Source organism: Bradyrhizobium sp. in8p8, from assembly GCF_000426845.1.
Lineage (GTDB): Bacteria > Pseudomonadota > Alphaproteobacteria > Rhizobiales > Xanthobacteraceae > Bradyrhizobium > Bradyrhizobium japonicum_C.
The window spans coordinates 335,194-392,864 of sequence record NZ_AUGD01000003.1 but is presented as its reverse complement, the minus strand read 5'-3'; the positions used below and the strand labels follow the sequence as shown (position 1 = coordinate 392,864).

The following is a 57,671-nucleotide window of genomic DNA, read 5'->3' as shown; positions in this document are numbered from 1 at the left end:
ATCGATCAGATGATGCGTGGCCGGCGTCAGAGGCAATGCAAGCATCACGATGTCGGAGCGACTGACCATGACGTCGAGCGGAGCAAAAGTGCAGCCGAGCCTTCGTTCTTCCGTGACCGTCAGAGGCGTCGCGTCAGCGTAGAGGATTGTTGCATCAAATCCTGACAAGCGCTGCGCTATTGCGCGGCCGACCAGCCCCATGCCCACGATTCCGATGGTCGCGCCGGTGAGCGTGCCGCCGTACAAGATCGGCCGCCAGCCGGAGAAATGTCCGGTTCGGATCAGCCGGTCGCCCGCGGCGACTTTGCGGACGAGACCGATGGCGAGGCCGACGGCAAGCTCCGCACTCGGCGCGGTCAGGTGATTGGGGACGATCGCCAGCCAGACGCCGCATCGTGTGCAGGCCTCGACATCGAAATTATCGAATCCCTTCAGCGCGCCGGCCACGATCCTCAGGTTCGGCGCGGCATCGAGCAATTCGGCATCGATCGTGTCGGTCATGAAGGCCAGCATGGCGTCGGCCGATCGCAGCCGGGCGCTGATCTCCTGACGGGTCCATGGCTCAGGCCGGTCGTTGCAGATCAGATCGAATCTCGACGCCAGCAGATTGCGGGTGTCATCGTGAACCATTCCGGTGATCAGGACGGTGCGGATCGGAGAAGGCGCGTGCATGGCGACTTTTTGCCCAAGGTTTGAAATCAAAGATGTATTATGAAAATTTATCAAATTCGCAATACATAGGTCATGTCTCGCTCCTGATTTTTCACACGTCGCGTGTTGCGGGATGCTAATAGGCGCACAAGAGTTGTGGCCCGCGTATCATTCGTCAGTCTTGGTCGTCAAGGCCATGTATTATTATTTCAAATGTCATTCTCTTGTCATCGACTTTGCTAATTAATCCTCTTCGCCGCTCACGGATGAGAGGGGCTGCCCAACAAGAGGATCTGTTCGATGATTACGCGACGTTATTTCGGGGGGCTCGCTGCCGCAGGCGTCGGCGCAGCCGCTTTCGGGCTTTCACAGCCGGGACGAGCCCAAGAGAGGCGCGGCGGCAAGATTCATCTGCGCTGCGCCATCGCGCCATTGCGGCCGACCCCCGCCATCACGGTCAAGGAGTTCGAGCCCGTCTTCGCCCATGTGGCGAACGAGATCGGCGCCACCTATTCACTGGTTTCACCCGAAAGCTGGGCGGCAATCTCCGTCGCAATGTCGAACGGTCATATCGATCTCGGCTGGCTGGGCCCCTGGGGCTACGTTCTCGCTCATCACCGTTCCGGCGTCGAAGTCGTCGCAACCGCCAAGTACCGCGGCAAGCCGATCTACCACGCGATCGTCGAGGGTCGTCCCGGCCTGCCGATCAAACGTTTCCCGCAGGATGCCAAGGGCCTGAAACTCTCGTTGAGTGACCAGGGCAACACGTCGGGTTGGCTCATCCCTTATGCGCATCTCTTGAAAGAGGGCGTGGACCCGCGCAGCTTCTTCCAGCTGCGCGAAGGCGCGACGTTCGGCAACAACGTGATGATGATCCAGCAGGGTCTGGTCGATCTCGGCTCCAACATGGACCGCGGCCGCTACGGCATGATCGAGGCCGGCGAGATGGATCCGAACAAGGTGCAGGTCTATTGGACGTCGGATCCTCTGCCGAACGACGCTATCTGCGTGCCGAAGGGCTTCGATCCGACCCTCAAAACCCGCATTCGCGACATCATGGTCGGACTCAGCGAAGACAAGGCGCAATCATTGATGGGCAGTGGATACAACGGCTTCGTTGCCGCAACCCACGCCGACTACAAGATCATTGAGGATGCTGGCCAGATCACCGGCAAGCTCAAGGTCTGATCCATGCGCGGGGCACGCCTTCGCGTGCCCCGCCTTTGTCCACCACAATCGGAGTAGAGCCGTGAGGATGACCTCCTACACGGCGGGCCGGCGATATATCGAGCCGCACCCGTCGCCGTTCGTCGTATCGCGCTTGGCGCGCGCCGCGGGTTTCACGTTGCTCCTTGTCTTTCTCGCGGCGACGTTCATGTCGGTCGACATCGATATCACAAGGCTGATCACCGGCCTGCCGAAGGTTGCCGGCTGGTTCGGCCAGATGTTTCCTCCCGACTTCAGCGAGATCGACCGCATTCTGCGTGATGCATTCCAGACGCTTGCGATGGCGACCGTCGGAACGGTCTTGGCATTGGTCGTGGCCGGCGCGCTTGCGCCGCTCGCGGCCCGCAACACGACACCGCATCCTGTCGTCTACCGCGCGGTTCGCGCCGTGTTTTCGCTGCTCCGTGGCACCGAAATCCTGGTATTCGCCTTGATCTTTGTCGCTGCCGTGGGTTTCGGTCCGTTCACCGGCGTCCTCGCCATCGCGTTCAATATGACGGGTGCGCTAGGCAAGCTGCTGACCGAAGTCATCGAGCCCGCTGATCCCGGACCGATCGAGGCCATCAAGCTCACGGGCGCTGGACCGGTCAAGACGTTCCGATATGCGCTCCTTCCCGACGTGTTTCCGAACATCGTCGCGGTGATCCTCTACATCTGGGAATTCAACGTCCGCGCCTCGACGGTGCTCGGCATCGTTGGCGCCGGCGGTATCGGCCAGACCCTGAAAGACTCGATCGATCTCCTCGATTTCCCGAAGCTGCTCACGGTTCTCGGTGTGATCCTGATTATGGTGGTTGCCATCGACACCCTGAGTGGCTGGCTGCGCCGCATGGTGCTCAGTCCCGAGAGTGCCCGCGCCCGGCCGCTGCCGGTCGCCCGTCGCGTCGAACAAGCCTGAGGAGGCTGCATCATGAATACCCTGGTGAAGGTCGACGCTTCGGCGAGACCGGTCGCGATCGCACCGGTACGTCGAGCGATCCGCGTCGACAGCGTATGTAAGCGTTTCGGCGAGCGCCAGATCTTGGATCAGGTGAGCTTCGACGTCGGCGAGGGAGAATTCGTGGTACTGCTTGGTCCGAGCGGTTGCGGCAAGTCGACCCTGTTCCGCTGCCTGACGCGGCTGATCGAACCCGATTCGGGGCATGTTCTCATCGACGGTGTCGAGGTCACGACGTTGACGCGGCGGCAGCTTATTCAATTCCGCCGCCAGATCGGCTTCGTATTCCAGCAATTCAACCTGGTGAAGCGGCTAAAGGCGATCGACAATGTGCTGGCCGCACGGCTCGCGTCCACCCCTTTGTGGCGGGCGTTGCTCCGCCGCTTCAGCGCTGAGGATCGCCAGCTTGCGCTCGCCTGTCTCGACAGTGTCGGGCTGCTCGACCAGGCTTACCAGCGTGCGGAGCGCCTGTCGGGAGGCCAGCAGCAACGGGTGGCGTTCGCGCGCGCGCTTGCCCAGCAAGGCGACGTCATCCTCGCCGATGAGCCGATCTCCAGTCTCGATCCGGAATCGGCCGAGAACGTGCTGCAGATCATGCAGCACAGTGCCATGGAGCATGGAATCACGGTGCTGTGCAGCCTTCACCAGGTCGACCTGGCAGTGCGCTACGCCAACCGCATCATTGCCCTCAAGGCGGGGCGGGTTTTCTTCGATGGCCCGCCTTCCGAATTCGGACGTGACGTCCGCGATCGGCTCTACGCATATTGATTCCGACTGCGGATACCTGGGCATGACTGAGCCAACCGTGATGCTGCGCATCGACGATCACATGGTCGACGCCTCCGTTGGAACAAGCTTGCTTGAGGCGGCGCGGCGCTGTGGCATCATCATTCCGTCCGTCTGCGTGTGTGGCCGCGAAGGCTATGAGGCCGAGGCCTCCTGTCGTTTCTGCCTGGTCGAGATCGAAGGCGAGAACAAGCTCGCGCCCGCCTGCCGCCGCGAGGTCGCCGAAGGTCTCGTCGTGCGCACGTCGAGCGAACGTGCGCTGCAGGCGCGCAGGGTGGTCGCGGAGCTGACGCTGTCTGAACAAGGGGCGGGTGCGTTGCGGCCCGGCTCTCGTCTCGCCGAGGCGCTCGCCCAGATTGGTGTCGGCGCAACGCGCTTTGGCCATCGGCCGGCGATCGAGCCGACAGTGCCGCCGCATCCAGCGATCGTCGTCGACTTCGACGCTTGCATCCGCTGCGGCCTGTGCCGCACAGCATGTCAGGATGTTCAGGTGAACGGCGTCATCGGGATGAGCGGCCGGGGGAACGGCGCCCGGATCGTGTTCGATGCCGACGTGTCTCTGAGCGCCAGTTCCTGCGTGGCCTGCGGGGAGTGCGCCCAGGTCTGTCCGACCGGCGCGCTGGCAACGGTCTCGTCCGAGCCGGCCGTCGCGAGGTCGGTGCCGGCGACCACGGCAGACACGATCTGTCCGTTCTGCAGCGTCGGCTGTCGCGTGGAATTGACGGTTTCATGTGACCGCGTCGTGCAGGCGGCTGGCGCCGACGGTCCGGCCAACCATGGGCGGCTATGCGTCAAGGGACGCTTCGGGTTCGACTTCCTGCACCATCCCGATCGTCTCAAAGTGCCGCTGATCCGGCGTGACGACGCACCCAAGCGCGCGATGCCGGTGCCCGGCCCCGCCGCGGTGACCGAATTCTTCCGTCCGGCTTCGTGGGATGAGGCGCTCGATCGCGCTGCGGCGGGGCTCAGAGCCGTTGCCGAACGGCACGGCACCGATGCACTCGCCGTGCTTGGCTCTGCCAAGACCACCAATGAGGACGCCTATATTCTGCAAAAGATGGCGCGGTCGGTGCTCGGCACGCAGCATATCGATCATTGCACGCGCCTGTGCGCGTCCGTGCCGCCACTCGGCGAGGCGATCGGTTATTCGGCGGTGACGGCACCGATCGAGGAGATCGAACACGCCGATGTCGCGCTGATGGTCGGGTCAAATCCGGAGGTCAACCATCCGGTCGCCGCGACCATCATGAAGAATGCCGTGCATCGCGGCACCAAGTTGATCCTGGTCGATCCGTATCACCAGCCGTTCGCGCGCCACGCCACTCATTTCCTCGCCCTCCGACCGGGCTCAGACGTCGCGCTCTTGTCTGCAATGCTCCACGTGGTGATTGCAGAAGGGCTCTACGACCGTGATTTCGTCCGCGACCGAATCCACGGCTTCGATGACCTCGCTGCGCGCGTGCGCGGGATGACGCCGAGCCTCGCCGAGCGGCTCACCGGCGTCGATGCCGGCCGGATTGCCGCGGCGGCACGTCTGTTTGCGACCGCCGACCGCGCGATGTGCTTCTGGGGCATGGGCGCGTCGCAGCATGTGCACGGTGCGGATAACATCCGCTGCGTTATCGCGCTGGCGTTGATCTGCGGCCATGTCGGCAAGCCCGGCTCCGGCCTACACCCGCTGCGGGGCCAGAACAACGTTCAGGGATCTTGCGACGCGGGCCTGATTCCGTCGTCATTTCCCGGCTATGCGTCGGTCGGCGATCCACAGGCACGGACGAGGCTGTCGAAATTGTGGGGCGCTGATCTGCCGGCGTCGCCGGGGCTCACGCAGGTCGAGATTCTGGAAGCCGCGCATGCCGGAAGGATTCGCGGGCTTTATGTGGCCGGAGGCAATCCAGCCATGGCCAATCCCGATCTGACACGGACCCGAGAGGCGCTGGCGCGGCTCGACCATCTCGTCGTCCAGGACATTTTCCCAACCGAGACGGCGGCCTTCGCAGACGTGATCTTGCCGGCCACGGCGCTCGCCGAGCGGAGCGGCTCGGTCACCAACACCGACAGGGTCGTACAACTGCTTGCCCCCGCGGTTCCAGCGCCCGGAGATGCACGTCCTGATTGGTGGATCACCTCCACGCTGGCGAAGCACCTCGGTGCACCATGGCGCCACGATCGTCTCTCCGAGCTGTTCGACGAAATGGCGGCCGTAGTACCGATGCTGGCGGGCACGAGCTGGTCGATGCTGGAACGCGAGAAGGCAATCGCGCTGCCGCTTGGGCACGCTCGAAGCCTGTTCGCCGAACGCTTTCCGACCCCAAGCGGGCGCGGCCGTCTCGTCGCGCTCCAGGGGCGAGGCCCTGCGGAAGAGCCGGACGCGGACTATCCACTGACCCTGGTAACCGGCCGGCTCCTTGAACACTGGCATACGGGCTCGATGACGCGTCGCGCGCCAGTGCTGGACGCTCTCGCGCCGGAACCGGTCGTCAACGTCGCACCCGACGTCTTCGACTCCCTTGGACTTGAGTATGCCGCACGTGTCCGCGTCGTAACCCGGCGGGGTGGCGTCAGTGTCGCGCCGCGCCTCGACACCGGCTTGCAGGCGGGCGTGATCTGGATGCCATTCGCCTATTTCGAGGCCGCGGCCAACGACTTGACGAATTCGGCACTCGACGCGACCACGCGGGTGCCGGAGTACAAGTATTGCGCCGCGCGGATCATCGCCGAGCCAGAAGGCTGACGGCCGAAAGCTGGGCAAAGGTCGTGCCGGCGCACATCGGTTCGAGATGCCCGACCGGCAATTGAATGCGTGATCCGCAGCAAACCCGCGCCGGCCATGTGGGGAGAAGCCGATCGTACACCACACGCCACCCACGTCTTGCAGCCACGCTGCGTCACGCGTGTATCTGATCTTCGCAGACGTGCGCACAAGTCCATTTGGCGCTTCGTTCCTTCAGGCGCGCTGCTCTTCGCCGCTCCCCAGCGGGAAGAGCTCGATCCGAGAAGAAAATCGGGTGAGGGGCTTGGTCCCACCAGAGATTGGAGCCCCTCACCCGGCGCTGCTCACCGACCTCTCCCTATGGGAGAGGCGAACCTGAGCCTCACGCCGCGAGATCGTAGCGGTCGAGGTTCATCACCTTGGTCCAGGCCTTGGCGAAGTCCTTGACGAACTTCTCCTTGGAGTCGGAGGCCGCGTAGACTTCGGCGAAGGCGCGGAGCTGGGAGTGGGCGCCGAAGATCAGGTCGACGCGCGTGCCGGTCCACTTCACCGCGTTGGTCTTGCGGTCGCGTCCCTCATAGCTGCCGTCCGCCGCGGGCGTCCACTGCGTGCTCATGTCGAGAAGGTTGACGAAGAAGTCGTTGCTGAGCGTTCCCACCTTGCTGGTGAGCACGCCGTGCTTCGAACCGTTCGCGTTGGCGCCGAGCACACGCAGGCCGCCGACCAGCACCGTCATCTCAGGACCGGTCAGTCTCAGCAGCTGGGCACGATCGACGAGAGCTTCCTCCTGCTGCATGAACTGATGCCGTTTGCCGATGTAGTTGCGGAAACCATCGGCCCGCGGCTCCAGCGGCGCAAAGGAGGCCGCATCCGTCTGCTCCTGCGAGGCATCCATGCGGCCCGGCGTGAAGCCGACCTTCACGTCGACGCCGGCGTCCTTGGCAGCCTTCTCGACTGCGGCGGTGCCGCCGAGCACGATCAGGTCCGCCAGCGAGACCTTCTTCGCGCCGGATGACGCGTTGAAGTCCTTCTGGATCGCTTCGAGCTTGCCGAGCACCTTGGAGAGCTGGGCCGGCTCGTTCACCTCCCAGTCCTTCTGCGGGGCAAGGCGGATGCGCGCACCATTGGCGCCGCCGCGCTTGTCCGAGCCGCGGAACGTCGAAGCCGACGCCCAGGCGGTCGAGACCAGCTCCGGCACCGTGAGGCCCGAGGCCAGGATCTTCGACTTGAGAGCAGCGATGTCCTGCTCGCCGACCAGCTCATGATCCACTGCGGGAATCGGATCCTGCCAGATCAACGTCTCTTTCGGCACGAGCGGTCCCAGATAGCGATGGATCGGGCCCATGTCGCGGTGGGTGAGCTTGAACCAGGCGCGGGCGAAAGCGTCCGCGAACTGATCCGGGTGCTCCAGGAAACGCCGCGAGATTTTCTCGTAGGCGGGATCGAAGCGCAGGGAGAGGTCGGTCGTGAGCATGGTCGGGACATGCTTCTTCGACGGGTCGAACGCATCCGGGATGGACGGCTCGGCGTTCTTCGCCCTCCACTGCTGTGCGCCGGCCGGGCTCTTCGTCAGCTCCCATTCGTACTTGAACAGGTTCTCGAAGAAGTGATTGCTCCACTTGGTCGGCGTCTGCGACCAGGTCACCTCGAGGCCGCTGGTGATGGAATCGCCACCCAGTCCCGACGCGTGCTTGCTCTTCCAGCCGAGGCCCTGATCCTCGAGCGCACCGGCTTCCGGCTCCGGACCGACCAGCGACGGATCGCCCGCGCCGTGGGTCTTGCCGAAGGTGTGGCCGCCCGCGATCAGCGCGACGGTTTCCTCATCGTTCATCGCCATGCGGAAGAAGGTCTCGCGGATGTCCTTCGCCGCGGCGACGGGATCCGGCTTGCCGTTCGGGCCTTCCGGATTGACATAGATGAGGCCCATCTGCACGGCGCCGAGCGGCTCGGAGAGCTGGCGTTCTCCGCTGTAGCGTTCATCGCCCAGCCAGGTGCCTTCGGGTCCCCAATAGAGCTCTTCCGGCTCCCAGACGTCGACGCGGCCGCCGGCGAAACCAAAGGTCTTGAAGCCCATCGATTCCAGCGCGACGTTGCCGGCGAGCACCATCAGGTCGGCCCAGGAGATCTTGCGGCCATATTTCTGCTTGATCGGCCACAGCAGACGGCGCGCCTTGTCGAGGTTGGCGTTGTCGGGCCAGCTGTTGAGGGGTGCGAAACGCTGCTGACCCGCACCGGCGCCACCGCGACCGTCGGTCGTGCGGTACGTGCCCGCGCTGTGCCAGGCCATGCGGATCATGAGGCCACCGTAATGACCGAAATCGGCGGGCCACCATTCCTGCGAATTCGTCATCAACGCGGTCAGGTCCTTGATGACCGCGTTGAGGTCGAGCGACTTGAATTCCTTGGCATAGTTGAAATCCTCGTCCATCGGATCGGATTTCTCGGAGTTCTTGTGCAGCACCTCGATATCGAGCTGCGTCGGCCACCAATCGCGGTTTGAGCGCGTGCGTTTTCCGCCCGAAAACGGGCACTTCGAAGTGTCGTCCATGAATACCTCCTCTGGTGGGCGTCGAACTCGCGCCTTTGACCAGGTAGAACCACTCTAAGCGCGAGGTTCGATCAGGTAAAGTTGACTTTGGTGATCGCTGCGATAGGATTTTCTGATGCTCAACGTGACGCTACGCCAGCTCCGGTACTTCGATGCGCTGGCCCGTCATGGTCACTTCGGCCGCGCGGCCGAGGCCTGCTCGATCTCGCAGCCGGCCCTGTCGATGCAGATCAAGGAGCTGGAGGAGACCCTTGGCGGCCTGCTGCTGGAGCGCAGCGCGCGCCAGGTGGCGCTGACCCGGTTCGGCGAGGAGCTCGCCCAGCGCGTCCGCGACATTCTGCGCTCGGTCGACGAGCTCGGCGATTTCGCCCGCGCCTCGCAGGACCGCTTCGCCGGCCGCCTGCGCATCGGCATGATCCCGACCATCGCGCCCTATCTGCTGCCGACCATCACCAAGAATCTCACGCGCATGCACCCGGAGCTCGACATCCGCGTGCGCGAGACGATGACCCCGCGGCTGATCCAGGAGCTGGTGGAGGGCCGCCTCGACACCGCCATCGTGGCGCTGCCGGTGTCGGAGCCCTCGCTCACCGAGGTCGCCCTGTTCGAGGAGAAATTCCTGCTGGTGCGGCCAAGCGCGGATGAAGGCACACCGGCGCCGTCACGCGAGATGATGCGCGAGATGCGGCTTCTGCTGCTCGAGGAGGGGCACTGCTTCCGCGACCAGGCGCTCTCCTTCTGCAACATGCAGTCGGCGCCGCCGCGCGAGATGCTGGATGCGAACTCGCTGTCCACGCTGGTGCAGATGGTCAGCGCCGGGATCGGCGTCACGTTGATCCCGGAGATGGCGGTGCCGGTCGAGACGCGATCGGCCTCGGTCTCGCTGGCGCGCTTCCGCGACCCAGAACCCTCGCGCACCATCGGCATGGTCTGGCGCAAGACCAGTCCGCTGGCGCGGCAGCTGCTGCAGATCTCCGAGGTGGTGTGCCTGTCGGCCGGCAAGGTTCGGGCTGGTCACAGCGTGCGCAGCTCGCGAAGTTAACAGATCAAGGGAAACACCTCATGATCAAGCTATACTGGTCGCCCCGTTCGCGCTCGTTCACGACGCTCTGGCTGATGGAGGAGAGCGGCCTGCCTTACGAGCGCGTGCTGACCGACATTTCGACGGGAGCGCAGAAGGCGCCGGACTTTCTCAAGATCAATCCGATGGGGAAGGTGCCGGCGCTGACCGACGGCGATGCCGCGCTCGGGGAAGCCGCGGCGATCTGCGCCTACATCGCCGACCGCTATCCCGAAACCAAGCTGGCGCCTGCCGTGACCGATCCGCGCCGCGCGCGCTATCTGCAATGGCTGTTCTTCTCACCGGGCTGCATCGAGCCCGCGATCATCCAGATCTTCACCAAGATCGAGATCCCGACCTCGACCGCGGCGTGGGGCAGCGCGACGCAGGTGTTCGACGTGCTGGAAGCCGCGCTCGAGAAGGGACCGTGGATTCTCGGCGACGAATTCTCCGCAGCCGACATCGCAATCGGCTCGGGCCTGAATTTTGCGGTACGCCTGTTCAAGATGGTGCCGTCGCGGCCGGCCTTCGACGCTTATCTCGCGCGCTGCATGGCGCGGCCGGCGTTCCAGCGCGCGGAGAAGATCGCGGCCGGTTGAGACGACGCGCTCAAAGCTTGATCTTGAGAACTGCAAGCCCGGACTGCTGGAGCAGCCCGGAAGACGTGGCCGCAACGCCGTAGCGGATGCCGAGATCAAGGCCTTTGCCGTCGGCGGCGGCCAGGCCCAGCGCGGTCGAGTAGATCCAGGGCGACAACGCAAGACCGTTGGTGACGAACGCTTCGCCGCCGCCGGCAAAGGCCGACTTGATCTGAAGTCCCTGATTCAGCGTGTTGTAACCGATGCCGACATCGCCTGTGAGATACACCTGCTTCGCGACCCTGTAGGCGCTCTTCAGTCCTGCCGTCAGCGTCAGCTCACGATAGATCTGCGAATCCACGTTGAGGCTGAAGCCGCCGGCGCCGCCCTCCTGATAGGCCGGCGAGCGAAGCTGCCCATAATCCAGCCGCAGCGACGGCGCGACCGTCAGGTCCGGCTTGATCGGCATCAGCTTGCGGACGCCAACGCCCGCGTGACCGCCATACGATCGATAGCCGGCGCCGGCCTTGCCGTTGATGAAGGTGAGCGACCGGCTCTCGCCATTGTCGTTCAACGCGCCATCGAGCTGGCCATCGACCTGAACGCCCCGACCGAGAGCATAGGCGCCGTAAAGCCCCGCCTGATAGGAATCTACGGCCAGCCTGTTCGGAACGGCATCCTCGCTTCCGGCGATGCTTTGATGCGAGTAGGCGAACACGCCGCCGAGCCTCGCGCGCGCGGAGATCATCGCGTCTGCACCGACGGCGATGCCGCCGCCGGAGGCGTGATAGCCGGGGACGCCATCGACACTGCCCTGCCGGAGGGCACCGCCGAGCGGCTTCATCCAGAAGTTCCGCTCGCGTGTCGCGGCCCCATTCAGCCCGAACACATCATCCAATCGCCCCGTCATCGCCTGTTGGAAGGCGCGCTGCGTGGCATAAGTCGCCTGCGATGCAGCTCCCGTCAGAACAGGCAGGGTCTGGTTGATCGCGTTGACGAGACCGGAACCGCCGAGATTGTCGAGCGCGGTGAAACCGGTCGCCATGCTGCCGGTCCAGCCGAGCGGCGTCGCAGACAGGCGATACAGCATGTCGGCTGCGCCCCAGCCGACGCGGCTATTCTGGGCCTGGAGCGTTTCGGCGTAGGGCCGCACCAGTGAGAGATAGGCGACGCCGCCGGTCGGATTGCCCGATAGATCGTAGGTGCTGACGAGCATCTGCGCGCCCGATGCATTGCCGCTGGCCGCGCCATAGAGACTTGCGAGCGTGCCGCGCGAGAGCGTGTTGAAGAGAACGCTGCCCTCGGGCGTCACCGAGCCCAGCAGGGTGAAATTGGCGGCGCTGCTCCCAGCCGGCGCGATGCCTGCCCCCCAGAAATATCCGTTCTTGTAGTCGGTGATGACGAAACGCCCGGGAGCCGACGTACCGAACAAGGAGTTGCTGGAAATCCGCCAGGGCGTTCCGGCCGTCCACTCCCATTGCGGCACGGAGTTGGCGGGAACGGGCTGCGAAGCGGGCGGGGTGAAGGTCGCGGGATCGTAAGGAAGCATGTATGCCCAATGCGTCACGAGCACGCTGTCGCCCGTGATCATCTGCATCTCCATCGAGGTCACGCCGCCAACCGTCCGCATGTGGCCGAGGCCCACGGTCACTGTGCCGCCGGAAGTCGGCGTGAACAGCATCGTGATCTGGCCCGCGGTGTTTACGAATCCTTGGATCGTGGACGTGTCGGTCAGAAGCGCGGGCCCGATCTTGAGCTGTGCCACGCTCGTGCCGGTGAAGGAGCCGTTGGTCGCGCTCGCGAGCGACCACAGGGTCTGGTCGCCGATCGGGATGGGATTGGAAAAACCGGTTCTCGGTGCAGCATAGGCGAGCAGTTGCGCAGTCGGAACATACCAGTTCGTGTTGGAAAGGGTCGAATCCCACACCGTCGACTGGGCAAGGGCACGAGAGCCTCCACAGAGCAGCATCGCGCCGGCAACGAACGCCAGCGCGCTCGCGCGGCACATCGCATGCACCATCGGAACGATCACTCCTCCCCAACCGCAGAGGGTACGACCCCGCTGCGCCATCTGGGAGCAGGATGCATGATTCTATCGCCGAGTCAGCCCCATGATCGTGGGGCGGGAGAAAACGACGCGGCGTTTGACCATTGCCAGCGCGTGGTGGGGATGGTTCGAAGGGGTGCGCCTTTCGGCGCTGTTCGCGCTACTCCGACGCCTTCAAATCGTCCGGCCTCGGCATCAGGACGATGTTGTAGCCGGAATCCACGTAATGGATCTCGCCGGTGACGCCGCCGGAAAGGTCCGACAGCAGATACAGCGCCGAGCCGCCGAGGTCGTCGAGCGTAACGCCACGGCGGAGCGGCGAATGCTTCTGCATGAAGGCGAACATCGCACGCGCCTCGCCGATACCGGAGCCCGCGAGCGTCCGGATCGGGCCTGCGGAGATCGCGTTGACGCGGATGCCGCGCGGTCCGAAATCGGCAGCGAGGTAGCGCACCGAGGCTTCCAGCGCCGCCTTGGCCACGCCCATCACGTTGTAATTCGGCATCGCGCGCTCCGACGCGCCGAAGGTCAGCGTGATCATGCTGCCGCCTTCCGTCATCAGCTCGGCGGCGCGTTTTGCCACCTCCGTAAAAGAGAAGCAGGAGATCACCATCGTGCGCGAAAAATTCTCGCGGCTGGTGTCCGCGTAGCGGCCTTTGAGCTCGTTCTTGTCGGCAAAGCCGATCGCATGGATGACGAAGTCGAGGCGCCCCCATTTCTCGCGAAGCGCAGCGAAGGTGGCATCGACACTGGCGATGTCCTCGACGTCGCAAGGCAGAACCAGATCGACGCCGAGCTGCTCGGCCAGCGGCTTGACGCGCTTGCCGAGAGCCTCGCCCTGAAAGGTGAAGGCCAGCTCGGCGCCATGGGCATGCAACGTCCTCGCCATGCCCCAGGCGATCGAGTGATCATTGGCGATGCCCATGATCAGACCGCGCTTGCCTTTCATCAATCCGTCCATGTCGCGATTACTCTCCGCTGTCCGTCATGCCCGGGCTCGTCCCGGGCATCCACGTTCTTCCGGCACCAATAGCAAAGACGTGGATGGCCGGACATCATTCGCGAAGACGCGCTTCGCGCTTTTGCCCGGCCATGACGAAAAACTACCGGCGCGTCCGCAAGGACGTCACACGTCCAGCCGGCTGAACACCAGCGTGGCGTTGGTGCCGCCGAAGCCGAAGGAGTTCGACAGCACGGTGCCGATCTTGACGTTGTCGATGCGCTTGCGCACGATCGGCATGTCGGCGAACACGGGATCGAGCTCCTGGATGTGCGCGCTCTCGCAGATGAAACCGTTGTTCATCATCAGCAGGGAATAAATCGCTTCCTGCACGCCGGTGGCGCCCAGCGAGTGGCCGGTCAGGGCCTTGGTCGCCGAGATTGGCGGGCACTTCTCGCCGACGCCGAACACCTTCCGGATCGCCTCGATCTCCGGCGGATCGCCGGCCGGCGTCGAGGTCGCATGCGGATTGATGTAGTCGACCTTGGTCTTCACCGTCGACATCGCCATGCGCATGCAGCGCTCGGCGCCTTCGCCCGACGGCGCCACCATGTCGTGGCCGTCCGAGGTCGCGCCATAGCCGACGATCTCGCCGTAAATGCGCGCGCCGCGCGCCTTGGCATGTTCGAGCTCTTCCAGCACCAGGACGCCGGCGCCGCCGGCGATGACGAAGCCGTCGCGGTTGACGTCGTAGGGACGCGAGGCCGTGGCCGGCGTGTCGTTGTACCTCGAGGACATCGCACCCATGGCGTCGAACAGCACCGAGAGCGTCCAGTCCAGTTCCTCGCAGCCGCCGGCGAAGATGACGTCCTGCTTGCCGATCTGGATCGTCTCATAGGCGTTGCCGACGCAATGGTTCGACGTCGCGCAGGCCGAGGAAATCGAATAGTTCACGCCCTTGATCTTGAACCAGGTCGCGAGCGTCGCGGAGGCCGTGGAGGACATCGCCTTCGGCACCGCAAACGGGCCGACGCGCTTCGGACCCTTGGAGCGGGTGATGTCGGCAGCCTCGACGATGGTGCGCGCCGAGGGACCGCCGGAGCCCATGATGATGCCGGTGCGGATGTTGGAGACTTCGTCAGGCGAGAGGCCGGAGTCCTGGATCGCCTGCTCCATCGCGATGTGATTCCACGCCGCACCCTGGCCCAGGAAACGCATTGCACGGCGATCGACAACCGTCGAAGGATCGAGCGTCGGCTCACCTTGCACCTGCGAACGGAAGCCGAGCTCGGCATATTTTTCAGCCCGCGAAATGCCAGACTTCGCCTCGTGAAGGCTCGCAAGCACTTCCTGGGTGTTGTTTCCGATGGACGAGACGATGCCCATTCCGGTGACCACAACCCGCCTCATGACAGCCTCGCCCTGCTCGTTGTCTTCTTGCTCGTTGTCTCGTGGTGATGCGCTCAGCCCAGGCTCGTGCCCTGCTTGAACAGGCCGACCTTCAGGTCCTTGGCGCGATAAATAATCTGGCCGTCGACCGAAAGCCACCCGTCGGCGATACCGAGCACGAGCTTTGAACGCATCACGCGTTTGATATCGACGTTGTACACAACCTTGCGAGCCTCGGTCAGCACCTGTCCCCCGAACTTCAGCTCGCTCAGGCCGAGCGCCCGGCCCCGGCCTTCGCCGCCGACCCAGCCGAGATAGAAGCCGACCATTTGCCACAATGCGTCGAGGCCGAGGCAGCCGGGCATCACCGGGTCGTTCTTGAAATGGCAGGCAAAGAACCAAAGGTCGGGCTTTACGTCGAGCTCGGCGCGCACGAGGCCCTTGCCGAACTCGCCGCCATCGTCGGTGATTTCCGTGATGCGGTCGAACATCAGCATCGGCGGCAGCGGCAGCTGGGCATTGCCCGGGCCAAACATCTCGCCGCGGGCACAGGCCAGCAGATCTTCGTATTCATAACCGTTGCGCCTGTTCAGCATTCACGAGCCTCTGTTCAAATGCCGATTGAGCGGCGTTTCCTGGCGAAATGGGCCCCGTTCGATCGAAGAGCAACGCTAACTGCCACCGTCAGGCGCAACTCCCGCAAGCCCCGGATGACCCCAGCCTTCATACTCGGCTGCGTCAGAGTCGGGTAAGCGGAACCGCGGGCTCTCTAACACAGGCCATTTCGGGTAGCAAAGCGCGTCCATGAAGGTAAAATGACGCGATCCCCACGCGGTTCCAGACCTGATTAGAACCTCTCTAGTTGCGAGATACTTGCATCTGCATCTTTCTGTTCTTATGTTACAGAGAGATATTGTTCACGCGTGCCCGAAATCTGGAAATGAACGAGAATACCGCGTCCCATCACGACGACGACGTCCATGCCGCGGCCCCCTTGTCCGGCCGCCAGCCGGCGCTGACCGGCTGCCCCTGGCACGACGTCAACGAAATGCTCCAGTCCGCTGGGCTCCGCCCGACGCGCCAGAGGATGGCGCTGGGCTGGCTGCTGTTCGGCAAGGGGGCGCGGCACCTCACGGCTGAAATGCTCTACGAGGAAGCGACGCTGGCCAAGGTTCCGGTATCGCTGGCGACCGTCTACAACACGCTGAACCAGCTCACCGATGCCGGCTTGCTCCGCCAGGTCAGTGTCGACGGCACCAAGACGTATTTCGACACCAACGTCACCACCCACCACCACTACTACCTTGAGAACAGCCACGAGCTGGTCGACATCGAGGATCCGCACCTGGTGCTATCCAAGATGCCTGAGGTACCCGAGGGTTACGAGATCTCTCGGATCGACATGGTGGTGCGACTGCGCAAGAAGCGCTGAGATCCATTTAAGATCGAACTGGGATCGTCATGGCCGGGCTCGTCCCGGCCATCGTCTTTTGGACCGTCATCCCGGAGCGGTGTGCAGCGCCGAGCTAGGGTGCGCACTCCCGCACCCGAATCTCGATGTCCCTGATTCGATGCTTCGCATCGCTCTGGGTGACCCTTCGGGTCAATTCACCTGCTCGTCCGAATAGACGCCCCAGAGGCGCTCCTGCTGAATCCAGCCGTCAAAGCCGTTTCCGATAACGCGGCACCAGTTTGCAGCGCACTTCTTCACCTGCGTGACGACGCCGGCCTGGAGCTTTGCAGCCACCGCGCTGTCGGGATCGGGCCGGTCATAGATCGGGGCGAACTCGTCCTTGTGCTTCATGGTGACGACCGCGGTGCGGCGGCCGGACAATAGCGAGTGATAGACCCAGCCCTCGGCACCCTCGGAATCGCGCACCCGGCGCCAGTTCTCGAACTCGGCGGTAATTTCGACCGGCAGGCCGGCGCGGGTGTAGACCCAGGCGACGTCATTGTCCTTGGTTGGGCCGGCGCGGACGTTCACGTGGTCCGATTTGAGGCTGACATAGCGCGGCACCGGCAAGCCGCTGGCAGTCTGCGGGGTATCCTTCGCCGAATGCGAGGGGCTGACCGAGGCGCTCAACCAGGTGCAAACAAGCGCCATCACCGAACAGAACCGCCCCAACGCCATCAACCCGTCTCCTGTCGAAGACCCGGACGAACCGGATCCTCACCCCAATTCCAAAACGCTGCTGCGTCCGCCCCTCCCGTCCCATGCGGGTGTTCCCGAAGCCTTGACCCGTGGTTCTTGTCTTGGCCCGGCCTTCTGCTAGAGAGGACGGGCATTTGAACAACCAGTTTGCCCCGATTTTCCGGCCGGAAATGTCGGGAGAGCTTGGAGGAAACGCCGGGGACGGACACGGCAAGGGCAGTGTCGAACAACCGGGTTAATGAGGCCTCAACGACCGGCCTTTGGCGACAGAGGCGGCCTGCGACGCCTCATGAGAGCAGGACATGTCGGTGAAGAAAAAGCCCCTCGTCGTGGTGACGCGCAAGCTGCCGGATTCGATCGAGACGCGCATGCGCGAATTGTTCGACGCGCGGATCAATCTCGAGGACACGCCGATGTCGGCCGAGCAGATCGCGGAAGCGGCGAGAACCGCCGACGTGCTGGTTCCGACGGTAACCGATCACATCAGCGCCGAGGTCGTGAACCAGCCCGACTGCAAGCTGCGGCTGATCGCCAATTTCGGCAACGGCGTCGACAATATCGACGTCGCAGCCGCCCATGCCCGCGGCATCACCGTCACCAACACGCCGAAGGTTCTGACCGAAGACACCGCCGACATGACCATGGCGCTGATCCTCGCGGTGCCCAGGCGGATGATCGAGGGCGCCTCGATCCTGACCGAAGGAAAACCCTGGGCGGGCTGGTCGCCGACCTGGATGCTCGGCCACCGCATCGGCGGCAAGCGCCTCGGCATCATCGGCATGGGGCGCATCGGCCAGGCCGTCGCGCGTCGCGCCCGCGCCTTCGGCCTGCAGATCCACTATCACAATCGGCGCCCAGTGGCGCCCGTCATCGCCGAAGAGCTGGGTGCGACTTACTGGGAGAGCCTCGACCAGATGCTGGCGCGGATGGACATCATCTCGGTGAACTGTCCGCACACGCCCGCAACCTATCACCTGCTGTCGGCACGGCGGCTGAAGCTGATCCGCAAAGATGCCTACATCGTCAACACCGCGCGTGGCGAGGTGACGGACGAGGATACGCTGATCAAGCTGATCGAGGGCGGCGAGATTGCCGGCGCAGGCCTCGACGTCTACGAGCACGAGCCCGCGGTCAACCCGAAGCTGGTACGGCTCGCCAAGGCCGGCAAGGTGACGCTGTTGCCGCATATGGGTTCCGCCACGATCGAAGGCCGCGTCGAGATGGGCGAGAAGGTGATCATCAACATCCGCACCTTCCTCGACGCTCACAAGCCGCCGGATCGCGTGCTGCCGAGCATGCTCTGAGTTCTACTGCCCGCGCTTGTCGCGCTTGCGCCAATCGGCGACGAAATCGATGAAAGCGCGCAGCGCAGGCGGCGTTTGGCGCCGGCTCGGATAATAGAGGAAGGAGCCGGGAAACGGCTCGCACTAATCTTCCATGAGGCTGACGAGCGCGCCGGACTTCAGCGCTTCGTCGGCATAGCCGTCGAGCGTCGCCCAGATGCCGACACCGTCGCGCGCGGCGCGCATCGCAAGGCTCATGTTGGTCGAGATCGCGAGGTGCTCGCCATAGCGCACACCGGCGTCAAAGCCGGCGCTGACGATATCGACGAAGCCGCTCTCGGAGACGATGTCGAGATCGACCTGTGGATGCGCGGTGAGAAACGGGCCGACCATCGGCGCCAGCACCAGATCGACCGCCGGCGGCGGTGCGTTGATGCGCAGGCGGCCCGCAGCGACCTCGCGCAGGCCCCGCACCTGGTCCAGCGCATCGCCCACGTCACGCAGCGCTGGCGCCACGCGCGACAGCAGCAATTCCCCGCCTCGGTCAGCGCGACGCTGCGGGTGGTGGCCGAGCAGATGGCCCATCTCGACAGCGAGAAGCCGGCCACCAGGTAGCGGCTCCGATCAGGTGCGATGGGCGCTGAGATCGCTGATCACGGGCCCGTCGCCATTGAGGGGATTGGCGGGATCGCGGGCGTAGCGCAGAGTCTCGAAGCGCATTGCGCGCGCATCGATCATGAGGAGGCGGCCGACGAGGCCGTCGCCGAAGCCGACGATCTCGCGGATCGCCTCCAGCGCCATCATCGAACCGAGCACGCCGGCGAGCGCGCCCATGACCCCGGCCTCCGCACAGGCCGGCACCGTGCCGGGCGGCGGCGGTTCCGGAAACAGGCAGCGATAGGTCGGGTTGAACTCGCCCTGCTCGTTCGTCTCATGGGCACGGATGGTGGTGAGCGAGCCGTCGAAGGTGCCGAGCGCCGCCGTGATCAGCGGCCGCTTCGCGAAGAAGCAGGCGTCGGAGACGAGATATCGCGTCGAGAAATTGTCGGAGCCGTCGAGCACGAGGTCGTAGTCGCCGATCAGGCCGAGTGCATTGTCAGCGTTGAGCCAGGTGGCATGACCGACGAAGCGGACATGCGGATTGAGGGCCGATATCCGCTCGGCGGCGCTCTCGACCTTGTGCCGGCCGATATCGGGCGTGGTGTGGATCACCTGGCGCTGAAGGTTGGACAGCGACACCACGTCGTCATCGACGACGCCGAGCGTGCCGATACCGGCGGCGGCCAGATACATCAGCGCGGGCGCGCCGAGCCCGCCGGCACCGATCACCAGCACCGCGGCCCGCTTCAACGCGGCCTGCCCGGGACCGCCGACATCGCGCAGGACGATATGGCGGGCATAGCGTTCGAGTTCGTCCGGGCTGAGCATCGTCGCACGTCTCTCCTACCGAGCCATCGCGCCCGCTCCTCAGGATGACGGCCTGAGTTCGCGGCTCGACCTCGGACCTGAACCACCCCAACATTGTTCGCGACCAACGAGATGTGCTTCAATGGCACTGCGTTCAATGGGCTGGTTGGATTTGTCATGAGATCGATGCTTGCGGCAACCTTGATGTTTGCGGCCGCCACCGGCGCACACGCCCAGACGACGGCGCCACAGGTGCCCGGCACCAAGCCGAAGACGGTCCAGACCGTGCCGATCCAGCCTCCCGCAACGCAGACGCCCTCGGCGACCGCCGATGCCATGTCAAAAGCAGAGCGACTGGCGCTCCAATCCGATCTCGCCTGGGCCGGCCGATACAACGGCGCGATTACCGGAGACGTCAGCGAACGCATGGTCAACGCCATCAAGGAGTACCAGAAGGCCAAGGGCGGCAAGCCGACCGGCGCGCTCAATCCGCAGGAGCGCGCTGCGCTCGCCGAAGCGGCCCGCAAGAAGCAGGAGAGCGTCGGCTGGAAGATCGTGACGGAGCCGACCAGCGGCGCGCGGCTCGGCATTCCCACCAAGCTGGTGCCGCAGCAGGCAAGCGACGCCAACGGCTCGAAATGGACCTCGCCGACCGGAACCGTGCAGGTGCTGCTCAGCCGCCGCAAGGAGGTGAACCCGACCTCGGCGAAGCTCGCCGATCTGGAGAAGGAGCCGTCCGGACGCAAGATCGACTACACCGTGGTGAAGCCTGACTTCTTCGTGCTCTCGGGATTGCAGGGCCTGAAGAAATTCTACGTGCGCGGCACCTTCAAGGGCGACGAGGTCCGCACCATGACGATCCTCTACGACCAGGCGACCGAGAACGTCGTCGAGCCGGTGGTGATCGCGATGTCGAGCGCGTTCAATGCGTTCCCGTCGGGACCGCTGGCCGGACCGCCGCCGCGCAAGACGGTGGAATACGGGACCGGCGTCGTCGTCAGCGACGACGGTGCGATCGTCACCGATCGCCTCGTCGCCGATGGCTGCCTTGCGATCACGATCGCAGGTCATGGCCGCGCCGACAGACTCGCTGAAGACAAGCAACACGATCTCGCGCTGCTGCACATCTACGGCGCCCGCGGACTGAAGCCGCTCAGCCTCGCTGGCGGTGCAGCGAAGACGAACGTCGACGTCATCGGCATCGCCGATCCGCAGAGCCAGGGCGGTGCCGCCGGCGTGTCGAGCATCAAGGCGACGCTGGCGCTAGGCCCATCGGGCGATTCCGCACTGTCTCCCCCGCCGTCGGTCGGCTTCTCCGGCAGCCCGGCCGTTGACGCCGACGGCAAGTTCGCCGGCATTGCGCTGCTGAAGCCGGCAATGGTGGCGGGTCCTGCGACCTCGGTGCCGGCCTCGCAGGCCGTGATGGTATCGGCGGATGCGGTGCGTGATTTCCTAAAGACCAGGCAGATCACGGCGAACGGCACGTCGACCGATGCCAAAGCCGCCGTCGTACGCGTGATCTGCGTGCGGAAGTAGCATGTTGCGGTGTCTCGTCTCTCTGTCCCCGACGGTAGCGGCTGCGCTGCTGAGCTTTTCGGCTTGGGCACAATCGCCGGCGCTGCCGACGCCGAAAGTGGAGGAGGTGATGGTGAAAGTGGCGCTGCTGACGCTCAACGACGCCAACCTCACCGGCAACTACAGTGTCCTCCATGCAAAGATGGCGAGACCGTTTCGCGAACGCTTTTCAGCCGCCACGCTGAAGCAGGCATTCGCGACCTTTGCCGGACATCACATCGACGCAATTGCCGGCATGCCGATCATAAGCACGGAAGCCCCGAGGATCGGCGACAACGGCGCGCTGTTGTTGCGCGGCCATTTCGAAACGGCACCGTCGCAGCTGAGCTACGCGCTGGACTACGCCGTGTCCGAGGGCGAATGGAAGTTGATCGCGATCGACGTCAAGGTCCGATCGCTGCAGACCAATGCGGGCGCAGCAGACCTGGTCGCGCGCGCCGCCGCGGACATGGCGGGCAGCGGCGCTCAGAAATGAGAGCAGTCAGGCGAGCCTGAACCTGATCCCGCTCTTCGCAAGACCGCCGGAGATGCCGATCGGCGTACCGTCGGCGCGCCAGCAGGCGGCGCCAATCATGGTGCCGTCGTCCTGGAAGGCGATTCCGTTCATGCCGCCCGCGACGGTCGAGACCGGCTGCACCTCGTGGCCAAGCGCCGCGAGCTGCACGCGCACGCTCTCCGGCACAGTCTGCTCCACCTCGAGCGCGTTGCCCTCGGTCCAGACCCTCGGAGCCTCGACGGCCTCCTGCAGGCTCATGCCGTGGTCGATCAGATTGACCAGCGCCTGCATCGCGCTCGGAAAGATGCGCTTGCCTCCGGGCAAGCCGAGCGCATAGCGCAGCTTGCCGCCATTCAGCGCCATCATCGGAGACATCGAGGTGGTGACACGCTTGCCCGGCGCCAGCGAGAGCGCGTGGCCCGGTCGCGGATCGAACAGGTTCATGTAGTTGTTGGCGATGGCCCCCAGGCCCGGGATCATGATCTTGGCGCCGAATAGACTGTTGATGGTCTGCGTGGTCGCAACCACGTTCCCGAAGCTGTCCGCCGCCGTCACATGCGTGGTGTGCGCGCCTTCGAGCTGCGACACGCCCGCACTCCACGCCTGCGCCCGTGCTGGATCGATGGCGCGGCGGCGCTCCTCGGCATAGGCCTTCGAGGTCAACTTCTCCACGGGCACGCCGACATAATCCGGATCGCCGCTGGCGGCGGCGCGGTCGGCGAAGGCAATCTTCAGCACTTCGGCGAGATGGTGGATGGCCTCCGACGTCCCGAAGCCGAGCCCGCCGATGTCGTAACCCTCCAGAATGTTGAGCATCTGCGCGATATGCACGCCGGACGCGGCGGGCGGCGGCGGACCGAGGATAGTCCATCCGCGATAGTCGGCGCGGATCGGCTGCCGTTCGACCGTCTTGTAGTTCGTGAGATCGTTGCGGCGGATGAAGCCGCCGGCCCTCTCCATGTAGTCGACGAGGACATCGCCGAGAGCCCCCTCGTAGAGCGCCTTCTCGCCGTGTTCGGCGATGTAGAGAAGCGTGTCCGCATATTCGGCCTGCACCACGCGCTCGCCGACCTTCAGTGGCTCGCCATCAGGCAGGAAGATCGACGCGATCGTCCTGTCCTTGCTCATCTCGTCTGCGCTCTCGCTGATGCATTCATGCAGATAGGGGGTCGTCGCATAGCCACGTGCGGCATGCTTGATCGCAGGTTGCATCACGTCGGAAAGCGACATGGTGCCGAACCGGCGCAGCGTCTCGCACCAGGCCTTCAGCGAGCCCGGCACCGCGACGGCCTTCGGTCCGTTGAGGTTCTCGTTGCCGACGGTGTCGAAAACGTCATGCGCCGAGCCGGGCTTCGAGAGGTAGGTGGTGTCGCGCACAGCCGCGGGCACGGTGCTCTGCCCGTCGATGAAGCGGTGGCTGCCATCGGCGAGCCGGATATGTGCCATGCCGCCACCGATGATGCCGACCATCATCGGCTCGACCACCGTCAACGTGAACAGGGCCGCGATCGCGGCATCGATTGCGTTGCCGCCGGCCGCCAGCATCTCGGCACCGGCACTGGAGGCCAACGGATGATTGCTGACCACCATGCCGCGGCTCGAGACCGCCGGCATCTTCTGGCAGTCAAAAGTGGTTGCCGTCCGGTCGCGCCAGTTTCCGCCCATGCCGCCTGCCCTTCTTGTTTCACGGCGGAGAGCACATCATACGCACGATTACGGGTCCAGTATTGGTACGGATTAGCTGACATTCCCAATTCTGCCACCATCGCCTTGGTTGATTCGGACATCCGCGGTCCCCTTTGGATCGGGCAGGGCACGTCCTGAGCGAGAAGAGCTCAGCATCGAGAACCGATGCACGTTCGCGTGGCGTTACCCAAGATCCCAGGCACTCCAAAGGATTGATCCACAATGCACACGATCGTACTGGCCACCCAAAAGGGCGGCAGTGGCAAGAGCACGCTCGCTATCGGCCTCGCGCTGGCGGCCAAGCAGGCCGGCTTCACTGTCCGCCTGATCGAGACCGACCCGCAGGGCACCCTCTCCAACTGGCAGCGCCGCCGCAACAATGACGACGTCGTCGTCGAGCCGATCTATCAAGCCGCCAACATCGAGCCGCGCCTGAAGATGCTGGCCGACAGCGGCCTGGAGCTCGCGATCGTCGACACTGCGGCCGGCCTCAGCGCGGCAACCACCGCCGCAATCCGCCATTCCGACTTCTGCCTGATCCCGGCCCGCCCGACCGTCGCCGATATCGAGGCGACCGTCTCGACTCTCAACGTCGCTCGCGCCTGGAAGCGGCCGTACAGCTTCGTATTGAACCAGGCGCCGATCCGCGGCCAGCGCATCGACAACGCCGCCAATACCCTCGCCGAGGAAGCCGCGCTCGACCTTGCTGATGTACTCGCCCGACCGCTGATCGCAATCCGCAACGACCACCAGGACGCGCTGGCGAAAGGTCTCGCGGTGAGCGAATTCGCACCGAACGGCAAGTCGGCCGACGAGATCCGCAGGCTCTGGCGCTGGATCGAGACGCGGCTAGAGCTCGAAGCCAAGACCCATCTGCTGATCGACCAGGTGATGTCGGCTGCCGACGGCATGTTGCATCTCGCCGCCGACCTTGCCGCGGACGAGACCACCACAATCGCGTCCTGAGCGGGGCAATCGCTCAGACGCCATCCGGGCTCTTCGCTGTCCGGTGGAAGAGCCCGGGCGACGAAGCAATCCGGTCACCAGCCCGGCCGGATTGCTTCGCTTCGCGTTAGATCGCTCCTATTCATCCGTCATTGCGAGCGCAGCGAAGCAATCCAGGCCTTCACCGCGGAAGAGCTATTGATTGCTTCGTCGCAAGGGCTCCCTGCAATGACCTGCAGGGCTCGTGGCCTCGCCGCGGCTCACGACTTCCCGGCTGCGAGCCTTCTCACTTCTGACATTTCGGGCACCAGAACGTCGACCGGCCATTCTGCGTGAACCGCTTGACCGTGCCGCCGCAGCGCGGCGTCGTGCACGTCTCGCCTTCGCGGTCATACACCTTGAATGAATGCTGGAAATAGCCGAGCTCGCCGGAGGTCTGGCGATGGTCGCGCAAGCTGGAGCCGCCGGCCTTGATCGCGTCGTTCAGCACGGTGTGGATCGCACCGACCAATCGTTTTGCGTGGTCCGTTGCCTCGCCCTTCTTGGTCGACAATGTTGCAGCAATGCGCCGCGGCGACAGATGCGAGCGATGCAGCGCCTCGCAAACATAGATGTTGCCGAGCCCGGCCACCACGCGCTGGTCGAGCAGCGCCGCCTTCAGGCTGGTGGTCTTGCCGGCGCAGGAGCGCGCCAGCATCGCGGCGTCGAATTCGTTGCCGAGCGGCTCGGGGCCGAGCCCGCGCAGCAGCGGCTCGTCTTCGAGCGCATTGCGCGCGATCACCTTCATGTAGCCGAAGCGGCGCGGATCGTTGAACACGATGTCGGCGCCGGAGGACATCCGAAACAGGACGTGATCATGCGCGGAGTCCTTTCCCCTGGGATAGTGAAACTCGCCGGGCTGCAGGCTGTTGTCCGGCTTGATGACACGGAACGAGCCCGACATGCCCAGGTGCATCAAGAGCACGTCGCCTGAGGCGAGATCGGCCATGAGATATTTTGCGCGGCGGCCGAGCCCGGTGACCACCTGCCCCTTGAGCCGCGCCACGAAGTCGGGCTGGAACGGAAAGCGCAGATCCGGCCGGCGGGCCTCCGCAGCGAGGATTTTCGCACCTTCCATGACGGGCTGAAGGCCGCGGCGGACGGTCTCGACTTCGGGCAATTCAGGCATGGTCAGGCATTCACCTTATGAGGGCGGTGTGATAGCGCCATTGCGGCGGGCGCGCTATGGTCCGCCCAGTGGAGTAGAGTAATGGATCGGCCGGGCGAAACCACGCATTTTGGCTTCAGGAACGTTCCCCTCGGGGACAAGCAGACGCTGGTGAACGACGTGTTTCACAGCGTGGCCTCGCGCTATGATCTGATGAACGACCTGATGTCCGGTGGCCTGCACCGGGTCTGGAAGGACATCATGATCACGGCACTCGACCCGCCGAGGGGCGATCGGCCGTTCGCCCTGCTCGACGTTGCCGGTGGCACCGGCGACATCGCGTTCCGCGCCGCCAGAGCGGCCGGCCCCGGCTTCCATGCCACGGTCTGCGACATCAATTCCGACATGCTCGCGGTCGGCCGCGAGCGCGCCGCCAAACAGCATCTCGACACCCGGGTCGATTTCGTCGAGGGTAATGCCGAAGCGCTCGGCTTCGCCGACCGCAGCTTCGACGCATATACGATCGCGTTCGGCATTCGCAATGTGCCGCAGATCGATCTGGCGCTGCGCGAGGCCTATCGCGTGTTGAAGCCCGGCAGCCGCTTTCTCTGCCTGGAATTCTCCACCGTCGAGATGCCCGGGCTCGACAAGCTCTATGATCTGTTCTCGTTCAAGGTGATCCCGCCGCTCGGCCGCATGGTCACCGGCGACGCCGAATCCTACCAATATCTCGTCGAGTCCATCCGCAAGTTTCCAAGGCCCGCTGCGTTCGCCGACATGATCCGCGAGGCCGGCTTTGCCCGCGTTAGCTGGCAGACGCTCTCCGGCGGCATCGTCGCACTGCATTCGGGCTGGCGTTTGTGATCTCTGCCTTCACCCACATTGCGCGCCTGATCCGCGCCGCGTTCGTGTTCGCGCGCGAGGGCGTGTTCGGCTCGGTCGATCCGAGCCTGGTGCCGCCGCCGGGACAGCTCGCGCTGAAGCTGGCGCGACTCGTCGAACGCCGCGGCACCAAGCACGGCCCGCGGATCGCGCGCGCGCTGACGCGGATGGGCCCGGCCTATCTCAAGCTCGGGCAGTTCCTGGCCACGCGCCCCGACGTGGTCGGCGTCATCATGGCGCGCGACCTCGAAAGCCTCCAGGATCGCCTGCCGCCGTTCTCGCAGGCCGAAGCGGAAGCTGCGATCACGACGTCGCTGGAGCGTCCGCTGACGGACATCTTCGCAAGCTTCGGCCCGCCGGTCGCGGCGGCCTCGATCGCCCAGGTGCACCGCGGCGAGGTGTTGCGCGACGGCGTTCGCAGGTCGGTCGCGATCAAGGTGCTCAGGCCCAACGTCGCCACGCGCTTCCGCCGCGATCTCTCGGATTTCTTCTTCGTCGCGCACAAGGCCGAAGCCTATTCCTCCGAAGCGCGGCGTCTGCGCCTGATCGAAGTCATCAACACCATGTCGCGCTCGGTCGCGATGGAGATGGACCTGCGGCTCGAGGCCGCAGCACTGTCGGAGATGGCGGAAAACACGCGCGACGATCCTGATTTCCGCGTGCCCGATGTCGACTGGGATCGCACCACCCACAACGTGCTGACGATGGAGTGGATCGACGGCATCGCGCTGAACGACCACAAGCGCCTTGCAGCGGCGCAAGTCGACCTGCCCGATCTCGGCCGCAAGGTGATCCAGAGCTTCCTGCGGCACGCGCTGCGCGACGGCTTCTTCCACGCGGACATGCATCCGGGCAATCTGTTCCTCGATGATGCCGGCCGCCTGGTCGCGGTCGATTTCGGCATCATGGGCCGGCTTGGGATGAAGGAGCGGCGCTTCCTCGCCGAAATCCTGCTCGGCTTCATCACCCGCGACTATCGCCGCGTGGCGGAGGTGCATTTCGAGGCTGGCTACGTGCCCGCGCATCATTCGGTCGAGAATTTCGCGCAAGCGATCCGCGCCATCGGCGAGCCGATTCACAATCGAACGGCGGAAGAGATCTCGATGGCACGGCTGTTGACGCTGCTGCTCGAGGTCACCGGCCTGTTCGACATGACCACGCGGCCCGAGCTGATCCTGCTGCAGAAGACCATGGTGGTGGTCGAGGGTGTGGCGCGCGGCTTCGACCCCAAGCTCGACATCTGGAAAATTGCCGACCCCGTGGTACGCGAATGGATCGAGCGCAATCTCGGACCCATCGGCCGGGTACAGGGCGCGCTCGCCGGAACCGGGGACATTGCACGGGTCCTGATGCGCCTGCCGGAGATCGCCGAACGGTCGGTGAAGGTGCTCGAGCAGCTCGAGACCATGACCCGGGACGGCATAAGGCTGTCGCCGGAGAGCATCGCGGCGATGGGCCGCAGCGAGGGCCGCAAGAATCGCTGGCGCACCGTGGCGCTCTGGATCATCGCCGCGACCTTCATAGGCATCCTGATCGCCGTCCGGAATCTATGATTGCATTGCAATCATGTGAATGATAGCATCGCCATCATTCCGCGCTGGAGGGGCGTCATGGCAAGCCTGACCATCCGCAAGCTCGACGACGCCGTCAAAACCTATTTGCGGCTGCGCTCGGCCAAGAACCGCAGATCGGTGGAGGAGGAGGTCCGGGTCATCCTGCGGGAGCTGATCGAGGGCCGCGAGGAACCGCTGACGCCATTTGCGGTCCCGCCAGCAGCGTCCGCCGCCCCGACGCCTCTGCGCAGCGGCGCCCTCCCCGAAGCCAGCGTCACCCTGATCATCGGCGGCGGCATCGCAGGCTACAAATCGCTCGACCTGATCCGCAGGCTGAAGGAGCGCCGCATCGAGGTGCGCTGCGTGCTGACCAAGGCGGCGCAGCAATTCGTGACCCCGCTGGCGGTCAGCGCACTTTCCCACGAGCGCGTCTACACCGACCTTTTCGACCCTCAGAGCGAGTTCGACGCCGGACACATCCGCCTCGCGCGCGACTGCGACCTGATCGTGGTGGCGCCTGCGACCGCAGATCTGATGGCCAAGATGGCGAACGGCCATGCCGACGATCTCGCCAGCGCCATCCTGCTCGCGACCAACCGCAAGGTGCTGCTGGCACCGGCGATGAACCCGCTGATGTGGAGCAACGCAGCAACGCGCCGCAACGTCGCGCAGCTCCAGCGCGATGGCGCGGTCCTGATCGGGCCGAACTCGGGCGAAATGGCGGAAGCGGGTGAAGCGGGCATCGGCCGCATGTCGGAAGCGATCGAGATCGCCAATGCTGCCGAGCGGCTGCTGCGACCGCCGGTGCCGAAGCCGCTTGCCGGCAAACGCGTGCTGATCACCGCAGGCCCCACGCACGAGGCGATCGATCCCGTCCGCTACATCGCCAACCGCTCCTCAGGCAAGCAGGGCTTTGCCATTGCAGCCGCGGCGCAGGCGGCAGGCGCCGAGGTGATTCTGGTCAGCGGCCCGGTCGATCTCGACGATCCCCCCGGCGTGACGGTGAAGCACGTCGAATCGGCGCGGCAAATGCTGGAGCAGGTGCAGGCCGCGCTTCCTGCCGACGTCGCGATCTTCGCCGCCGCGGTCGCCGACTGGCGCGTCGCCAACGAGGGCGAACAGAAGCTGAAGAAGACCGCAGGCAGCATGCCGCCGCTTCAGCTGGTCGAGAACCCGGACATCCTCGCCACGATCTCGAAGCTGACCGACAGGCGCCCGCCACTGGTGATCGGATTTGCCGCCGAGACCGAACACCTCATCGACAACGCCAAAGCGAAATTCGCCCGCAAGGGCTGCGACTGGATCGTCGCCAATGACGTCTCGCCGGCGACTGGCGTGATGGGCGGCGACCGCAACACGGTCCACCTCCTCAGCCGCAAGAACGATGCGAAGAACGGCGAGATTGCGGTTGATTCCTGGCCGGTAATGACAAAGGAACAGGTCGCTATCGAGCTGGTCGCGCATATCGCAAGGAGCGTGACCGACAAATCCCGGGAGCCGGCATCTTGAGCACGACGGTCACGGTCGAACTGCAGCACCTCGCCCACGCCGAAGGTCTGCCGCTGCCGGCCTATCAGACGGCGGAGGCTGCCGGTCTCGACCTGATGGCCGCCGTGCCGGAGAATGAGCCGATGACGCTCGCCCCCGGCCAGTATGCGCTGGTGCCGACGGGCCTTGCGATCGCATTGCCCGCCGGGCACGAGGCCCAGGTTCGGCCGCGCTCCGGCCTGGCGGCCAAGCACGGCGTTACCGTGCTGAACTCGCCGGGCACGATCGATGCGGACTACCGCGGCGAGATCAAGGTGATCCTGATCAATCACGGCGCGGCGCCCTTCGTGATCAAGCGCGGCGAGCGCATCGCCCAAATGGTGATCGCGCCGGCGATGCAGGCCGCGCTGGTTCCCGTAGCCACCTTGTCGACGACCGATCGTGGCGCCGGCGGCTTCGGCTCGACCGGCCGCTAACCCAGCACGATTCCAGCCGAATCATCCCAGAGAACGACGTGTGTTGGAACAACGCGCCCGGCATTTTTGTGGGGCCGCCTTTGCGTTCACGATCTGGACTCTTACCGGCGGAGTCGCGGTGAGGGTATTGTCCTTTGATTCGCGCGCGACGGGGGTCGCCGCGCGCAGATTCGTGCGGTCTTGGGGCAACTATGTCAGGCGTGATCGTGTCGATGCGTCGGACGCTGTTGTCGTGCACATCGTTGGCGCGCAACGGCTTGGTGGGTGGCGCTCTCGCGGCGCTGCTGCCGGCTGCGCCGGCTCAGGCCGCCGACCTCATCGACACTCTCTCCGTCATGCTGGATTTCAACCGGCAGGAACTCGCGGTGCTCGCCACCGCGCTGGCTCTGCTCGGCTTCTCGGTCATGGCCGCGATCCTCTTGATGCGCACGCGCGTGCGCACGGCAAACAGCGAGGCGCGGCTGCGTGCCCGAATCGGGGAACTGCAGCTCCAGGCCGACCGCTTCGGCGCGCTGCTGTTCGCGGAGCCGCAGATCCTGATCTCCTGGCCGGCGGGCGACAACCGTGCGCAGATTTCCGGCGACATCTCGATGGTGCTGCCGCGTGATTCCTCGCCGCAGCGCGTGCTCGCGTTCGGAACCTGGCTGCCGCCGGAGCCCGCGTTCCTGATGGACCATGCGGTCGACGCGTTGCGCGATCGTGGGGACGGGTTCCAGCTGACCTTGACCACCGCGCACGGCCATACGCTGGAGGCGATCGGCCGCGCCATCGGCGGCCAGGCCATCGTCCGGATTCGCGAGCTCTCCGGCCTCCGCCGCGACCTAGCCGAGACCAATCTGCGCTACAAGGCACTCTCCGACGAAACCGAGATGCTGCGCGGCTTTGCCGCCGCCGCACCCTGGCCGATCTGGGCCAAGGGCGAGAATGGCGCACTGACCTACGCCAACCCGGCCTATGTGCGCGCCACCGAGGCGAACAGCGTCACCGATGCCCAGGAGCGCAAGCTCGAGCTGCTCGACAGCGCCGACCGCACCGCGATGGAGCGGGGGCTGAAGGACGCCGCCAACTTCACTTCGCGGCTGCCGATCGTGATCGGCGGCGAGCGGCGCATCTTCGACGTGCGCGCCGTCAATGTCGGCCGCGGCAGCGTCGGCATCGCGATCGACGCCAGCGAGGCGGAGGCGCTGAGCTCGGCGCTGGTGCGAATGGCGGAGGCGCACCGCCGTACGCTCGACCAGCTCTCTTCCGGCGTTGCCGTGTTCGACGGCCAGCGCCGCCTCGCCTTCTACAACGATTCCTATCGGCGGCTGTGGGACCTCGACCGCACCTTCCTCGACGCCAATCCCGACGATTCCAGCGTGCTCGACCAGCTCCGCGCGGCGCGCAAATTGCCGGAGCAGCCTGACTTCCGCGCCTGGAAAGCCAAGCTGCACGAAGCCTATCGCGCAGTCGAGACCGCCAAGGACACTTGGTTCCTGCCCGACGGCCGCGCGCTTTCGGTGGTCACCACGCCGAATCCGGAAGGGGGCGTCACCTATCTCTTCGACGACGTCACCGAAAGCCTCGACCTCGCCCGCCGCTTCGACGGCCTGATCCGGGTTCAGCGCGAGACGCTGGACAGCCTCGCCGAGGGCGTTGCGGTGTTCGGCAGCAACGGCAAGGCGCAGCTGTTCAATCCGGCCTTCGTCCGGATGTGGAAGCTCTCGAGCGATGCCATGCGCGACGAGCCGCACATCCAGACAGTGGAAGGCTGGTGCCATCAGCTCTACGACGATCCCGTCGTCTGGCGTCAGATCCGCGAGGCCGTCACCTCGATCGAGAACCGCGCCGACGTGCCGCTGAAGCTGGAGCGCAAGGACGGCAGCGTGCTCGACGGCATGATCCGGCCGCTGCCCGACGGCGCCACCATGCTGACGTTCCAGGACATCACCGACACCGAGAATGTCGAGCGGGCGCTGCGCGAGCGCAATGAGGCGCTGGAGGCTGCCGACCAGATGAAGGTGGATTTCGTCCACCACGTCTCCTACGAGCTGCGCTCGCCGCTCACCACCATCATCGGCTTTGCGCATTTCCTCAGCGATCCCTCGACCGGGCCGCTGACGCCGAAGCAGGCCGAATATCTCGACTACGTCACCAAATCGACCAACGCGCTGCTCGCGCTCACCAACAACATCCTCGATCTCGCCACCATCGACGCCGGCGCGATGAAGCTGGAACTCGGGCAGGTCGACGTCAGCAAGGCCATCGAGCTCGCCGCCGAGGGTATCCAGGACCGGCTCGCCACCGACCGTATCCGTCTCAAGGTCGAGATCGCGCCGGATGTCGGCAGCTTCACCGGCGACGAGAAGCGTGTGGTGCAGGTGCTCTATAACCTCCTTGCCAATGCCGTCGGGTTCTCTCCACAGGATTCCACGGTCGGGATCAGCGCGCGGCGCACCGAACACAGCGTGGTCTTCACCGTGACAGATTCAGGCCCTGGAATACCGGCCGACATGAAGGACAAGGTGTTCAACTGGTTCGAAAGCCGCTCGCAGGGCTCGCGTCACCGCGGCGCCGGGCTCGGCCTGTCGCTGGTGCGCTCCTTCGTCGAGTTGCACGGCGGCAAGGTGCGGGTGGATTCGACGGTCGGCCGGGGCACGGTCGTGATCTGCGACTTCCCAACCGACCAGGCGGCGCATCGCGACGCCGCCGAATGAGCGAGCCCATCACATTCTCGGTCGCGCTCCACAACGAGACGGCGACTGCGCAATTGATGGCCGATCTCGCGCTGCTGATCGGCCCCGGCGACGTCATCACTCTCACCGGCGACCTCGGTGCCGGCAAGACCGCGGCGGCGCGCAGCCTGATCCGCTATCTCGCCGGCGACGAGGAGCTGGAAGTGCCGAGCCCGACCTTTACGCTGGTTCAGGGCTACGAGCTGCCGCCCTTCCCGGTGCTGCATGCCGATCTCTACCGGGTCGAGGACGGGAGCGAGCTCGAGGAGATCGGGCTGTCGCCGCTCCCCGATGCCACGCTGCTGCTGATCGAATGGCCCGAGCGGGCGCCGTCGGCGATGCCTGAGGACCGCATCGACATCGCACTGACGCACCGGCCGGCACTGGGCTCGAATGCACGCGCCGCCGACATCACCGGCCATGGCAGGTGCGCCGCGCAAGTCGCGCGGCTGAAGGCGCTGCGGGAATTCCTCGATGCATCCGGCTATATGGATGCGACACGCAGGCGCATGGCCGGGGACGCCTCGACCCGCTCCTATGCGCGGCTGCTGCGCGAGGGCGAAACCGTCATTCTCATGAACTTTCCGCAGCGGCCCGACGGCGCGGCCCTCTACAACGGAAAATCCTACAGCGCCGCCGTGCATCTCGCCGAGAATGTCAGACCCTTCGTCGCGATCGCCGAAGGCCTGCGCGCGCAAGGCATCTCCGCGCCCGCGATCCATCATTCCGATCTCGATCATGGCTTCCTGATCACCGAGGATTTCGGCAGTGAAGGCGTCATCGAGGGCGATCCTCCGCGCCCGATCGCGGAGCGCTACGAGGCCGCGACCGATGTGCTGGCCACGCTCCATGGCAAGACGCTGCCGGCAACATTGCCGCTCGCGGATCAGACCTATGCCATTCCCGTCTTCGACACCGAGGCGCTGCTTGTCGAGATCGGGCTGATGCTGGAATGGTATCTGCCCGATCGCAACGCACCGCTGAGCGATGAGGCGCGCTCCGAGTTCTTCACGATGTGGCGCGAGTTGCTCGTGAAGCCGCTGTCGGCGCCGAAGACCTGGGTCATTCGCGACTACCACTCGCCCAACCTGATCTGGCTCGAAGATCGCACCGGCATCGAGCGGGTCGGCGTGATCGACTTCCAGGACACCGTGCTCGGACCGCAATCCTACGACGTGGTGTCGCTGCTGCAGGACGCCCGCATCGACGTGCCCGAGACCATCGAGCTGACGCTGCTGTCGCGCTACATCAAGGCACGGCGTGCGCAGGACACGGGCTTCGATGCCGCCGGCTTCGCCGAACTTTATGCCATCATGTCGGCGCAGCGGAACACGCGCCTGCTCGGCACCTTCGCCCGGCTCAACCGCCGCGACGGCAAGCCGCATTATCTGCGTCACCAACCGCGAATCTGGACCTATCTCCAGCGCTCGCTGGCGCACCCCGCGCTCGGAACCTTGCGCGCCTGGTATCTCGCCAACGTCCCCCCGCCTCAAGCCTGATTCAGGGCCCGATTTACCACCCGTTAGCCAAGACACTGATATTCTGGCGGCGAGGGAGCCGGAGAATTACGGGGCTGGAGCGGGCAGATGGCGGTAAAGACGGACCAGCGCGGCAACAGCCGGGTTGTTTTCGAACGCGGGATTCCGGCCCAGATGATGGGAATCGACGGCACCTGGCGGCGCGACTGCACCATGGAGGACGTCTCCGACAGCGGTGCCAAGCTGACCATCGACGGTTCGGTCGAAGGCCTGCACCTCAAGGAATTCTTTCTCCTGTTGTCGTCGACCGGGCTCGCCTATCGGCGCTGCGAGCTTGCCTGGGTCAATGGCGACCAGATCGGCGTCAATTTCCTCAAGGTGGGCGACAAGAAGAAAAAGGCGCGTTCCACAGCCGTTGGAGCGTGACGGCAACACCCGTCGTACAACCGTCACGGCGGCTGGCTAAGGCGGTCGAGATGCCGTGCGGCTGATCGAGCCTCGTGTTAGGGTTGCTGCGAAGGCGAAAGGTCTGAGAAAGCGAAGGATGCCCGTCAAACCGACCAAGGCCATGGTGCTCGCCGCAGGGTTTGGCCTGCGCATGCGTCCGCTGACGGACAAGATGCCGAAGCCGATGGTGCCGGTGGCCGGCCAACCGCTGCTCGACCACGTGCTCGACAAGCTCGGCAGGGCAGGCGTGACCGAGGCCGTGGTCAATGTCCATTACCTGCCGGACCAGATCATCAATCACACCGCATCGCGCCAGCATCCGCGCGTGATCATCTCCGACGAGCGCGACCAGGTGCTCGGCACCGGCGGCGGCGTGGTCAAGGCGCTGCCGCTGCTCGGCCACGCGCCGTTCTTCCACGTCAATTCCGACACGCTATGGATCGACGGTGTGCGCCCGAATCTTTCACGGCTTGCCGAAACCTTTGACCCCGCGCGCATGGACATCCTGCTCCTGATGGCACCGACCGCGACCAGCATCGGCTATAGCGGCCGCGGCGACTACGGCATGCTGCCGGATGGCGCCCTGCGCAAGCGCAAGGAGAAGGAAGTCGTTCCGTTCGTCTATGCCGGCGCGGCGATCCTGTCCCCGTCGATCTTTGCCGATGCGCCCGGGGGCGAATTCTCGCTGACGAGAATGTTCGATCGCGCCAACGAGCAGGAGCGGCTGTTCGGCCTTCGCCTCGACGGCGTCTGGATGCATGTCGGCACGCCTGATGCCGTGCATGCGGCAGAGGAGGCGTTTCTCGAGAGCGTGGTGTAGCCACTTCTGTCATTCCGGGGCGCGCGCAAGTGCGAACCCGGAATCTCGAGATTCCGGGTTCGATGCTCCGCATCGCCCCGGAATGACAACAGGAGAGTGGGGACGATTCCTCCCGCACCCATGACCATTCGACCTCGCCTGCTTATATTGCCTGATCCTTCGAATCAGGCAGTCCATGCGCGTTTTCAGCGTCCCCATCTCAGTTCCGTTCCTGCGCACGGTCGTCTCGGCCCTGCTCGACGGCCGGCTGGTCGAGGGCTTTCAGGCCCGCAATGAACCTGCGCGGCTGGCGGATGCCACGCTGTACCTGCCGACGCGACGCGCAATGCGCGTCGTCCGCGAGATCTTTCTCGACGAGATGAAGGCAGACGCCGTCGTGCTGCCGCGCATCGTCGCGCTCGGCGACATCGACGAGGACGAGCTCGCCTTCGCCGATGAAGGCGAGCGGTTCTCCGGCGCGACGCCGCTGGACATTCCGCCGCGGCTCGGCGAGCTCGAACGCCGGCTGACGCTGGCGCAGCTGGTCGCGGCCTGGGCCAAGGGCCCGGTGCTGTCCCCATTGGTCGTCGGCGGTCCTGCATCGACGCTTGCGCTGGCCGGAGATCTCGCGCGCCTGATCGACGACATGGTCACGCGCGGCGTCGACTGGAGCACGCTCGATGGGCTCGTGCCCGACAACCTCGATCGTTATTGGCAGCACTCGCTCGAGTTTCTGCGGATCGCGCGGATCGCCTGGCCCAGTCATCTCGCCGAGATCAACCGGATCGAGCCGGCGGCGCGGCGCGATCTCCTGATCGCGGCCGAAGCCCGGCGCCTGACCGCGCATCCGAACGGACCGGTGATCGCGGCGGGTTCGACCGGCTCGATGCCCGCCACCGCGAAATTCCTCCACGCGGTCGCATCGCTGCCGCATGGAGCGGTGGTGCTGCCGGGGCTCGACACCGATCTCGACGACGATGCCTGGCGCAGCATCGGCGGCGTGCGCGATGCGCTCGGCAAATTCGCGGAGCATCCGGCCTCAAACCATCCGCAATACGCCATGCATGCACTGCTGGATCGCTTCGGCATCAAGCGCAGCGATGTCGAGATTCTTCAGCCGCCGGCCAAAGGTGGCCGCGATCTGCTCGCCTCGGAATCGATGCGACCGTCGGCCAAGACGGAGGTCTGGCACGACCGGCTGAAGCAGCCTGATGTCGCCGCGAGGATCGCCGCCGGCATGACGAACCTTGCGGTCGTCGAAGCCCCCAACCCCGAGATGGAGGCGCTCGCCATCGCCATCGCCATGCGCGAGGCGCGCCATCTCGACAAATCGGCGGCGCTGGTGACGCCGGATCGCGCATTGGCGCGGCGGGTGATGGCGGCGCTCACCCGATGGGATCTCGCTTTCGATGATTCCGGCGGCGATGTGTTGATGGAAACGTCGGCCGGCGTCTTTGCTCGCCTCGCTGCGGAGGCCGCGACCAAGGGCCTGGAGCCGCCGACACTGTTGGCGATGCTGAAGCATCCGCTGTGCCGGCTCGGCCGCGCGCCCGGCGCATGGAAGGCGGCGATCGAGGGAATCGAGCTCGCGCTGTTGCGCGGCACGCGCCCACCCGCGGGCACCGCAGGCCTCCTGCGCGAATTCCGTCGCTTTGGCGAGGAGCTGGCAAAGCTGTGGCGCAGCGAGATGTCCGCGCTGCATAAGGCCGAGCCACGCGCGCGCCTCAAGGCGGAGGATCTTGATCGCATCCAGGCGCTCATCGAGGTCTTGCAGAAGGCGCTGGCGCCGGTCGAGAGCCTCCCCTCATCGAGATCATACGACTTCGCCGAGATTGCGCATCGGCATCGCGAGGTCATGATCGAGCTGTCCCGCGACGAGCAGGGGATTCCTTTCGCCTTCGAGCATCGCGATGGTCTCGCACTCGCGAATGCCTTCGACGACCTCCTGCGCGGGGGCACGACCAGCGGATTGATGGTGCCGCTGCCCGATTACCCCGACGTCTTCCAGACGGCGTTCAGCGACCGCGCGGTGCGCCGGCGCGACAGACCGGGCGCGCGCTTGCAGATCTACGGCCCGCTGGAATCCCGCCTGATGCAGGCCGACCGCATCATCATCGGTGGCCTGATCGAAGGTGTCTGGCCGCCGGCCCCGCGCATCGATCCCTGGCTCAGCCGGCCGATGCGGCACGAACTGGGGCTCGACCTGCCGGAGCGCCGCATCGGCCTGTCCGCGCATGATTTCGCGCAGTTGCTCGGCGGCGACGAGGTGATCCTCACCCATTCCGCCAAGGCCGGCGGCGCACCGGCCGTGGCTTCGCGCTTCCTGCACCGGCTGGAAGCGGTGGCAGGCGACGACCTCTGGATGGCGGCCATTCGCGCCGGCGAGAAATACGTGCAGTTCGCCACCGCGCTGGACCAGCCCGCCAAGGTCGAGCCGATCAAGCAACCCGAGCCGCGGCCACCACGCGCAACGCGGCCGACAAGCATGTCGGTCACCGCGGTCGAGGACTGGCTGCGCGATCCCTACACGATCTACGCAAAGTTCATCTTGCGTCTCGCTGCGCTCGATCCTGTCGACATGCCGCTCTCGGCCGCCGATCGCGGTTCCGCCATCCACGAGGCTCTTGGCGAGTTCACCAAGACTTATGCCGGGCGTTTGCCCGACGATCCCGCCCGTGTGCTGCGCGCCATCGGCGAGAAGCACTTTATGCCGCTGATGGAGCGCCCCGAGGCACGGGCGCTATGGTGGCCGCGCTTCCAGCGCATCGCGCGCTGGTTCGGCGAATGGGAGACCGCGCGGCGCGATGCGATCGAGACCATCGCGGCTGAGACACGCGGCGAGATCTCGATCGCGCTCGACAATAACCGCAGCTTCCGCCTTTCTGCCGTCGCCGACCGCATCGAGCGGCGGAAGGGTGGCTCCTATGCCATCCTCGACTACAAAACCGGACAGCCACCAAGCGACAAGCAGGTTCGCGTGGGGCTGTCGCCGCAATTGACGTTGGAGGCTGCAATCCTGCGCGAAGGCGGTTTCCCTGATATCGACGCCGGTTCATCGGTAAGTCAGCTCGTCTATGTCCGTCTCAGCGGCAACAATCCGCCGGGCGAAGAGCGGATCGTCCAGCTCAAGATAAATAAAGGTGACGAGCCGATCCCCCCGGATACGGCCGCCGCCGAAGCGCGGGCCAAGCTGGAAGCGCTGGTCCGCGCCTTCGAGGACGAGAGCCAACCCTATACCTCGCTGAACCTGCCGATGTGGACGAACCGCTACGGCACCTATGACGACCTCGCCCGCATCAAGGAGTGGTCGGCGGCCGGCGGATTGGGGATCGAGGAATGGTGAAGGCGCCCCGACCCATCCCGGACGAGGTGCGTGCGCGGCAGGCGCGCGCGTCGGATCCGACCGCCTCGGCTTTCGTGTCGGCCAATGCCGGCTCGGGCAAGACCCATGTGCTGGTGCAGCGCGTGATCCGCCTGCTGCTGTCGGGCGTACCGCCGGAAAAGATCCTCTGCATCACCTTCACCAAGGCCGCCGCCGCCAACATGGCCGAGCGCGTGTTCACCACGCTCGGGCATTGGGTGACGCTGGACGATTCCGCGCTCGATGCGGCAATCCGAGCCGTCGGCATCCCCCACCCGAGCGCAAAACTGCGGCGCGATGCGCGAAAGCTGTTCGCCTGCGCGCTGGAGACGCCGGGCGGGCTGAAGGTGCAGACCATCCACGCCCTGTGCACGCGCCTGCTCCAGCAATTTCCGTTCGAGGCCAACGTGCCGGCGCGCTTTGCCGTGATCGACGAACGCGACCAGACCGACATGATGGAACGCGCCAATCTGAAGGTGCTGCTGGAGGCCGCACGCGCCCCTGATAGCGTCACCGGCCGCGCGCTGCTGACGGCGATGGCGAGCGCCGCGGATGTCACCTTCAAGGAGGTCGTGCGGGAAGCGTGTCTCAGCCGCGATCATTTCATGGCCTGGACCGACGAGGCTGGTAACGCAGAGGCCGCGGCGGCGCAAATGGCAGCCGTCCTGGGTGCCGACAGCGGCGATCGCATCGAGGACGTCGAGACAGAGATTCTCGACGGCCCGTTCCTGCCCCGATCGCGCTGGGACGACATCGCCGCTGCGCTGGAAGACGGCAGCAAGTCGGACAATGACCAGGCTGCCCGGCTGCGCGAGGCAAAGGTCTTTTCCGGCAGCGCTCAGGTCGATGCCTATCTCTGCGTCTTCCTCACCGACGAGAAACTCCCGCGCAAAGCGGTGCTGACGAAGAAGCTTTGCGACCACAACCCGTCCGTCGCGCGCCTGTTCGAAGCGGAAGTCCAGCGCCTTGCAGGATTGATCGAGAAGCGCCGCGCGGTAACCATGCGCGACCGTACCGCGGCCCTGCTGCATATCGCGACCGCCGCTGCCGCGAACTACCGCCGCGAGAAGCAGGAGCGCGGGCTGCTCGACTATGACGATCTGATCGACAAGACGCTGGCGATGCTGAACCGCGTCGCCTCGGGCTGGGTGCATTACAAGCTCGATCGCGGCGTCGACCACGTCCTGATCGACGAAGCCCAGGATACGAGCCCGCGGCAATGGGACATCGTGGCGCACATCATCTCGGAGTTCACGGCCGGCGAAGGCGCGCGCGAGGGGTTGAACCGCACCATCTTCGCGGTCGGCGATGAGAAGCAGTCGATCTTCTCGTTCCAGGGCGCCGCGCCCCACGAATTCGACGCGCGACGGCGCGAGCTGCATCGCAGGTTCACGGCGGCCGGGCTAAAATTCGATCCGGTCGCCTTCACCTATTCGTTCCGTTCGGGCGCGACGATCCTGCATTCAGTGGATCACGTCTTCCGCGATCCCCAGATCTACAAGAGCATCCATTCGGTCGACATCGGCCATCCCCTGCACAATGCGCTAGCCGATGCAGGGCCGAGCGTGATCGAGCTGTGGGATCTCGCAGAGGCCGATGAGAGGCAGGACATCGAGGGCTGGCGCGCGCCGTTCGACGGCGTCGCGGTCACCAGCCCTGAAGTCAAGCTCGCGCGCCGCATCATGACCGAGATCAAGCGGCTGGTCGAGAGCGGCACGCTGACGGGACACGAAGGCGAGCGCCGCCCGCTGCGCTATGGCGATATGCTGATCCTGGTGCGTCGGCGCGGCAACGCCTTCGATGCCGTGATCCAGGCGTTGAAGCATGCTGGCGTTCCGGTCGCGGGCGCCGACCGCCTCAAGCTCACCGAGCATATCGCCATCATCGACCTGATGAACCTCGCCGACGCGCTGCTGTTGCCTCAGGACGACCTCGCGCTCGCGGTTGCGCTGAAGAGCCCGCTGTTCGGGCTCGACGACGACGACCTGTTCACGCTGGCCTGGGACCGCAAAGGCTCGCTGCGCCGCGCGCTCGGCGAACATGCGGGCACAAGCGAGAAGTTCGCCGCGGCGTTGCGGCGCCTGGAAGCCTGCGAGATCCGTGCCCGCGAGGAGACGCCGTTCGCGTTCTATGCATGGTTGCTCGGCGGGGACGGCGGGCGCGCGCGCATCCTGCGCCGGCTCGGGCACGAGGCCAATGATGCGCTCGACGAATTCCTGGAGCTCGCGCTGAACTACGAGCGCAAGGCGCCGGCCTCACTGCAGGGCTTCATGGCCTGGCTGCGCTCGGCCGACACCGAGGTGAAGCGCGACATGGAGATCTCGCGCGACGAGGTGCGGGTGATGACCGTGCACGGCGCCAAGGGCCTGGAGGCGTCCGTCGTGTTCATGGTCGACACCACATCCTCGCCCGCGGATTCGCAGCGGCTGCGCCTGATCCACGTGCCGCGCGGCAATGGCGGCAAGGTCGTGGTCTGGGCCGGGCGCAAGGCCGATGATCCCAAGCCGGTCGCCGAGGCGCGCAAGGCGATGCTCGAGGAGACCGAGGACGAATACCGCCGCCTGCTCTATGTCGCGATGACGCGCGCGGCCGACCGGCTGATCGTCGGCGGCTGCATGCCCGGCAACATGAAGACGGTCCGCAAGCTGAGCTGGTACGATCTCGTCAACACCGGGCTCGCCGGCTCGGGACTGGACAAGCAGGTCATCGAGACGCCGCTGGGCAAGGCGACCCGATTCGCCCGGCCGGAGGATGTCGCAGCGCTGGGCACGCCCGCGCCATCAATGCACCAGACCATCGCGTTGCCGGACTGGCTGCGGACAACGGCTCCGCGCGAGACCATCGACGATGATCCCGTGCGCCCCTCGGGCCAGTCCGCCGAGGAAGGCCGCAGCGTGAGATCAGGCGAATCAATCCAGTCGCGCGCACTGGCGCTGCAGCGCGGCACATTGGTGCACCGGCTGCTGCAATCCCTGCCCGACATCGCCGTCGCGCGCCGGCGCGAGGCCGCGCTCGGCTTCATGGCCCGCAACGCCTCGGACTGGCCGGAGGCCGACCGCACCGCGCTGGCCGACAAGGTGCTCGCCTTGATCGCTGAACCGCGTTTCGCCGCAGTCTTCGGCCCCGGCAGCCGGGCGGAGGTCGCCATCGCGGGCAGGCTGGAGCGACCGGGTCGCCCCCCGGCCTTGGTATCGGGGCAGATCGACCGGCTGGTCGTTCGCTCCGATGAGGTGCTGATCGTCGACTTCAAGACCAACCAGGCGGCTCCAAGGAGCGCCGCCGAGGCGCCGCCGGCCTACGTCCGCCAGCTTGCGCTGTACCGGGCGGTGCTGTCGCAGCTTTATCCCCAAACCCCGATCAGGGCCGTTCTGCTCTGGACCGAGGCCCTTGAATACATGGAGATTTCGGCCCCCGCGCTGGACGCGGCGCTGGCATCCCTTCATCTCGGCGTGAGCCTCCTTGACCCGGCAAGAGGCCGTTCATAGGTTGGATCCATGATCCCGGGCGCGATTCCAGGTCGCGCCGCTTCTTTCAACCGAGTGAGGTACTCCCAATGGCCGTTGGCAAGGTTTCCGACGCGGATTTCGAAACCGAAGTGCTCAAGGCGAACGGCCCCGTGGTCGTCGATTTCTGGGCCGAATGGTGCGGCCCCTGCCGCATGATCGCGCCCGCCCTCGATGAGATCGCCGGCGCTATGGGCGACAAGGTGAAGATCGTCAAGCTCAACGTCGATGAGAGCCCGAAGACCGCGTCCAAGTACGGCGTGATGTCGATCCCGACCCTGATGATCTTCAAGGGCGGCGAGATGGCCTCCCGCCAGGTGGGCGCTGCGCCGAAGGCGAAGCTGCAGCAGTGGATCACCTCCGCGGTCTGATCCACCTCGAAGATTATTTTCGAAACGGCCGGCCAAAGCCGGCCGTTTTGCGTTGATGGGGCGTATTCAGCGTATGACGAGTCCCGCCCTTGCCAGCCCCACCCGCGAAGCGCGCCCGAAGATCGGCCTCTCTCGTTGCGATGGAGGCGCGCTCGGTCGATGAAATCCCGCGCGGCAAGGAATGGCAGTACGAGCCGAAATGGGATGGCTTCCGCTGCCTGCTGTCGCGCAACGGCGGCAACGTCGATCTGCGCTCGAAGTCGGGCGAGGACCTCGCACGCTACTTCCCGGAAGTCGTCGCCGCCGCCTCAGGGCTGAAGGCGGACCACTTCACGCTCGACGGCGAGCTCGTGGTGCCGCACGGCAAAAGCTTTTCCTTCGACGCGCTGCTGCAGCGGATTCATCCGGCTGCGAGCCGCGTGAAGAGGCTCTCGGTGGAGACGCCGGCGCTCTATCTCGCCTTCGATCTGCTCGCGACGGCCCGCGACAAAGGGCTGGCTGAAAAGACGCTGCGCGAGCGACGGCCGGCCCTGGACGCTTTTGCGGAATCCTACCTCAAGGACAGCATTTTCCGGCTGTCTCCCGCGACAGCGAGTTACGCCACCGCCAGGAAATGGCTGGCACAATCCGGCGGCGGCTCCGATGGAATCATCGCCAAGCGCACCGACCTGCCCTACCAGGCGGGAAATCGCGACGGGATGCAGAAGATCAAGAAATTCCGCAGCGCCGATTGCGTCATTGGCGGCTTCCGCTACGCCACGAACAGGATCGCCGGACGCAAGGTGGTCGGCTCCCTGCTGCTCGGGCTCTACGACGATGGCGGCTTGCTGCACCATGTCGGCTTTACCTCGGCCATCAAGGCGGAGGCGAAACCAGCCCTGACCGACCGGCTCGAAGCGTTGATCGGCGAGCCCGGGTTCACCGGCAACGCGCCGGGCGGACCAAGCCGCTGGTCGACGGAGCGCTCGGCGAAATGGTGCCCGCTGAAGCCGAAGCTCGTGCTCGAGGTCTGCTACGACCATTTCAGCGGCGAGCGGTTTCGCCACGGCACCTCGATCCTGCGCTGGCGTCCCGACAAGGCGCCGCGACAATGCACGTTCGAGCAGCTGAAGCAGAAGGTGGCCGATCCGATGAAGCTGTTGAAGCGTCCGTAGTGAACAGCTACTTGATCCATCCCGTCGCCAGCGCGTTCGCCAATTCCGGCTGGCCGTTGCGACGCGCCAGCGCGGCCATCGCCTCGTGATCATACACGACATGGCGGAACGTCACCTGCCACGCTGCATCGACAAGTTCGAGGACGGCATAGCGGGCGTGCGGCGTGCCGGCTTCGACGACATGCGGGAATGGATGCTTGTCGCGAAAACCGGGACTGCCAACGCTGCCGGGATTGACGATCACGCGGCCGTCGCGCAGGCGGACGGCGCGGGCGAGATGGGTGTGGGCGCAGAGGATGAGCGACTGCGTGATCCCTCCCGCAAACTGCTCGATGCGATCGAGCGGCGACAGCGCCACCGCGCCGTCGGGATGCACAGTGTCGAGCCAATAGACCTCATCGTGCTCGGGTGTTGCGTGGCAGAGAAACACCCGATCGCGGAACACGCGTGTCATCGGCTGCGCGCGCAGCCAGTCGAGCTGCGCGGCGTCGAGCGCTGCATGGGCGGGACGATCCCACGAGCCCATCTTTTCCGGAACGCGGTCGATCAGATAGCGATCGTGATTGCCGAGCACGTGCACGGCGTCGAGCTGCATGAGGATCTCGATGGTTCGCCGCGCATCGAGCGGACCGCTCAGCATGTCTCCGAGGTTGACGATATCGCTGATGCCCTGAGCACGGATGTCCGCGAGGACTGATTCCAGAGCGAGGTAGTTTCCGTGGATGTCGGCAATCGCAGCAAAACGCATGGGCACGCACCATACCCCCGGATGGAGCGCAGCGCAGTCCGGGATTTTGACAGTCGTGGAAAGATACCCGGATTGCGCTGCGCTCCATCCGGGCTGCGCAGGCTCATGCAGGAGGCGTGCCGTTGATCGCAAGCACGTGGCCGGCGAGATATAGCGAGCCGGTGATCAGGATGCGCGGCGGCGCCTCGTAGGCGAGCTTTGCCAATGCACGCAGGGCCGCTTCGATTCCCGGCGCGGGCTCCACGCGCATGCCGAGGCTGCGCGCGGCATCCGCCAGACGGTCGACCGGCATCGCGTTTTCGGTATCGGGAATCGGCACTGCGATGATGTGACGGGTGAGGCCGGCGAAGTTGGCCAGAAAGCCCTTCGCGTCCTTGTTGGCCATCATGCCCGCGATGACCACCAGCGGCCGCGACACCCGCTCTTCGAGATCGCCGAGCGCCGCCGCCGCGACGCGCCCGCCCTCGGCATTGTGGCCGCCGTCGAGCCAGATCTCCGAGCCCTGCGGGCCCCAGGACAGCAGCTCGCCGGAGGCGAGGCGCTGCATCCGCGCCGGCCATTCGGCGCCGACGATGCCGGCCTCGAACGCTGCGTGGTTGACCTTGAAGCCCGGAACGGCACGCAGCGTTGCGATGGCAAGGCCGGCATTGGCGAATTGGTGACGGCCGAACAGGCGCGGCGCCGGCAGATCCATCAAGCCGCGATCGTCGGAATAAACCAGACGCCCGCGCTCGACGTTGACGTGCCAGCTCTCGTTTGCGGCGAACAGCGGCGCGCGCATGCGCTTCGCCTGCGCCTCGATCACTTCCATTGCCTCCGGCATCTGCTCGGCGCAAACCACGGGGACGCCGCGCTTGATGATCGCGGCCTTCTCGCCGGCGATCGATGCGAGCGTATCGCCGAGGAAGTCCATGTGGTCCATGCTGACGGGCGTGATCACGCAGGCGGCCGGTGCATCGATCACGTTGGTCGAATCGAGCCGGCCGCCGAGGCCGACTTCGAGCAGCACCACGTCTGCCGGGTTCTGCGCGAACAGCAGGAAAGCGGCGGCCGTCTTCAACTCGAACAATGTCGCAGGCTCGCCGGCATTGACCCGTTCGACCTCTTCCAGCGCGACGCGCAGCGCCTCGTCGTCGACGAGCACACCGCCGCCCACGCGGCCGAGCCGGAAGCATTCGTTGATGCGGACGAGATAGGGCGAGGTATAGGCGTGGACGCGCAGGCCAGCCGCCTCCAGCGTCGCGCGCAGATAGGCGAGCGTCGAGCCCTTGCCGTTGGTGCCGGCGATATGGATCACCGGCGGCAGCTGACGTTCGGGGTGGCCGAGCCGCTCGAGCAGGCGGTGCATCCGCTCGAGCCCGAGATCGATGCGTTTCTGATGCAGGGCAGACAGCCGCGCGATCAATTCGTGGAGCGGTGTCTTTCCGCTGTCAGCGGACGCGTTCACGCGTGCGGCGCAGCCGGCGCCGTCTCGGCAGCCGATACGATCTGCGCCGGGCTAGCGACCGGCTGCACCGGCTTCGATGCGCTGTCCTGCGCCGGCGCCTTGGTCAGCAGGCGGCATAGCCGCGCCAGGGTGGGGCGCAATTCGTGCCGATGCACGACCATGTCGACCATGCCGTGCTCCTTCAGGTACTCGGCGCGCTGGAAACCCTCGGGCAACTTCTCGCGGATGGTCTGCTCGATCACGCGGGCACCGGCAAAGCCGATCAGCGCGCCGGGCTCGGCGATCTGCACATCGCCGAGCATCGCGTAGGATGCGGTGACGCCACCGGTGGTCGGATTGGTCAGCACGACGATGTAGGGCAGCTTTGCCTCTCGCAGCATCTGCACCGCCACCGTGGTGCGCGGCATTTGCATCAGCGACAGGATGCCCTCCTGCATGCGCGCGCCGCCAGATGCAGCGAACATGATGAAGGGCGACTTCTTCTCGACCGCGAGCTCCATTCCGCGCACGATCGCTTCGCCCGCGGCCATGCCGAGCGAACCGCCCATGAAGTCGAAGTCCTGCGCGGCGACGACGACCGCTGCGCCTTCGAGCTTGCCGTAGCCGATCTTGACCGCATCGTTGAGATTGGTGCGCGCCCGCGCATCCTTGATGCGGTCGACATACTTCTTCTCGTCACGGAACTTGAGCGGATCGGGCGTGACCTCAGGCAGCGCAACATCGAACCAGGTCTCGTTGTCGAAGATCGACTTCAACCGCGCCACCGCGCCCATGCGCATGTGGTAGTTCGAGCCGGGAATGACGAACTGGTTGGCCTCGACGTCCTTGTAGAACACGAGCTGTCCGGAATCCGGGCACTTGATCCACAGGTTCTCCGGCGTCTCCCGCCGCAGCATGTTGCGGATCTTCGGCCGGACCACGTTGGTAAGCCAGTTCATGGTTTGCTCCGATGTGCGAACCCGCCTCGCGGATCGCCTGAAGGGATATATGGCGGCCGGGCCGCTGCCCGGCAAGCCGCCGTGTCGCCCGCCTCAAGAGCGGAATTATGGCCTATTCCGCCGCCTGTTGCGCGCCCTTGACGCCCTGGGCCAGGGCCGCGGTCAATTCCGCGACCGCGTTTACGGTTCTTGCGGTTGCCCGTCCTTCGGCGTCGAGGCTGTTCTTGAGCGCATCGACGAGCGCGGTGCCGACCACCGCGCCGTTGGCATGCGAGGCAATAGCGCGCGCCGTCTCCGGCGTGCGGATGCCGAAGCCGACGCACACGGGCAGCCTGGTATGTCGCTTGATGCGGGCCACGGCCTCACTGACAGCGGTGGAGTCCGCGGCTGCCGCTCCGGTGATGCCGGTGATCGAGACGTAGTAGACGAACCCCGAGGTGTTGGCGAGCACGGCCGGCAGGCGCTTGTCGTCGGTCGTCGGCGTCGCCAGGCGGATGAAGTTGAGGCCGGCCTTCAGCGCGGGCAGGCAGAGTTCGTCGTCCTCCTCCGGCGGCAGATCGACGATGATGAGACCATCGACACCAGCGCTCTTCGCATCGACCAGGAACTTGTCGACGCCGTAGATGTAGATCGGGTTGTAATAGCCCATCAGCACGATTGGCGTCGCGTTGTCGTCCTTGCGGAAGCCGCGCACGAGCTCGAGCGTCTTCTTCAGCGTCATGCCGGCCTTGAGCGCGCGCAGACCGGCGGCCTGGATCGACGGGCCATCGGCCATCGGGTCGGTGAAAGGCATGCCGATCTCGATCACGTCCGCGCCGGACTTCGGCAGCGCCTTGATGATCTCGAGCGAGGTCGCCGGATCCGGATCGCCGGCCATCAGGAAGGTCACGAAGGCGGGGCGGCCTTGCTTGGCAAGCTCGGCAAAACGGGTGTCAATACGCGTGGTCACTTCTTGCCCCTCAGGATGTCGCCGACTTGCGGGACGTCCTTGTCGCCGCGGCCGGAGAGGTTGACGACCATCAGGTGATCCCTGGGCCGCTTCGGCGCGAGCTCCACCACCTTGGCGATGGCGTGCGCGGGCTCGAGCGCGGGGATGATGCCTTCGAGCTTCGACAGCAGTTGGAATGCGGCGAGCGCTTCGTCATCGGTCGCGGAGAGATAGGTCACGCGGCCGACCTCGTGCAGCCAGGAATGCTCGGGCCCGATACCGGGATAGTCGAGGCCGGCCGAGATCGAATGCGCGTCCTGGATCTGGCCGTCGGCATCCATCAAGAGATACGTACGGTTGCCGTGCAGCACGCCCGGACGGCCACCTGCGATCGAGGCCGCGTGAAGCTGCGTCAGCCCGTGGCCCGCGGCCTCGACGCCGAAGATCTCGACGGCGGGGTCGTCGAGGAACGGATGAAACAAGCCCATGGCATTCGAACCGCCGCCGATGCAGGCGATCAGCGAATCCGGCAGGCGCCCCTCGATCTCCTGCATCTGCGCCTTCGTCTCGTTACCTATGATCGACTGGAAGTCGCGCACCAGCGCCGGATAGGGGTGGGGACCGGCCACCGTGCCGATGCAATAGAACGTGTTGTGCACGTTGGTGACCCAGTCGCGCAGTGCCTCGTTCATGGCGTCCTTGAGCGTGCGCGTGCCCGACTGGACCGGCATCACCTTGGCGCCCAGCATCTCCATGCGGATGACGTTGGGCTGCTGCCGCTCGACGTCGACGGCGCCCATATAGACCACGCATTCGAGGCCGAAGCGCGCGCACAGTGTCGCCGTGGCGACACCGTGCTGGCCGGCGCCGGTCTCGGCGATGATGCGCTTCTTGCCCATGCGCCGCGCCAGCATGATCTGGCCGAGCACGTTATTCACCTTGTGCGAGCCGGTATGGTTGAGCTCTTCGCGCTTGAGGTAGATCTTGGCGCCGCCGAGATGCTCGGTGAGACGCTCGGCGAAATAGAGCGGCGAGGGGCGGCCGACATAGTTCTTGAGGTAGCCGTTCATCTCGGCCTGGAATGCCGGGTCGGCCTTTGCTTCGCTGTAGGCTTTCTCCAGCTCAAGGATCAGCGGCATCAGGGTTTCGGCGACGAAGCGGCCGCCGAAAATGCCGAAATGGCCGCGCTCGTCGGGGCCACTGCGATAGGAGTTTGGTTTGGCGATGTTCATCGGGCGCTCGATTCTTGACTTGCATCTTGGCTTGCGCGCGCGGCGCGGATGAAGGCCTTGATCATCTCGGGGTCCTTGACGCCGGGGGCGCTCTCGACCCCCGAAGAGACATCGACGCCGCGGGCGCGGGTAACGCGCAGGGCCTCGGCGAGGTTGTCAGCGCGCAATCCGCCAGAGACCATGTAGGGCAATTTGAGATCGAGCTTTTCCAGGAGGTGCCAGTCGAACGGCTCCCCCAGCCCGCCGGGGCGCGTCGCATCCTTCGGCGCGCGCGCATCGAACAGGATGCGGTCGGCGACCGCGGCATAGCCCGGCAGCACGGCGAGATCGGCTGCTGTCGCAACCGGGACCACCTTCATCACCGGGCGGCCGAACCGCTGCTTGATGTCACGCAGCCGCGCCACGCTCTCCTTGCCGTGGAGCTGGAGAACATCTGGCGACAACGCGTCCATGATGTTGTCGAGCGTCGCATCGTCGGCATCGACGGTAAGCGCCACCTTTAGCGCGCGCCCTTTCACCTGGCGGCCGAGCTCACGGCCGAGTTCCAGGGAGAGATGCCGCGGCGACGGTGGAAAGAACACGAGCCCCACCATGTCGGCGCCCGCGTCGAGCGCGACGTCGAGCGTCTCGCGTGTCGACAGGCCACAGATTTTGACGAGCAGGGACATGGTCACAAAGCAAATGGAGGCCGCAGGTCAGCGGCCGGAAATCGGGCTTTCGGTTGCGGCCGCTTCTACAACGTCGCGCGCTGCTTGTCTCGCCCGATGGGCCCGTACAGGCCCACCCCCGAGGGAACGGGAAGGCGCTCGGAGTCGGGCTTCGCTGCGGTCGCCTGGGCACGCAGCCCGGCCAGTTCGGCCCGGGCCGCCCGAGCCTCCGCATCATTCCGCCGTGCCGCGCGCCGCCAGCGCCGCTGGCCGAACCAGACGGCAGAGCCTCCCGCGAAGACCCCAATGGCCGCCACCAGGATCAGCAGCAGGAACAGCGGCAACGTGATCGACAGTGACGGATCTTCGGAAATGAAGGGGTCGAAAGAAACCGTAACGAAATGCCGGTTGGCGACGGCGAACGCCACCAGGATCACGCCCAGCGGAATCACGATCAGCGCGGTCAGGAACTTTCGCATCTCGCTTCGCTCGCCTACATCAAGCTCGCCGCCGCATCATGCGCGACCGCGGGAAACCCTGAGGCCGTCCCTGGAGCATGATCCGCAAAAGTGCGCAGCAGTTTTCCATGCTCAAACATGAACTAAAGCGCGAACATGGCGCTTTAGTCGGCCGCCCCCGGATCCGGATGGCCGCGGTTCAGCCGCTCTCGCATTTCCTTTCCGGTCTTGAAGAACGGAACGCTCTTCTGATCGACCGGAACATGAGCGCCCGTGCGTGGATTGCGCCCTGCACGAGCTGGGCGATGCTTGACCGAGAAGGCACCGAAGCCACGCAGCTCGACGCGATCACCGCGTGCGAGGGCCGCTACGATCTCTTCGAGAATCGCATTCACAATGTTCTCGACATCCCGCTGGTACAGATGCGGGTTGTGCTCGGCGATACGCTGAACAAGTTCGGATTTGATCATCGAGAGATAGGACCCGGAAGCGTGCGGATGACCATTTCCGTGAAAATACCTTGATCTGTCAAGACGCTAAATCAAGGCTGAGTGTCGTGAAAATGCGTGACAAATGCCGAAAAAGCGGGCTGCCCCGGCACGCGTCAGACGGGAAAAATCTCCGAAACTCGCCTGCCGCCGGTCAGTTTGACGCAGCCGGCTGCCACAGCGCCAGCATTCCATCCATTCCGAGGCGATCGACCGCCTGTACGAGGCCGGTTTGCCCGATTTGATGCGCAATCGAACCCAAACCGATCGCTTCCAGCATTACGGCGGCGGCCGTCTTGAGGAACGGCAGGTCGCCAAAACGCGGCTGGAGCTTGTAATCGCGCACCGGAAGCCCCTTCTTGACGCCCTTGTGCTCGACCAGCCAGGTCACCGCCGTCTTCTCGTCGCCGATCTGGTCGATCAGCTTGAGATCGATCGCCTGGCGCCCGGTGAAGACGCGTCCATCAGCGACTTTTTCCAGCTGCGTGTCATCCATGCCACGCCGCTCCTTCACCATTCCCTTGAACCAGGCGTAGGAATCCTTGACCAGCGCGTCGAGCGCGGCACGCGCCTCGGGACTGGTCGGCTCGAATCCGTTGGGCGCAGCCTTCAGCGGCGAGGACTTCACCTCCTCGACCTTGACGCCGATGGTCTTCAGGAGCTCGGAAACATTCGGATATTGGAACAGGACGCCGATCGAGCCGACCAGCGAACTCTGCTGCGCGATGATGTGGTCGCTCGCGATCGCCGTGATGTAGCCCCCGGAGGCGGCCAAGCCCTCCACCACCACGACGAGCGGCTTCTTCGCCTTCAGCCGGACGAGCGAGTCGTAGAGCTGCTCGGAGCCGGCGGTGGTGCCGCCCGGCGAGTTGATATGAACGATGACGGCGGCAGCCTGGGAATTCTCAAGGCGCTCCAGCGCCTGCGTGCGATCGGAATCGCTCCGGATCAATCCATCGATATGAACGCGCGCGATCGAGCCGACGGACGCGAACGTGCCGCGCGCACCCGGTGTCGCGATCAGCGCAAAGCTTGCAATCGCCGCAACCGCGATCAGCGCAGCCATCACGCGCCAGAACGTCAGCTTGCGGCGGATCCTGCGGCGATCGACGATGATGTCCGAATCGAGCGACATCGGAATATCTCCAAATGAAAGGCTGGGCGCGTTGTGCCGTCACAGCGTGACCATTGGCTTATCTGGATACATCAATTGCGGCGCAATTTGAACAAAACAAGGCCTGCGACTGCGTAGCCCGGATGGAGCGCAGCGCAATCCGGGATTCGTGCCACGCTTGGAGCGGCCCCGGATTTTCGCTGCGCTCCATCCGGGCAACGAGAACGACGAGCACAACAAAAAAGCCCCGGCTTGCGCCGGGGCTCCAATGTCAGCGAGACCAACGTTCGCTTACTTGCTGTCGCGGTTCTTGAGCGCGGTGCCCAGGATGTCGCCGAGCGTCGCACCCGAATCGGAGGAGCCGTACTGCGCGATGGCTTCCTTCTCTTCGGCGACTTCGAGCGCCTTGATCGACACCTGGACCTTGCGGGCCTTCTTGTCGAACTGGATCACGCGGGCATCGACCTTCTCGCCGACGGCGAAGCGCTCGGCGCGCTGGTCGTTGCGGTCACGCGCGAGCTCGGAGCGCTTGATGAAGGTGGTGAAGTCGGTACCGGCGATCTTCACCTCGATACCGCTTTCCTTCACTTCGAGCACTTCGCAGGTCACGACCGCACCCTTCTTGACATCGCCCGGCTCGGCGAAGGGGTCGCCTTCGAGCTGCTTGATGCCGAGCGAGATGCGCTCCTTCTCGACATCCACGTCGAGCACCACGGCCTTCACCATGTCGCCCTTCTTGTAGTTGTCGATCACCTGCTCGCCCGGAAGCTTCCAGTCGAGGTCGGAGAGGTGGACCATGCCGTCGACGTCGCCTTCGAGACCCAGGAACAGACCGAACTCGGTCTTGTTCTTGACCTCGCCCTCGACCACCGAACCGGTCGGGTGACTTTCGACGAAGACCTCCCAGGGGTTGCGCATGGTCTGCTTGAGGCCGAGCGAGATGCGGCGCTTGACGGAATCGACTTCCAGCACCTGCACATCGACTTCCTGCGAGGTCGACACGATCTTGCCGGGGTGCATGTTCTTCTTGGTCCACGACATCTCGGAGACGTGGATCAGGCCCTCGATGCCTGGCTCGAGCTCGACGAACGCACCGTAGTCGGTGATGTTGGTGACGCGGCCGGTGAAGCGGGCACCCAGCGGGTACTTGGCTTCGATGCCCTGCCACGGATCGTCCAGCAGCTGCTTCATGCCCAGCGAGATGCGGTGCGTCTCGTGGTTGATCTTGATGATCTTGACCTTCACGGTCTGGCCGATTGAGAGCACCTCGGTCGGATGGTTGACGCGGCGCCACGCGATATCGGTCACGTGGAGCAGACCGTCGATGCCGCCGAGGTCGACGAACGCACCGTAATCGGTGATGTTCTTGACCACGCCGTCGATGACCTGACCCTCTTCGAGGTTCTGCACCAGTTCCTGGCGCTGCTCGGCGCGCGTCTCTTCCAGCACCGTGCGGCGGGAGACGACGATGTTGCCGCGGCGGCGGTCCATCTTGAGGATCTGGAACGGCTGCGAATTGTTCATCAGCGGCGCAACGTCGCGGATCGGACGGATGTCGACCTGCGAGCGCGGCAGGAACGCCACGGCACCGTCGAGGTCGACGGTGAAGCCGCCCTTGACCTGGTTGAAGATGACGCCGTTGACCTTCTCGTTATTCTGGAAAGCCTTCTCCAGCTTGCCCCAGCTCTCTTCGCGGCGCGCCTTGTCGCGCGACAGCACGGCCTCGCCGAGGGCGTTCTCGATGCGATCGAGGAACACTTCCACCTCGTCGCCGACCTTGAGGTCGCTTTCACGGCCGGGGCCGGAAAATTCGCGCAGCGCGACACGGCCCTCGGTCTTCAGGCCGACGTCGATGACGGCCATGTCCTTTTCAATTGCAACCACCTTGCCCTTGATGACGGAGCTTTCCTGCAGGTTGCCGCCTGCGAAGGACTCGTCGAGCATCGCGGCGAAATCGTCGCGCGAGGGGCTATAGGTATCAGCAGTAGTCGAAGCCATTTGTTCTCCAGTTGCGGATGTCTTGCCGGCCGTTGGGTTCATGGGCGCATCGCACACGCAGTGTCGGAAGGTCCGCAAAACCTTCGAGCGACCGCTCGTTGCCCCGGCCTTGCGACCAGAACAGCGGAAGCGGGCCGGCAGAGGCCCGCGCGTTCGATACGTGGAAATCTTTGTCCGGAGCCTGGATCGCGCCGGTCCCGAAAGCAGGGGACCGAAGGTATCGACCTCAAAGAAGCGGGAGCGGGCACTTCCTCCAATGACGGCTGCGGCTTACCCCCGCGACCGGCCCGCTCGGACGGCCTCGATAATGTCGATGGCGGCCCGGACACCGCCTTCTATATCCAGTTGGGAGTTGTCTAGCAAGTAAGCATCCGGGGCCGGTTTCAAAGGCGCGATCGGCCGGTTCTTGTCGCGCTCGTCGCGCTGGATGATGTCGGCGAGCACGGCGGCCTCGTCCGCCTCCTCGCCCCTGGCCCTGGCTTCCACGGTCCGGCGGCGAGCCCGGACCTTGGGGTCGGCGACGACGAATATCTTCACGTCGGCATGGGGACAGATCACGGTTCCAATGTCACGGCCGTCCAGTACCGCCCCCGGCGGATCGGCAGCGAATTGCCGCTGGAAATTGACCAGGACCTCGCGGACGCGCGGAATCGCGGAGACGATCGAGGCGCCCTCGCCGGCTTTCTGGGTCTTCAGGGCGGGATTGCCGAACTTTTCGGGATCGAGCTGCAAAGCAGCCTGCACCGCAGCCGCCTCGTCATTGAGATCGTGCCCGGACTGCATCAACGCATAAGCCACCGCGCGGTAGATCACGCCGGTATCGAGATGACGATAGCCGTAATGCTGGGCGAGTCGCTTGCCGAGCGTCCCCTTGCCCGAGGCTGCCGGCCCGTCGATGGCAATGATCATGAAAACTCGGCCCCTAGCGAACGCATCATCGGAATGAAGTCCGGGAAACTGGTGGCGATGAAGGCGGTGTCGTCGACGCTCACCGGCCGATCGGAGGCACAGCCCATCACCAGCGCGGACATGGCGATGCGATGGTCCATGTGGGTCGCGACAACGCCGCCGCCTGGCACGTGGCCGCGGCCTTCCACGATCAGATCGTCGCCGGCAACCTCGACCTTGACGCCGTTGACGCGGAGCATGTCGGCGGTGGCTTCCAGCCGGTCGGATTCCTTGACGCGCAGCTCCTGCAGGCCGCGCATGATCGTCGTGCCTTCGGCGAAGGACGCCGCCACCGCCAGCACCAGATATTCGTCGATCATCGACGGCGCGCGCTCCGGCGGCACCTCGACGCCGCGCAATTTCGACGCACGCACGCGCAAGCGCGCCATGGGCTCGCCGGCGTCGCCGCGCACCTCACTCTCCTCGATCGACGCGCCCATTTCGCGCAGCGTGGTGAACAGGCCGGTGCGCAGCGGATTGGTCATCACGTCCGGCAGCACGACATCGGATCCCTCGACGATCAGCGCCGCGACGACCGGAAAGGCGGCCGAGGAGGGATCGGCCGGCACAACGACGCTGGCGCCATACAGCTCGGGCTGACCCACCAGCGTGATGCGGCGGCCGTGCGGACCTTCCCGCGTTGAGGTGATATCGGCACCAAAATGCTTCAGCATCAGTTCGGTGTGGTCGCGGCTGGCCTCGGTCTCGACCACCGTGGTGGTACCCGGCGCGGCCAGGCCCGCCAGCAGCACGGCCGATTTGATCTGGGCCGAAGCGACCGGGGTCTTGTACACGATCGGCAGCGGATCGCGCGCGCCCTGGAGGGTCAGCGGCAGACGGCCACCCTCGCCGCCGGCGATGACCTTGGCGCCCATCTTTTCGAGAGGATCGAGGATCCGGCGCATCGGGCGGCTGCGCAGTGAGGCGTCGCCATCGAAAACCGCCGAAATCGGGCAGCCCGCGACGGCGCCCATGACCAGGCGGCAGCCAGTGCCGGAGTTGCCGAAATCCAGCGCCGCCTTGGGCTGGGCGAAGCCGCCAACGCCCACGCCGTTCACCTTCCAGGCGAAATCGCCGGTTCGCTCGACCCTGGCGCCCAGCGACTGCATGGATTTCGCCGTGTTGAGGACGTCCTCGCCCTCGAGGAGGCCTGAAATCCTGGTCTCGCCGACCGCGAGCGCGCCAAGGATGAGGGCCCGGTGGGAGATCGACTTGTCCCCGGGCACCCGTGCTGTCCCGGTCAAGGGACCGCTGGCGCGAGACTGGAGCGGCCTCGGTTGGTCGGAATGGGTCAAGATTGCGTCCTTGGATAGGCCCGAAGGCTCGGGGGCAGGTACCACATGGTCCCCGCCCCGTCACGGGCATGTCGTTCTCCTGTAATGCGCTATTGACAGCCGGCCGCCAACTAGCCAAGTGAAGCACCGCTTTTCAGACATTCCCAGGATTCCTGCCGTGGCCAAGTCCGAACTCGGAACCAAACGTATTTGCCCGACCACGGGCAAGAAGTTCTATGACCTCAACAAGAATCCGGTGATCTCGCCCTATACCGGCGAGGTGGTGCCGATCGCCCCGATCGCACCCGCACGCGCGTCCCGCGGCGCCGAGGCCCGCAACATGGCCCAGGACACCACGCCCGAGCCGGCCGAGGCCGAAGAGTTGGTGTCGCTCGAGGAAGCCGATGCCGAGGAGAACACGGGCAAGGTCAAGGCCATCGTGCCCGAATCCGAGGACGACATCGAGGTCGACGAGACCCTCGACGACGACGATGACGACGATTCGACCTTCATTGCCGACGAGGAAGAGGGCGATGAGGACGTGACCGACATCATTGGTGATGTCGGAGGTGATGAAGAGACTTGAGATCGATCCTGATCTGTGAAAAAGGGTGCACCGCGCGAGTCGCCTAGGACTCGGCGGTTGGGGTGATCCACCAGATTCACCTCGTCCAGGGTTAAGGGGCCATAGCTCAGCTGGGAGAGCGCTTGCATGGCATGCAAGAGGTCGGCGGTTCGATCCCGCCTGGCTCCACCACGCTTCGTCCTTCGAGCTACGCTTGGCGCAGCCGCGCGGGGAACATATCGGAAGTCGCACTCGGGGCGAGCCTTCTCGAAGAAGCGGCTCTGCTAACCCCTACTCCTCGATCACCGCATTCAGCCTGTCCCGCAGCGCGACGATCTCGTCCTTCATCGCCACCAGTTCCGACACCGAGCAATTCGACGCCGCCAAAATCGACTGCGGCACGGCCCGCGCCTTTTCCTTCAGCGCCTGGCCCTGCGGGGTCAGGGAGATCAGCACCTGTCGCTCGTCCTCGCGCGAGCGGGTCCGCTTGACGAGATGGGCGGCCTCGAGCCGCTTGAGCAGCGGCGTCAGCGTGCCCGAATCCAGAAACAGCCTTTCGCCGATCTCCTTGACCGGCACGTCGTCGCGTTCCCACAGCACGAGCATGACCAGATATTGCGGATAGGTCAGGCCGAGCCGGTCGAGGAGCGGCTTGTAGACGCGGTTGAAGGCGTGCGCGGCGGAATAAACCGCGAAGCAGATCTGGTTGTCGAGCCGCAGCGGGGCGTCCGCTGCCGAATGCTTCCGGGCCATGGCGAACCTCACGAGGTTTGACGCCATTGTGGTGCCGGGCGACCGCAGATTCAATTGCGAACAATTAAATGTGAGGCATGGGAATTTCAATTGCGCACAATCTAATTGGAGGCAATATAGGTCGCACTCGCTCCAACACCAGGGAGATCAAGATGTCCGTGAACGTCCTCTACAAGACCAGCGCCAAGGCCACCGGCGGCCGCGACGGCCATGCCGCGACCCTCGACGGCGCGCTCGACGTCAAGCTGACGACGCCGAAGGAACTCGGCGGCGGTGGCGGCGCCGGCAACAATCCCGAGCAGCTTTTCGCGGCGGGCTATGCCGCCTGCTTCATCGGCGC

Annotated in this window: 48 protein-coding genes, 1 tRNA gene and 1 pseudogene (2 of these 50 only partly in view); 26 read left to right on the top strand and 24 right to left on the bottom strand. The window is 65.2% G+C overall.

Features of this window, described 5'->3' with window-relative positions; genetic code table 11:
- Positions 1-672: the 5' portion of a phosphonate dehydrogenase gene (locus K408_RS0111980; RefSeq protein ID WP_035698018.1), read on the bottom strand. It extends 366 nt beyond the left edge of the window; only the first 672 of its 1,038 coding nucleotides appear in the window; its start codon is at positions 670-672; the stop codon falls past the left edge of the window.
- Positions 673-951: 279 nt separating this feature from the next.
- Between K408_RS0111980 and K408_RS0111975 the strand changes: the two genes are divergently transcribed.
- From K408_RS0111975 to fdhF, 4 genes are all read left to right on the top strand, one after another.
- Positions 952-1,839, top strand: a complete 888-nt coding sequence (locus K408_RS0111975) for a phosphate/phosphite/phosphonate ABC transporter substrate-binding protein (protein ID WP_024338560.1) — start codon at positions 952-954, stop codon at positions 1,837-1,839.
- A gap of 67 nt (positions 1,840-1,906) precedes the next feature.
- Positions 1,907-2,776, top strand: a complete 870-nt coding sequence (phnE, locus tag K408_RS0111970) for a phosphonate ABC transporter, permease protein PhnE (RefSeq protein WP_245265887.1) — start codon at positions 1,907-1,909, stop codon at positions 2,774-2,776.
- Positions 2,777-2,800: 24 nt separating this feature from the next.
- The gene (gene phnC, locus K408_RS0111965; RefSeq protein ID WP_245265888.1) at positions 2,801-3,583 is read left to right on the top strand and encodes a phosphonate ABC transporter ATP-binding protein; all 783 of its coding nucleotides are present in this window, start codon (positions 2,801-2,803) and stop codon (positions 3,581-3,583) included.
- Between the two features lie 22 nt (positions 3,584-3,605).
- The gene (gene fdhF / locus K408_RS37965) at positions 3,606-6,335 is read left to right on the top strand and encodes a formate dehydrogenase subunit alpha (RefSeq protein ID WP_029674010.1); all 2,730 of its coding nucleotides are present in this window, start codon (positions 3,606-3,608) and stop codon (positions 6,333-6,335) included.
- 361 nt (positions 6,336-6,696) lie between these two features.
- Here fdhF and katG read toward each other — a convergent pair whose 3' ends face one another.
- Complete coding sequence (gene katG / locus K408_RS0111955) at positions 6,697-8,862, bottom strand: catalase/peroxidase HPI (RefSeq protein WP_024338564.1); 2,166 nt, start codon at positions 8,860-8,862, stop codon at positions 6,697-6,699.
- Between the two features lie 115 nt (positions 8,863-8,977).
- Here katG and K408_RS0111950 point away from each other — a divergent pair, with 115 nt between their 5' ends.
- Both K408_RS0111950 and K408_RS0111945 read left to right on the top strand, forming a co-directional pair.
- Positions 8,978-9,904 carry a hydrogen peroxide-inducible genes activator gene (locus K408_RS0111950; RefSeq protein WP_024338565.1) on the top strand — a complete coding sequence of 309 codons (927 nt, stop codon included), beginning with the start codon at positions 8,978-8,980 and terminating at the stop codon, positions 9,902-9,904.
- Positions 9,905-9,924: 20 nt separating this feature from the next.
- Positions 9,925-10,521 (top strand): glutathione S-transferase family protein, encoded by a 597-nt coding sequence (locus K408_RS0111945; protein ID WP_024338566.1) that lies wholly within the window; start codon positions 9,925-9,927, stop codon positions 10,519-10,521.
- 10 nt (positions 10,522-10,531) lie between these two features.
- Here the strand turns inward: K408_RS0111945 and K408_RS40265 are convergent, their stop codons facing one another.
- The 4 genes from K408_RS40265 to fabA all read right to left on the bottom strand — a co-directional run bounded on the left by K408_RS40265 (position 10,532) and on the right by fabA (position 15,472).
- Positions 10,532-12,520: an autotransporter family protein gene (locus K408_RS40265; protein ID WP_051160657.1), complete on the bottom strand. Its 1,989-nt coding sequence runs from the start codon at positions 12,518-12,520 to the stop codon at positions 10,532-10,534.
- 187 nt (positions 12,521-12,707) lie between these two features.
- Positions 12,708-13,508 (bottom strand): enoyl-ACP reductase FabI, encoded by an 801-nt coding sequence (gene fabI, locus K408_RS0111935; protein ID WP_024338568.1) that lies wholly within the window; start codon positions 13,506-13,508, stop codon positions 12,708-12,710.
- 165 nt (positions 13,509-13,673) lie between these two features.
- Entirely contained in the window at positions 13,674-14,897 is a 1,224-nt protein-coding gene (gene fabB, locus K408_RS0111930; RefSeq protein ID WP_024338569.1) for a beta-ketoacyl-ACP synthase I, read from the bottom strand.
- Positions 14,898-14,950: 53 nt separating this feature from the next.
- Complete coding sequence (fabA, locus tag K408_RS0111925; RefSeq protein WP_024338570.1) at positions 14,951-15,472, bottom strand: 3-hydroxyacyl-[acyl-carrier-protein] dehydratase FabA; 522 nt, start codon at positions 15,470-15,472, stop codon at positions 14,951-14,953.
- A 344-nt stretch (positions 15,473-15,816) separates the two neighbouring features.
- Here fabA and irrA point away from each other — a divergent pair, with 344 nt between their 5' ends.
- The gene (gene irrA / locus K408_RS0111920) at positions 15,817-16,308 is read left to right on the top strand and encodes an iron response transcriptional regulator IrrA (RefSeq protein ID WP_024338571.1); all 492 of its coding nucleotides are present in this window, start codon (positions 15,817-15,819) and stop codon (positions 16,306-16,308) included.
- Between the two features lie 171 nt (positions 16,309-16,479).
- On the opposite strand, the gene K408_RS0111915 is transcribed toward irrA, so the two are convergent.
- On the bottom strand, positions 16,480-17,007 hold the full coding sequence (locus tag K408_RS0111915; protein ID WP_024338572.1) for an SH3 domain-containing protein: 528 nt from the start codon (positions 17,005-17,007) through the stop codon (positions 16,480-16,482).
- A gap of 323 nt (positions 17,008-17,330) precedes the next feature.
- Between K408_RS0111915 and K408_RS0111910 the strand changes: the two genes are divergently transcribed.
- Positions 17,331-18,332 (top strand): 2-hydroxyacid dehydrogenase, encoded by a 1,002-nt coding sequence (locus K408_RS0111910; protein WP_024338573.1) that lies wholly within the window; start codon positions 17,331-17,333, stop codon positions 18,330-18,332.
- 3 nt (positions 18,333-18,335) lie between these two features.
- Here K408_RS0111910 and K408_RS37955 read toward each other — a convergent pair.
- Together K408_RS37955 and K408_RS0111900 are read right to left on the bottom strand one after the other, a co-directional pair.
- A pseudogene (locus K408_RS37955) lies at positions 18,336-18,889 on the bottom strand (LysR substrate-binding domain-containing protein); the annotation flags it as partial.
- 46 nt (positions 18,890-18,935) lie between these two features.
- The gene (locus K408_RS0111900; RefSeq protein WP_024338574.1) at positions 18,936-19,739 is read right to left on the bottom strand and encodes a HesA/MoeB/ThiF family protein; all 804 of its coding nucleotides are present in this window, start codon (positions 19,737-19,739) and stop codon (positions 18,936-18,938) included.
- 156 nt (positions 19,740-19,895) lie between these two features.
- Between K408_RS0111900 and K408_RS0111895 the strand changes: the two genes are divergently transcribed.
- Entirely contained in the window at positions 19,896-21,254 is a 1,359-nt protein-coding gene (locus tag K408_RS0111895) for a serine protease (protein WP_024338575.1), read from the top strand.
- Positions 21,255-21,372: 118 nt separating this feature from the next.
- Positions 21,373-21,768, top strand: a complete 396-nt coding sequence (locus tag K408_RS37950) for a hypothetical protein (RefSeq protein WP_155248360.1) — start codon at positions 21,373-21,375, stop codon at positions 21,766-21,768.
- A gap of 6 nt (positions 21,769-21,774) precedes the next feature.
- Here K408_RS37950 and ggt read toward each other — a convergent pair whose 3' ends face one another.
- A complete protein-coding gene (gene ggt, locus K408_RS0111885; protein WP_024338577.1) occupies positions 21,775-23,454 on the bottom strand; it encodes a gamma-glutamyltransferase in 1,680 nt (559 codons plus the stop codon).
- 243 nt (positions 23,455-23,697) lie between these two features.
- On the opposite strand from ggt, the gene K408_RS0111880 reads away from it, so the two are divergent.
- Entirely contained in the window at positions 23,698-24,441 is a 744-nt protein-coding gene (locus K408_RS0111880) for a ParA family protein (protein ID WP_024338578.1), read from the top strand.
- Positions 24,442-24,706: 265 nt separating this feature from the next.
- Here K408_RS0111880 and mutM read toward each other — a convergent pair whose 3' ends face one another.
- The gene (gene mutM / locus K408_RS0111875) at positions 24,707-25,588 is read right to left on the bottom strand and encodes a bifunctional DNA-formamidopyrimidine glycosylase/DNA-(apurinic or apyrimidinic site) lyase (RefSeq protein ID WP_024338579.1); all 882 of its coding nucleotides are present in this window, start codon (positions 25,586-25,588) and stop codon (positions 24,707-24,709) included.
- Positions 25,589-25,669: 81 nt separating this feature from the next.
- Here mutM and ubiE point away from each other — a divergent pair, with 81 nt between their 5' ends.
- The 12 genes from ubiE (at position 25,670) to K408_RS0111815 (ending at position 43,793) form a co-directional block, all read left to right on the top strand.
- Positions 25,670-26,431 (top strand): bifunctional demethylmenaquinone methyltransferase/2-methoxy-6-polyprenyl-1,4-benzoquinol methylase UbiE, encoded by a 762-nt coding sequence (gene ubiE / locus K408_RS0111870; RefSeq protein ID WP_024338580.1) that lies wholly within the window; start codon positions 25,670-25,672, stop codon positions 26,429-26,431.
- A complete protein-coding gene (gene ubiB, locus K408_RS0111865; protein WP_024338581.1) occupies positions 26,428-28,002 on the top strand; it encodes a 2-polyprenylphenol 6-hydroxylase in 1,575 nt (524 codons plus the stop codon). Before ubiE ends, ubiB begins: the two co-directional genes overlap by 4 nt.
- 57 nt (positions 28,003-28,059) lie before the next feature.
- On the top strand, positions 28,060-29,511 hold the full coding sequence (gene coaBC, locus K408_RS0111860) for a bifunctional phosphopantothenoylcysteine decarboxylase/phosphopantothenate--cysteine ligase CoaBC (protein ID WP_024338582.1): 1,452 nt from the start codon (positions 28,060-28,062) through the stop codon (positions 29,509-29,511).
- The gene (gene dut, locus K408_RS0111855; protein ID WP_024338583.1) at positions 29,508-29,966 is read left to right on the top strand and encodes a dUTP diphosphatase; all 459 of its coding nucleotides are present in this window, start codon (positions 29,508-29,510) and stop codon (positions 29,964-29,966) included. Before coaBC ends, dut begins: the two co-directional genes overlap by 4 nt.
- 191 nt (positions 29,967-30,157) lie before the next feature.
- Positions 30,158-32,662 carry a sensor histidine kinase gene (locus K408_RS0111850; protein ID WP_024338584.1) on the top strand — a complete coding sequence of 835 codons (2,505 nt, stop codon included), beginning with the start codon at positions 30,158-30,160 and terminating at the stop codon, positions 32,660-32,662.
- Entirely contained in the window at positions 32,659-34,179 is a 1,521-nt protein-coding gene (tsaE, locus tag K408_RS0111845; RefSeq protein ID WP_024338585.1) for a tRNA (adenosine(37)-N6)-threonylcarbamoyltransferase complex ATPase subunit type 1 TsaE, read from the top strand. The genes K408_RS0111850 and tsaE overlap by 4 nt, the downstream gene beginning before the upstream one ends.
- 87 nt (positions 34,180-34,266) lie before the next feature.
- A complete protein-coding gene (locus tag K408_RS0111840; protein ID WP_024338586.1) occupies positions 34,267-34,584 on the top strand; it encodes a PilZ domain-containing protein in 318 nt (105 codons plus the stop codon).
- A 118-nt stretch (positions 34,585-34,702) separates the two neighbouring features.
- Positions 34,703-35,425 (top strand): nucleotidyltransferase family protein, encoded by a 723-nt coding sequence (locus K408_RS0111835; protein ID WP_024338587.1) that lies wholly within the window; start codon positions 34,703-34,705, stop codon positions 35,423-35,425.
- 175 nt (positions 35,426-35,600) lie between these two features.
- On the top strand, positions 35,601-38,747 hold the full coding sequence (gene addB, locus K408_RS0111830; protein WP_024338588.1) for a double-strand break repair protein AddB: 3,147 nt from the start codon (positions 35,601-35,603) through the stop codon (positions 38,745-38,747).
- Positions 38,741-42,250, top strand: coding sequence for a double-strand break repair helicase AddA (gene addA, locus K408_RS0111825; protein WP_024338589.1), 3,510 nt, complete (start codon positions 38,741-38,743; stop codon positions 42,248-42,250). The genes addB and addA overlap by 7 nt, the downstream gene beginning before the upstream one ends.
- Positions 42,251-42,318: 68 nt before the next feature.
- Positions 42,319-42,639: a thioredoxin gene (gene trxA / locus K408_RS0111820; RefSeq protein ID WP_024338590.1), complete on the top strand. Its 321-nt coding sequence runs from the start codon at positions 42,319-42,321 to the stop codon at positions 42,637-42,639.
- A 140-nt stretch (positions 42,640-42,779) separates the two neighbouring features.
- A complete protein-coding gene (locus tag K408_RS0111815; RefSeq protein WP_024338591.1) occupies positions 42,780-43,793 on the top strand; it encodes an ATP-dependent DNA ligase in 1,014 nt (337 codons plus the stop codon).
- Between the two features lie 7 nt (positions 43,794-43,800).
- Here the strand turns inward: K408_RS0111815 and K408_RS0111810 are convergent, their stop codons facing one another.
- The 12 genes from K408_RS0111810 to aroA all read right to left on the bottom strand — a co-directional run bounded on the left by K408_RS0111810 (position 43,801) and on the right by aroA (position 56,034).
- Complete coding sequence (locus tag K408_RS0111810) at positions 43,801-44,541, bottom strand: metallophosphoesterase family protein (protein ID WP_024338592.1); 741 nt, start codon at positions 44,539-44,541, stop codon at positions 43,801-43,803.
- 103 nt (positions 44,542-44,644) lie between these two features.
- Complete coding sequence (locus K408_RS0111805) at positions 44,645-45,988, bottom strand: bifunctional folylpolyglutamate synthase/dihydrofolate synthase (RefSeq protein ID WP_024338593.1); 1,344 nt, start codon at positions 45,986-45,988, stop codon at positions 44,645-44,647.
- Positions 45,985-46,926 carry an acetyl-CoA carboxylase, carboxyltransferase subunit beta gene (accD, locus tag K408_RS0111800; RefSeq protein WP_024338594.1) on the bottom strand — a complete coding sequence of 314 codons (942 nt, stop codon included), beginning with the start codon at positions 46,924-46,926 and terminating at the stop codon, positions 45,985-45,987. Before accD ends, K408_RS0111805 begins: the two co-directional genes overlap by 4 nt.
- A gap of 112 nt (positions 46,927-47,038) precedes the next feature.
- Positions 47,039-47,875 (bottom strand): tryptophan synthase subunit alpha, encoded by an 837-nt coding sequence (gene trpA, locus K408_RS0111795; protein ID WP_024338595.1) that lies wholly within the window; start codon positions 47,873-47,875, stop codon positions 47,039-47,041.
- Positions 47,872-49,086 (bottom strand): tryptophan synthase subunit beta, encoded by a 1,215-nt coding sequence (gene trpB / locus K408_RS0111790; protein WP_024338596.1) that lies wholly within the window; start codon positions 49,084-49,086, stop codon positions 47,872-47,874. The genes trpA and trpB overlap by 4 nt, the downstream gene beginning before the upstream one ends.
- On the bottom strand, positions 49,083-49,754 hold the full coding sequence (locus K408_RS0111785; RefSeq protein ID WP_024338597.1) for a phosphoribosylanthranilate isomerase: 672 nt from the start codon (positions 49,752-49,754) through the stop codon (positions 49,083-49,085). Before K408_RS0111785 ends, trpB begins: the two co-directional genes overlap by 4 nt.
- A gap of 65 nt (positions 49,755-49,819) precedes the next feature.
- On the bottom strand, positions 49,820-50,212 hold the full coding sequence (locus K408_RS0111780) for a lipopolysaccharide assembly protein LapA domain-containing protein (protein ID WP_024338598.1): 393 nt from the start codon (positions 50,210-50,212) through the stop codon (positions 49,820-49,822).
- A 143-nt stretch (positions 50,213-50,355) separates the two neighbouring features.
- A complete protein-coding gene (ihfB, locus tag K408_RS0111775; protein ID WP_024338599.1) occupies positions 50,356-50,661 on the bottom strand; it encodes an integration host factor subunit beta in 306 nt (101 codons plus the stop codon).
- A gap of 172 nt (positions 50,662-50,833) precedes the next feature.
- On the bottom strand, positions 50,834-51,814 hold the full coding sequence (gene sppA / locus K408_RS0111770) for a signal peptide peptidase SppA (protein WP_024338600.1): 981 nt from the start codon (positions 51,812-51,814) through the stop codon (positions 50,834-50,836).
- A gap of 270 nt (positions 51,815-52,084) precedes the next feature.
- The gene (gene rpsA, locus K408_RS0111765; protein WP_024338601.1) at positions 52,085-53,791 is read right to left on the bottom strand and encodes a 30S ribosomal protein S1; all 1,707 of its coding nucleotides are present in this window, start codon (positions 53,789-53,791) and stop codon (positions 52,085-52,087) included.
- Positions 53,792-54,061: 270 nt separating this feature from the next.
- Entirely contained in the window at positions 54,062-54,700 is a 639-nt protein-coding gene (cmk, locus tag K408_RS0111760) for a (d)CMP kinase (protein ID WP_024338602.1), read from the bottom strand.
- Entirely contained in the window at positions 54,697-56,034 is a 1,338-nt protein-coding gene (gene aroA, locus K408_RS0111755) for a 3-phosphoshikimate 1-carboxyvinyltransferase (RefSeq protein WP_024338603.1), read from the bottom strand. Before aroA ends, cmk begins: the two co-directional genes overlap by 4 nt.
- Before the next feature lie 157 nt (positions 56,035-56,191).
- Here aroA and K408_RS0111750 point away from each other — a divergent pair, with 157 nt between their 5' ends.
- Complete coding sequence (locus tag K408_RS0111750; protein ID WP_024338604.1) at positions 56,192-56,599, top strand: TIGR02300 family protein; 408 nt, start codon at positions 56,192-56,194, stop codon at positions 56,597-56,599.
- Positions 56,600-56,694: 95 nt separating this feature from the next.
- Positions 56,695-56,770 (top strand) — tRNA-Ala (locus K408_RS0111745).
- A gap of 99 nt (positions 56,771-56,869) precedes the next feature.
- Here K408_RS0111745 and K408_RS0111740 read toward each other — a convergent pair.
- Positions 56,870-57,331 carry a MarR family winged helix-turn-helix transcriptional regulator gene (locus K408_RS0111740; RefSeq protein WP_024338605.1) on the bottom strand — a complete coding sequence of 154 codons (462 nt, stop codon included), beginning with the start codon at positions 57,329-57,331 and terminating at the stop codon, positions 56,870-56,872.
- Positions 57,332-57,483: 152 nt separating this feature from the next.
- On the opposite strand from K408_RS0111740, the gene K408_RS0111735 reads away from it, so the two are divergent.
- A protein-coding gene (locus K408_RS0111735; RefSeq protein ID WP_024338606.1) for an organic hydroperoxide resistance protein crosses the window boundary here: on the top strand, positions 57,484-57,671 show its 5' portion. It continues 238 nt past the right edge of the window; only the first 188 of its 426 coding nucleotides appear in the window; the start codon lies at positions 57,484-57,486; its stop codon lies off the right edge, out of view.

Bases quoted from the DNA above. Each gene is read 5' to 3' on its own strand.
- rpsA (WP_024338601.1), bottom strand. From the start codon at position 53,791: ATGGCTTCGACTACTGCTGATACCTATAGCCCCTCGCGCGACGATTTC.
- K408_RS0111945 (WP_024338566.1), top strand. From the start codon at position 9,925: ATGATCAAGCTATACTGGTCGCCCCGTTCGCGCTCGTTCACGACGCTC.
- K408_RS0111815 (WP_024338591.1), top strand. From the start codon at position 42,780: ATGGAGGCGCGCTCGGTCGATGAAATCCCGCGCGGCAAGGAATGGCAG.
- K408_RS0111950 (WP_024338565.1), top strand. From the start codon at position 8,978: ATGCTCAACGTGACGCTACGCCAGCTCCGGTACTTCGATGCGCTGGCC.
- K408_RS0111850 (WP_024338584.1), top strand. From the start codon at position 30,158: ATGTCAGGCGTGATCGTGTCGATGCGTCGGACGCTGTTGTCGTGCACA.
- sppA (WP_024338600.1), bottom strand. From the start codon at position 51,814: ATGTCGCTCGATTCGGACATCATCGTCGATCGCCGCAGGATCCGCCGC.
- K408_RS0111810 (WP_024338592.1), bottom strand. From the start codon at position 44,541: ATGCGTTTTGCTGCGATTGCCGACATCCACGGAAACTACCTCGCTCTG.
- K408_RS0111840 (WP_024338586.1), top strand. From the start codon at position 34,267: ATGGCGGTAAAGACGGACCAGCGCGGCAACAGCCGGGTTGTTTTCGAA.
- ihfB (WP_024338599.1), bottom strand. From the start codon at position 50,661: ATGATCAAATCCGAACTTGTTCAGCGTATCGCCGAGCACAACCCGCAT.
- fabI (WP_024338568.1), bottom strand. From the start codon at position 13,508: ATGGACGGATTGATGAAAGGCAAGCGCGGTCTGATCATGGGCATCGCC.
- addB (WP_024338588.1), top strand. From the start codon at position 35,601: ATGCGCGTTTTCAGCGTCCCCATCTCAGTTCCGTTCCTGCGCACGGTC.
- addA (WP_024338589.1), top strand. From the start codon at position 38,741: ATGGTGAAGGCGCCCCGACCCATCCCGGACGAGGTGCGTGCGCGGCAG.
- fdhF (WP_029674010.1), top strand. From the start codon at position 3,606: ATGACTGAGCCAACCGTGATGCTGCGCATCGACGATCACATGGTCGAC.
- coaBC (WP_024338582.1), top strand. From the start codon at position 28,060: ATGGCAAGCCTGACCATCCGCAAGCTCGACGACGCCGTCAAAACCTAT.
- K408_RS40265 (WP_051160657.1), bottom strand. From the start codon at position 12,520: ATGGTGCATGCGATGTGCCGCGCGAGCGCGCTGGCGTTCGTTGCCGGC.
- K408_RS0111785 (WP_024338597.1), bottom strand. From the start codon at position 49,754: ATGTCCCTGCTCGTCAAAATCTGTGGCCTGTCGACACGCGAGACGCTC.
- tsaE (WP_024338585.1), top strand. From the start codon at position 32,659: ATGAGCGAGCCCATCACATTCTCGGTCGCGCTCCACAACGAGACGGCG.
- cmk (WP_024338602.1), bottom strand. From the start codon at position 54,700: ATGATCATTGCCATCGACGGGCCGGCAGCCTCGGGCAAGGGGACGCTC.
- K408_RS0111880 (WP_024338578.1), top strand. From the start codon at position 23,698: ATGCACACGATCGTACTGGCCACCCAAAAGGGCGGCAGTGGCAAGAGC.
- trxA (WP_024338590.1), top strand. From the start codon at position 42,319: ATGGCCGTTGGCAAGGTTTCCGACGCGGATTTCGAAACCGAAGTGCTC.
- phnE (WP_245265887.1), top strand. From the start codon at position 1,907: ATGACCTCCTACACGGCGGGCCGGCGATATATCGAGCCGCACCCGTCG.
- katG (WP_024338564.1), bottom strand. From the start codon at position 8,862: ATGGACGACACTTCGAAGTGCCCGTTTTCGGGCGGAAAACGCACGCGC.
- K408_RS0111910 (WP_024338573.1), top strand. From the start codon at position 17,331: ATGTCGGTGAAGAAAAAGCCCCTCGTCGTGGTGACGCGCAAGCTGCCG.
- K408_RS0111780 (WP_024338598.1), bottom strand. From the start codon at position 50,212: ATGCGAAAGTTCCTGACCGCGCTGATCGTGATTCCGCTGGGCGTGATC.
- mutM (WP_024338579.1), bottom strand. From the start codon at position 25,588: ATGCCTGAATTGCCCGAAGTCGAGACCGTCCGCCGCGGCCTTCAGCCC.
- accD (WP_024338594.1), bottom strand. From the start codon at position 46,926: ATGAACTGGCTTACCAACGTGGTCCGGCCGAAGATCCGCAACATGCTG.
- K408_RS0111915 (WP_024338572.1), bottom strand. From the start codon at position 17,007: ATGGCGTTGGGGCGGTTCTGTTCGGTGATGGCGCTTGTTTGCACCTGG.
- fabA (WP_024338570.1), bottom strand. From the start codon at position 15,472: ATGCTGAACAGGCGCAACGGTTATGAATACGAAGATCTGCTGGCCTGT.
- K408_RS0111740 (WP_024338605.1), bottom strand. From the start codon at position 57,331: ATGGCCCGGAAGCATTCGGCAGCGGACGCCCCGCTGCGGCTCGACAAC.
- ubiE (WP_024338580.1), top strand. From the start codon at position 25,670: ATGGATCGGCCGGGCGAAACCACGCATTTTGGCTTCAGGAACGTTCCC.
- fabB (WP_024338569.1), bottom strand. From the start codon at position 14,897: ATGAGGCGGGTTGTGGTCACCGGAATGGGCATCGTCTCGTCCATCGGA.
- K408_RS0111975 (WP_024338560.1), top strand. From the start codon at position 952: ATGATTACGCGACGTTATTTCGGGGGGCTCGCTGCCGCAGGCGTCGGC.
- irrA (WP_024338571.1), top strand. From the start codon at position 15,817: ATGAACGAGAATACCGCGTCCCATCACGACGACGACGTCCATGCCGCG.
- ggt (WP_024338577.1), bottom strand. From the start codon at position 23,454: ATGGGCGGAAACTGGCGCGACCGGACGGCAACCACTTTTGACTGCCAG.
- K408_RS0111900 (WP_024338574.1), bottom strand. From the start codon at position 19,739: ATGCTCAGCCCGGACGAACTCGAACGCTATGCCCGCCATATCGTCCTG.
- trpB (WP_024338596.1), bottom strand. From the start codon at position 49,086: ATGAACATCGCCAAACCAAACTCCTATCGCAGTGGCCCCGACGAGCGC.
- K408_RS0111895 (WP_024338575.1), top strand. From the start codon at position 19,896: ATGAGATCGATGCTTGCGGCAACCTTGATGTTTGCGGCCGCCACCGGC.
- K408_RS0111835 (WP_024338587.1), top strand. From the start codon at position 34,703: ATGCCCGTCAAACCGACCAAGGCCATGGTGCTCGCCGCAGGGTTTGGC.